General features: G+C 44.0%; 42 protein-coding genes, 3 rRNA genes and 1 other RNA gene (2 of these 46 cut by a window edge). 7 read left to right on the plus strand and 39 right to left on the minus strand.

Annotated elements, in window-relative coordinates; translation table 11 throughout:
• The 15 genes from HXT37_RS06340 to HXT37_RS06410 form a co-directional block, all read right to left on the minus strand.
• A protein-coding gene (locus tag HXT37_RS06340; RefSeq protein ID WP_248893542.1) for a choice-of-anchor M domain-containing protein crosses the window boundary here: on the minus strand, nucleotides 1-15 show its 5' portion. 2304 nt of this gene lie to the left of the window's left edge; the window shows 15 of its 2319 coding nt (coding positions 1-15); it begins with the start codon at nucleotides 13-15; its stop codon lies off the left edge, out of view.
• A gap of 231 nt (nucleotides 16-246) precedes the next feature.
• Entirely contained in the window at nucleotides 247-801 is a 555-nt protein-coding gene (locus HXT37_RS06345) for a cysteine hydrolase family protein (RefSeq protein ID WP_248893544.1), read from the minus strand.
• Nucleotides 802-1395: 594 nt separating this feature from the next.
• A 5S ribosomal RNA gene (rrf, locus tag HXT37_RS06350) occupies nucleotides 1396-1512 on the minus strand.
• Between the two features lie 179 nt (nucleotides 1513-1691).
• Nucleotides 1692-4751: ribosomal RNA gene (locus HXT37_RS06355) — 23S ribosomal RNA — on the minus strand.
• Between the two features lie 378 nt (nucleotides 4752-5129).
• Nucleotides 5130-6656: ribosomal RNA gene (locus HXT37_RS06360) — 16S ribosomal RNA — on the minus strand.
• The 16S, 23S and 5S rRNA genes sit together here, the layout of an rRNA operon.
• 192 nt (nucleotides 6657-6848) lie before the next feature.
• Nucleotides 6849-6995: a hypothetical protein gene (locus HXT37_RS06365; protein WP_162720529.1), complete on the minus strand. Its 147-nt coding sequence runs from the start codon at nucleotides 6993-6995 to the stop codon at nucleotides 6849-6851.
• Nucleotides 6996-7138: 143 nt separating this feature from the next.
• Nucleotides 7139-7954 carry an HD domain-containing protein gene (locus tag HXT37_RS06370; RefSeq protein ID WP_004107986.1) on the minus strand — a complete coding sequence of 272 codons (816 nt, stop codon included), beginning with the start codon at nucleotides 7952-7954 and terminating at the stop codon, nucleotides 7139-7141.
• Between the two features lie 23 nt (nucleotides 7955-7977).
• Nucleotides 7978-10611 carry a KUP/HAK/KT family potassium transporter gene (locus tag HXT37_RS06375; protein ID WP_415685023.1) on the minus strand — a complete coding sequence of 878 codons (2634 nt, stop codon included), beginning with the start codon at nucleotides 10609-10611 and terminating at the stop codon, nucleotides 7978-7980.
• Between the two features lie 164 nt (nucleotides 10612-10775).
• Nucleotides 10776-11756 (minus strand): TatD family hydrolase, encoded by a 981-nt coding sequence (locus HXT37_RS06380; protein WP_421779473.1) that lies wholly within the window; start codon nucleotides 11754-11756, stop codon nucleotides 10776-10778.
• A gap of 54 nt (nucleotides 11757-11810) precedes the next feature.
• A complete protein-coding gene (locus tag HXT37_RS06385; RefSeq protein ID WP_004107992.1) occupies nucleotides 11811-13607 on the minus strand; it encodes an ABC transporter ATP-binding protein in 1797 nt (598 codons plus the stop codon).
• A gap of 2 nt (nucleotides 13608-13609) precedes the next feature.
• Nucleotides 13610-15424, minus strand: coding sequence for an ABC transporter ATP-binding protein (locus tag HXT37_RS06390; protein WP_033888404.1), 1815 nt, complete (start codon nucleotides 15422-15424; stop codon nucleotides 13610-13612).
• A gap of 179 nt (nucleotides 15425-15603) precedes the next feature.
• Nucleotides 15604-17346, minus strand: coding sequence for an ABC transporter family substrate-binding protein (locus HXT37_RS06395; RefSeq protein WP_004107996.1), 1743 nt, complete (start codon nucleotides 17344-17346; stop codon nucleotides 15604-15606).
• A gap of 323 nt (nucleotides 17347-17669) precedes the next feature.
• The gene (locus HXT37_RS06400) at nucleotides 17670-19559 is read right to left on the minus strand and encodes an ABC transporter ATP-binding protein (RefSeq protein WP_004107998.1); all 1890 of its coding nucleotides are present in this window, start codon (nucleotides 19557-19559) and stop codon (nucleotides 17670-17672) included.
• A 21-nt stretch (nucleotides 19560-19580) separates the two neighbouring features.
• Nucleotides 19581-20528, minus strand: coding sequence for an ABC transporter permease (locus HXT37_RS06405; RefSeq protein WP_421779476.1), 948 nt, complete (start codon nucleotides 20526-20528; stop codon nucleotides 19581-19583).
• Nucleotides 20529-20552: 24 nt separating this feature from the next.
• A complete protein-coding gene (locus HXT37_RS06410; RefSeq protein WP_033888405.1) occupies nucleotides 20553-21536 on the minus strand; it encodes an ABC transporter permease in 984 nt (327 codons plus the stop codon).
• Between the two features lie 563 nt (nucleotides 21537-22099).
• Here HXT37_RS06410 and HXT37_RS06415 point away from each other — a divergent pair.
• Nucleotides 22100-23542, plus strand: coding sequence for an aminopeptidase C (locus HXT37_RS06415; protein WP_033888419.1), 1443 nt, complete (start codon nucleotides 22100-22102; stop codon nucleotides 23540-23542).
• A 331-nt stretch (nucleotides 23543-23873) separates the two neighbouring features.
• Here the strand turns inward: HXT37_RS06415 and metG are convergent, their stop codons facing one another.
• Nucleotides 23874-25745 (minus strand): methionine--tRNA ligase, encoded by a 1872-nt coding sequence (gene metG, locus HXT37_RS06420; RefSeq protein ID WP_421779479.1) that lies wholly within the window; start codon nucleotides 25743-25745, stop codon nucleotides 23874-23876.
• Between the two features lie 289 nt (nucleotides 25746-26034).
• On the opposite strand from metG, the gene HXT37_RS06425 reads away from it, so the two are divergent.
• Together HXT37_RS06425 and HXT37_RS06430 are read left to right on the plus strand one after the other, a co-directional pair.
• A complete protein-coding gene (locus HXT37_RS06425; RefSeq protein WP_012914503.1) occupies nucleotides 26035-26661 on the plus strand; it encodes a hypothetical protein in 627 nt (208 codons plus the stop codon).
• Nucleotides 26652-26915: a hypothetical protein gene (locus HXT37_RS06430; RefSeq protein ID WP_004108011.1), complete on the plus strand. Its 264-nt coding sequence runs from the start codon at nucleotides 26652-26654 to the stop codon at nucleotides 26913-26915. Before HXT37_RS06425 ends, HXT37_RS06430 begins: the two co-directional genes overlap by 10 nt.
• A gap of 31 nt (nucleotides 26916-26946) precedes the next feature.
• On the opposite strand, the gene rsmI is transcribed toward HXT37_RS06430, so the two are convergent.
• Nucleotides 26947-27849 (minus strand): 16S rRNA (cytidine(1402)-2'-O)-methyltransferase, encoded by a 903-nt coding sequence (gene rsmI, locus HXT37_RS06435; RefSeq protein ID WP_004108018.1) that lies wholly within the window; start codon nucleotides 27847-27849, stop codon nucleotides 26947-26949.
• Between the two features lie 129 nt (nucleotides 27850-27978).
• On the opposite strand from rsmI, the gene HXT37_RS06440 reads away from it, so the two are divergent.
• Nucleotides 27979-28821, plus strand: coding sequence for an alpha/beta hydrolase (locus HXT37_RS06440; RefSeq protein WP_004108020.1), 843 nt, complete (start codon nucleotides 27979-27981; stop codon nucleotides 28819-28821).
• 174 nt (nucleotides 28822-28995) lie between these two features.
• Here the strand turns inward: HXT37_RS06440 and HXT37_RS06445 are convergent, their stop codons facing one another.
• From HXT37_RS06445 to ptsP, 7 genes are all read right to left on the minus strand, one after another.
• Nucleotides 28996-30513, minus strand: a complete 1518-nt coding sequence (locus HXT37_RS06445; RefSeq protein WP_415693100.1) for a formate--tetrahydrofolate ligase — start codon at nucleotides 30511-30513, stop codon at nucleotides 28996-28998.
• A gap of 272 nt (nucleotides 30514-30785) precedes the next feature.
• On the minus strand, nucleotides 30786-32393 hold the full coding sequence (locus tag HXT37_RS06450; RefSeq protein ID WP_415692837.1) for a C69 family dipeptidase: 1608 nt from the start codon (nucleotides 32391-32393) through the stop codon (nucleotides 30786-30788).
• Between the two features lie 111 nt (nucleotides 32394-32504).
• Complete coding sequence (locus HXT37_RS06455) at nucleotides 32505-33056, minus strand: YbhB/YbcL family Raf kinase inhibitor-like protein (RefSeq protein ID WP_004108030.1); 552 nt, start codon at nucleotides 33054-33056, stop codon at nucleotides 32505-32507.
• Nucleotides 33057-33278: 222 nt separating this feature from the next.
• Nucleotides 33279-34811, minus strand: coding sequence for a PTS ascorbate transporter subunit IIC (locus HXT37_RS06460; RefSeq protein ID WP_012914509.1), 1533 nt, complete (start codon nucleotides 34809-34811; stop codon nucleotides 33279-33281).
• Between the two features lie 116 nt (nucleotides 34812-34927).
• Nucleotides 34928-35197, minus strand: a complete 270-nt coding sequence (locus HXT37_RS06465; protein WP_004104746.1) for a PTS sugar transporter subunit IIB — start codon at nucleotides 35195-35197, stop codon at nucleotides 34928-34930.
• 63 nt (nucleotides 35198-35260) lie between these two features.
• A complete protein-coding gene (locus HXT37_RS06470; protein ID WP_004108034.1) occupies nucleotides 35261-35710 on the minus strand; it encodes a PTS sugar transporter subunit IIA in 450 nt (149 codons plus the stop codon).
• A 104-nt stretch (nucleotides 35711-35814) separates the two neighbouring features.
• On the minus strand, nucleotides 35815-37473 hold the full coding sequence (gene ptsP, locus HXT37_RS06475; protein ID WP_033888406.1) for a phosphoenolpyruvate--protein phosphotransferase: 1659 nt from the start codon (nucleotides 37471-37473) through the stop codon (nucleotides 35815-35817).
• 275 nt (nucleotides 37474-37748) lie between these two features.
• On the opposite strand from ptsP, the gene HXT37_RS06480 reads away from it, so the two are divergent.
• Nucleotides 37749-38015 carry an HPr family phosphocarrier protein gene (locus HXT37_RS06480; protein ID WP_004108039.1) on the plus strand — a complete coding sequence of 89 codons (267 nt, stop codon included), beginning with the start codon at nucleotides 37749-37751 and terminating at the stop codon, nucleotides 38013-38015.
• Nucleotides 38016-38114: 99 nt separating this feature from the next.
• Complete coding sequence (locus HXT37_RS06485) at nucleotides 38115-39194, plus strand: LacI family DNA-binding transcriptional regulator (protein WP_004108041.1); 1080 nt, start codon at nucleotides 38115-38117, stop codon at nucleotides 39192-39194.
• A gap of 12 nt (nucleotides 39195-39206) precedes the next feature.
• On the opposite strand, the gene HXT37_RS06490 is transcribed toward HXT37_RS06485, so the two are convergent.
• From HXT37_RS06490 to HXT37_RS06515, 6 genes are all read right to left on the minus strand, one after another.
• Nucleotides 39207-40385 carry a DNA polymerase III subunit delta' gene (locus HXT37_RS06490; protein ID WP_004108043.1) on the minus strand — a complete coding sequence of 393 codons (1179 nt, stop codon included), beginning with the start codon at nucleotides 40383-40385 and terminating at the stop codon, nucleotides 39207-39209.
• 54 nt (nucleotides 40386-40439) lie between these two features.
• Complete coding sequence (tmk, locus tag HXT37_RS06495) at nucleotides 40440-41144, minus strand: dTMP kinase (protein ID WP_421779483.1); 705 nt, start codon at nucleotides 41142-41144, stop codon at nucleotides 40440-40442.
• Between the two features lie 47 nt (nucleotides 41145-41191).
• Nucleotides 41192-44038, minus strand: a complete 2847-nt coding sequence (gene topA, locus HXT37_RS06500; RefSeq protein ID WP_033888407.1) for a type I DNA topoisomerase — start codon at nucleotides 44036-44038, stop codon at nucleotides 41192-41194.
• A gap of 131 nt (nucleotides 44039-44169) precedes the next feature.
• The gene (locus tag HXT37_RS06505) at nucleotides 44170-45477 is read right to left on the minus strand and encodes a phosphatase PAP2 family protein (protein ID WP_012914515.1); all 1308 of its coding nucleotides are present in this window, start codon (nucleotides 45475-45477) and stop codon (nucleotides 44170-44172) included.
• A gap of 45 nt (nucleotides 45478-45522) precedes the next feature.
• Nucleotides 45523-45619, minus strand: an RNA gene (gene ffs, locus HXT37_RS06510) — signal recognition particle sRNA small type.
• 41 nt (nucleotides 45620-45660) lie between these two features.
• Complete coding sequence (locus HXT37_RS06515) at nucleotides 45661-46803, minus strand: inositol-3-phosphate synthase (protein ID WP_012914516.1); 1143 nt, start codon at nucleotides 46801-46803, stop codon at nucleotides 45661-45663.
• A gap of 172 nt (nucleotides 46804-46975) precedes the next feature.
• Here HXT37_RS06515 and HXT37_RS06520 point away from each other — a divergent pair, with 172 nt between their 5' ends.
• Nucleotides 46976-49300 carry a transglycosylase domain-containing protein gene (locus tag HXT37_RS06520; RefSeq protein WP_421779484.1) on the plus strand — a complete coding sequence of 775 codons (2325 nt, stop codon included), beginning with the start codon at nucleotides 46976-46978 and terminating at the stop codon, nucleotides 49298-49300.
• A gap of 94 nt (nucleotides 49301-49394) precedes the next feature.
• Here the strand turns inward: HXT37_RS06520 and HXT37_RS06525 are convergent, their stop codons facing one another.
• From HXT37_RS06525 to thiO, 9 genes are all read right to left on the minus strand, one after another.
• Entirely contained in the window at nucleotides 49395-50138 is a 744-nt protein-coding gene (locus tag HXT37_RS06525) for an HAD family hydrolase (RefSeq protein WP_076003096.1), read from the minus strand.
• Nucleotides 50139-50277: 139 nt separating this feature from the next.
• On the minus strand, nucleotides 50278-50874 hold the full coding sequence (locus HXT37_RS06530; protein ID WP_076003097.1) for a heat shock protein transcriptional repressor HspR: 597 nt from the start codon (nucleotides 50872-50874) through the stop codon (nucleotides 50278-50280).
• A gap of 87 nt (nucleotides 50875-50961) precedes the next feature.
• Complete coding sequence (locus tag HXT37_RS06535) at nucleotides 50962-52023, minus strand: DnaJ C-terminal domain-containing protein (protein WP_415692841.1); 1062 nt, start codon at nucleotides 52021-52023, stop codon at nucleotides 50962-50964.
• A 124-nt stretch (nucleotides 52024-52147) separates the two neighbouring features.
• Entirely contained in the window at nucleotides 52148-52846 is a 699-nt protein-coding gene (gene grpE / locus HXT37_RS06540) for a nucleotide exchange factor GrpE (RefSeq protein ID WP_012914519.1), read from the minus strand.
• Nucleotides 52846-54729, minus strand: a complete 1884-nt coding sequence (gene dnaK / locus HXT37_RS06545; protein ID WP_012914520.1) for a molecular chaperone DnaK — start codon at nucleotides 54727-54729, stop codon at nucleotides 52846-52848. Before dnaK ends, grpE begins: the two co-directional genes overlap by 1 nt.
• 267 nt (nucleotides 54730-54996) lie before the next feature.
• On the minus strand, nucleotides 54997-55728 hold the full coding sequence (locus tag HXT37_RS06550; protein ID WP_033888410.1) for a HesA/MoeB/ThiF family protein: 732 nt from the start codon (nucleotides 55726-55728) through the stop codon (nucleotides 54997-54999).
• Between the two features lie 35 nt (nucleotides 55729-55763).
• The gene (locus HXT37_RS06555; protein WP_004104776.1) at nucleotides 55764-56576 is read right to left on the minus strand and encodes a thiazole synthase; all 813 of its coding nucleotides are present in this window, start codon (nucleotides 56574-56576) and stop codon (nucleotides 55764-55766) included.
• A 51-nt stretch (nucleotides 56577-56627) separates the two neighbouring features.
• Nucleotides 56628-56834 (minus strand): sulfur carrier protein ThiS, encoded by a 207-nt coding sequence (gene thiS, locus HXT37_RS06560; RefSeq protein ID WP_004108127.1) that lies wholly within the window; start codon nucleotides 56832-56834, stop codon nucleotides 56628-56630.
• A gap of 123 nt (nucleotides 56835-56957) precedes the next feature.
• Nucleotides 56958-57671: the 3' portion of a glycine oxidase ThiO gene (gene thiO / locus HXT37_RS06565; protein WP_004104781.1), read on the minus strand. 357 nt of this gene lie beyond the right edge of the window; 714 of the gene's 1071 nt are visible here — the last part of the coding sequence; its start codon lies beyond the right edge, outside the window — the gene reads right to left on this strand; its stop codon occupies nucleotides 56958-56960.

Below are 57671 nucleotides of genomic sequence, written 5' to 3' on the forward strand. Positions count from 1 at the left end.
AATGACCTGAGTCATATTACTGTTTCGCTCTCTACACTTCATCTTCTCTATTTCGCCTATTCGCGCTCTTCTTTCACGAATGACTATTGAAGATATCTTTACAACGTCTATCAATAATAATAATGATTCTCATTAATAGTCAAGTCGACACTCCGATTAAACAAAAACGCTGGCAGTTTAGAGCAACCAGCGTCGATTATTTAATGATTGATTATTTAATAATTATTTATATTTTTAGCTAAGATCTTAGCCTTCTACAATATCCGCATTAAGGCAAGTCTTAAAGTGGCGCAAAGCCCATTCGTGACCTTGCGGATCAAAGCTTGCGACTGCATCTTTGTGAACTACGATTTTGAAGCCAAGATTATACGCATCAACAGCAGTGTGAAGCACGCAAATATCCGTGCAAACACCCACCAAGTGCAACTCCTCAATATGACGTTCGCGCAGCTTAATCAGCAAATCCGTGCCATTAAACGACGAGTAGCGAGTTTTATGAATGTAATACACATTGCTTTTATCTTTATTTTCCTCGTAAAAATCACCAAGCGCGCCGTACAGCTTCTGACCGTGAGTTCCGGCGATATTGTGAGGTGGGAAAAGTTTAGTTTCAGGATGATACGGATCGTTCAAATGATGCGTATCAATCGCAAAAACCACGAACTCTCCAGCGTCAAGAAATTCCTGCGAAATCTCAGTAATACACTTCTCAAGCTTTTGCGCAGGCTCACCTACAGTCAGAGAGCCATCGCTTGCCACAAAATCATTCGTATAATCAATGTTAATAAGGGCTTTATTCATACCTACTCCTTGTATGAAATTTACAGAATAATCGCAAATAGCATTACTGCTAACAGCATTATTGCAAATAGCTCTACTGCAATAGCATAATCGCTTTAGTTACAATATTCCGCATTCTTAATTGCTTGATTTTATTTCAATTGATAGCCCAATTATCAACTCAATTGCTGGCCCAATTGCAATCGGCGCAATACCTTAATATTCAAAGAATACTCAAAGCTCACTTGCTTCTGCACCGACTATCATCATTTAATCACTACCTTGCGGCAAATGATGCTACAAAACGTTTGCCGGGGATTTTTCGTTACTGGTGCAGTACGGTTTCTGCGCGCATGTCTCTGTTGTCTGTTTTTAACTACATTTGCCGTAAGTTTTCCTCGCGTTTGCGCGGCGACCTGCTTGAGCGCAGCATTGCGCGCGCGAAAGCAATTCGGAGCGTGAGCTTGCTCAGACGGAAAGTCCAGTGGACTTTCCGTGCAAGCTCAGCAGTGAGCGCTTATAGCGTGAGCGTTGTCCAGAGTTTGGAGGATTACAAAAACAGTAGTATACGAAAATAAAAAAAGCGGGGAGTGAAAACTCCCCGCTAGAAAAATAATGCGGCAGCGTGCTAGTCTCCCACACCCTATCGAGTGCAGTACCCTCGCCGTGTCAGGCCTTAGCTTCCGGGTTCGGAATGGGACCGGGCGTCTCACCTGAGCCATGACCACCGCAAAACTAGATTATACACTCACGAGCTGTGAGTGGCAACACGTGGCGGTTTGGGAACCGGACATGAACGCGAATAAAAACTCTCTTACCAACTGATCGTTAAGCAAAACATTCAGTACTCATTAACGCTAGAAGAATAATACTCATAAGGAACTCACCCTCCCCACTAGTAAAAGTGAGGAAGAATGTCACCATCGCCCGTTAGTACTAGTCAGCTCCACCCCTTACAGGGCTTCCACATCTAGCCTATCAACCACGTGTTCTACATGGGGGCTCACACACTAAAGTGCAAGGAATGCTTATCTTGGAGCAGGCTTCCCGCTTAGATGCTTTCAGCGGTTATCCCTTCCGAACGTAGCTAACCGGCAGCGCCACTGGCGTGACGACCGGCATACCAGAGGTTCGTCCACCCAGGTCCTCTCGTACTATGGGCAGGTCTCCTCAACATTCCAACGAGCGCAGAGGATAGAGACCAAACTGTCTCACGACGTTCTGAACCCAGCTCGCGTGCCGCTTTAATCGGCGAACAGCCGAACCCTTGGGACCTGCTCCAGCCCCAGGATGCGACGAGCCGACATCGAGGTGCCAAACCATCCCGTCGATATGGACTCTTGGGAATGATCAGCCTGTTATCCCCGGGGTACCTTTTATCCGTTGAGCGATGCCACGTCCGTACGCCGGCACCGGATCACTATCTCCGACTTTCGTCCCTGCTCGACCCGTCAGTCTCACAGTCAAGCCCGCTTGTGCGATTACACTCAACACCCGATTGCCAACCGGGCTGAGCGGACCATTGAGCGCCTCCGTTACTCTTTAGGAGGCAACCGCCCCAGTTAAACTACCCGCCAGGCACTGTCCCTGACACGGATAACGTGTCGAGGTTAGACGCCAGATATGGAAAGAGCGGTATTTCACCTGTCGACTCCACGCAAGCTAGCGCCCACGCTTCACAGCCTCCCGCCTATGCTACACGATCCACACCTAACGACAATACCAAGGTATAGTAAAGGTCCCGGGGTCTTTTCGTCCTTCTGCGCTTAACGAGCATCTTTACTCGTACTGCAATTTCGCCGGGCTCCTGGCCGAGACAGTGGGGAAGTCGTTACGCCATTCGTGCAGGTCGGAACTTACCCGACAAGGAATTTCGCTACCTTAGGATGGTTATAGTTACCACCGCCGTTTACCGGGGCTTAAATTCACCGCTTCACCGAAGCTAACGGATCCTCTTAACCTTCCGGCACCGGGCAGGCGTCAGAGCGTATACAGCGGCTTACGCCTTCGCACGCTCCTGTGTTTTTGGTAAACAGTCGCTACCCCCTAGCTTGTGCCACCCCCAACAGCTCCGCTTGTAAAAAACATCACCATCAGGGGTCTCCCTTATGCCGAAGGCACGGGAGTAATTTGCCGAGTTCCTTGGCCAGGATTCGCCCGATCGCTTCGGTATACTCTACCAGACCACCAGTGTCGGTTTAGGGTACGAGCGGAATCACACCTCACGTTGAAGCTTTTCTTGGCAAGCAGGATCACCGGAATCAGCCTTACAGCCTACCCATCACGCCTCAGCTTTAACATCCCCCGGATTTACCTAGGAGACAGCCCACACGCTTAGCCACGGAAAACCACCTCCGCAGCCGGCTACCTACCCGCGTCACTCCCACGCTAACCTACTACCGATACAGTCCCAACACAAACCAGCCAACAACCCCGAAAGGCAATCAACCAGCAAATGAAGGTTAGTACTCTCAGATTCAGTTCGAACGGTGTAACACCGGTACGGGAATATCAACCCGTTCATCCATTCGACTACGCCTGTCGGCCTCGCCTTAGGACTCGACTCACCCGGGGACGACGAACGTGGCCCCGGAACCCTTAGTCATTCAGCGGACGGGATTCACACCCGTCTCTCGCTACTCATGTCTGCATTCTCACTCCTGTAAAGTCCACGACAAGTTCACACTGCCGCTTCACCCCATACAGGACGCTCTCCTACCCCGCATGAAACAAATCATGCAGCCGCGTCTTCGGTGGCGTGCTTAAGCCCCGCTACATTGTCGGCGCGGAACCACTAGACCAGTGAGCTGTTACGCACTCTTTCAAGGATGGCTGCTTCTGAGCCAACCTCCTGGCTGTCTATGCGACTCCACATCCTTTCCCACTTAGCACGCGCTTCGGGACCTTAGACGACGATCAGGGCTGTTTCCCTTTTGACGACGGAGCTTATCCCCCGCCGACTCACTGCCGTGATAAACCTAACAGGTATTCGGAGTTTGGCTGCTATTGGTACCCGGTATGGGCCCGCAAGCATCCAGTAGCTCTACCCCCTGTAAGCAATAACACGACGCTGCACCTAAATGCATTTCGGAGAGAACCAGCTATCACGGAATTTGATTGGCCTTTCACCCCTAACCCCAAGTCATCCCCCCAGTTTTCAACCTAGGTGGGTTCGGTCCTCCACACGGTCTTACCCGCGCTTCAACCTGCTCAGGGCTAGATCATCCCGCTTCGGGTCCAGGACATGCGACTCAAACGCCTTTTAAAACTCGCTTTCGCTACGGCTCCCCCACCCGGGTTAGCCTCGCCACATACCACTGACTCGCAGACTCATTTTTCGATAGGCACGCCGTCACCCCACAAAGAAGGCTCCGACGGATTGTAAGCGCACGGTTTCAGGAACTATTTCACTCCCCTCCCGGGGTGCTTTTCACCTTTCCCTCACGGTACTAGTACACTATCGGTCAGACAGGAATACTTAGGCTTACCCAACGGTCTGGGCAGATTCACGCGGGATTCCACGAGTCCCGCGCTACTTGGGAATAAACATAAAGAGACATCGCACGACAAGCTACGGGGCCATCACCCTCTACGGCTGGGAATTCAATCCCATTCACCTAGCACGACATTTTATCACTCTCCTCAACCCCGTCAGAGGCTGAACAGTCCATCCCACGACCCCGAATGCGCAACACCTGACGGCTATCACACGCACCCGGTTTAGCCTGATCCGCTTTCGCTCGCCACTACTCACGGAGTATCCTTTCCTGCAGGTACTGAGATGTTTCACTTCCCTGCGTACCCCCCACAAAAACTGTGGTGACCACTCATAACAGTGGCCGGGTCTCCCCATTCGGAAATCCTCGGATCAAAGCCCACTCGGCAGCTCCCCGAGGCATATCGCAGCCCGTCACGTCCTTCATCGGTCCTGTCTACCAAGGCATCCACCATACGCCCTTACCAGTGACAAACACTAAAGTAAGAACCCATCAGCAAAATTCTCTAGACAAAAAATCATCACACTAAACGATCACAAAACGATCAAGCGACTCCAACAAAAGGAGCCGGTTGAAATTGATAAAAGCAAAAAAATCGAAACAAAAAAGTTTCGTATTTTACTCGCGTCCACTATCCAGTTCTCAAACCACCACAACACCACAAAACCCAAGCCAAACACTCAAAAGCATCAACCTGAAATCCTGTGAGTCAAGGACCGCAACCCCAAACAAAAAAGGGGGGTGGCAATCCGGGAACCCAAAAGCATGCCCAACAAACTCATCAAAAACGTTAACTATTGTTTTCCACACCAGTAACCACACTCAAACCGAGCGTGCACAAAAACTCCGTAGAAAGGAGGTGATCCAGCCGCACCTTCCGGTACGGCTACCTTGTTACGACTTAGTCCCAATCACGAGCCTCACCTTAGACGGCTCCATCCCAAAAGGGTTAGGCCACCGGCTTCGGGTGCTGCCCACTTTCATGACTTGACGGGCGGTGTGTACAAGGCCCGGGAACGCATTCACCGCGACGTTGCTGATTCGCGATTACTAGCGACTCCGCCTTCACGTAGTCGAGTTGCAGACTACGATCCGAACTGAGACCGGTTTTAAGGGATCCGCTCCATGTCACCATGTCGCATCCCGTTGTACCGGCCATTGTAGCATGCGTGAAGCCCTGGACGTAAGGGGCATGATGATCTGACGTCATCCCCACCTTCCTCCGAGTTAACCCCGGCGGTCCCCCGTGAGTTCCCGGCATAACCCGCTGGCAACACAGGGCGAGGGTTGCGCTCGTTGCGGGACTTAACCCAACATCTCACGACACGAGCTGACGACGACCATGCACCACCTGTGAACCTGCCCCGAAGGGAAACCACATCTCTGCAGTCGACAGGCACATGTCAAGCCCAGGTAAGGTTCTTCGCGTTGCATCGAATTAATCCGCATGCTCCGCCGCTTGTGCGGGCCCCCGTCAATTTCTTTGAGTTTTAGCCTTGCGGCCGTACTCCCCAGGCGGGACGCTTAACGCGTTAGCTCCGACACGGAACCCGTGGAATGGGCCCCACATCCAGCGTCCACCGTTTACGGCGTGGACTACCAGGGTATCTAATCCTGTTCGCTCCCCACGCTTTCGCTTCTCAGCGTCAGTAACAGCCCAGAGACCTGCCTTCGCCATTGGTGTTCTTCCCGATATCTACACATTCCACCGTTACACCGGGAATTCCAGTCTCCCCTACTGCACTCTAGCCCGCCCGTACCCGGCGCAGACCCACCGTTAAGCGATGGGCTTTCACACCAGACGCGACGAACCGCCTACAAGCTCTTTACGCCCAATAATTCCGGATAACGCTTGCGCCCTACGTATTACCGCGGCTGCTGGCACGTAGTTAGCCGGCGCTTATTCGAAAGGTACACTCACCCGAAAGCTTGCTCCCAATCAAAAGCGGTTTACAACCCGAAGGCCTTCATCCCGCACGCGGCGTCGCTGCGTCAGGGTTTCCCCCATTGCGCAATATTCCCCACTGCTGCCTCCCGTAGGAGTCTGGGCCGTATCTCAGTCCCAATGTGGCCGTCCGCCCTCTCAGGCCGGCTACCCGTCGAAGCCTAGGTGGGCCATTACCCCGCCTACAAGCTGATAGGACGCGACCCCATCCCATGCCACTAAACACTTTCCCAACAAGACATGCGTCAAGTTGGAGCATCCAGCATTACCACCCGTTTCCAAGAGCTATTCTGGAGCATGGGGCAGGTTGGTCACGCATTACTCACCCGTTCGCCACTCTCACCAACCAGCAAGCTGGTCAGATCCCGTTCGACTTGCATGTGTTAAGCACGCCGCCAGCGTTCATCCTGAGCCAGAATCGAACCCTCCACGAAAAACTTCAATGAAGAGCCAACAAAAGGCTCCAATATTAAAAAGAAAAAGACGAGACATTCTTTAAGGAAAGAACATCCCAACAAAAAACCTCACCACCATTTAACCATCTCTCAGGCACCCTGCAATCTGCAAGGCAGGCAATGAACTGGCAATAATTAACTAATAAGTAGTACAGACACGCTCTTGAGTTCTCAAACCACCACCACACCAGCCGGCCCATCAACCTCAACCGAGGAGAACCAGCCGCGCTGAGCAGCAAGAGATAAACTTACACCAACCCACGCTAAAACGCAAACCCACCAAAAACAAACACCCCAAAACCATTGAAAACAAGCCAAAACACCGGCGTGTCGAAAACCACGAAAAAACACCAAAAAAGCATGCTATCTGATATTGAATCTATAAAAACTTTTTAAAAAATAATAGATTTCTTAAAAAATACACAAAAATAGGATAAAAATACGCAAAAAATCAATAACGCTCACGCATCAACACGCATATTAAAGATTTCTGCCAGACCTGCAATATCTGGCTCACCATATTTCGCAACCAATTGCATCCAACGATTAGCATTGTCTTCACCAAATCGCGCAGCCTTGCGACGATAAGAATCGACTGTCAAAAAACGAGGAGGTATCGATTTGCTGTTATATTTATCCGCAACCATAACAATTTCTTGCTCAACTGTTTGCGGAATATAGTCTTCAGCAGGAAGAGACAAATTTTGCGCAATAACTTGCTCTCGAGTTAAGCCAACTCCAGTATGATTGCGCGCAAATTGCGCAGCATCCTCACTAAAACCATTATCAATTAAATATTTATATCCACGCAAACCATGCAAAATATAATTCGGTCCATCAAAGCGTAATATGCCACCAGCGTTGCTACTGCCATCACTTTCAAGCACAAAATACGTGCCAATATCGTGCAACAATCCACCTATTAAAGCTGCGTATTCATCAATATACTGTTTTGGAGCTAAGCCACCACTAAGCGCAGGTAATATTGCATAACTATCTCCGACAAGCTCCTGAAGGCAATTTTTTGCTATTTCAGCACGCTTACGCAAAGTTTCACTCATTTGAGCAGCACGATTTTCAGCGGACAAAAGCATATTGCAATGATGAGCAATTTGCCAAGCAATTGTTGAGATTACAACACAATGACCGTGAATAAGCTCATAAGCAGCAGAAGATGGTGCAGTTGCACTATGCAATTTCTCTACTTCACCAAAATCAGGTAAATCAGCGAGTTTTATCGAGTTGCAATTAAGTATACTTTCTGCACCATTTTCCATTTTAAGGCTCTTCCTTAAGATTCTTACTTAAGATTATTTTTTGCACTCTTTTCAGTTGCTGCACTCTTTTCAGATTTCACACTATTCGCATCATTGGCACGAGCAGCATCCTCCACAGCCTGCACAACAGCATGCGTTACATTCGCTGCATCGATATTTGCCCCATCTTTATTAAGCTTCTCCACGCTAACTTTTTTTGTCTCTTTAATTGGAACTGGGCTAATTTTCCCAGTATTGGCAAGTTTTTCGTTAGCAAACATCACATTAGCAGCAGCAATATCTCGTGCGTTCATAACAGCAGTCTGCTCAGCATCAGTAGGTCTGATATCTTTCACAACGTGAATATTAGTTTCAAGCGCTGAGGCACCTTGCAAAGATTGAACTGCTCGCTGAGAACAGTCTTCACGCTTCAAACGCGGAGGTCTGCGAGTAGAAATAAACAACGGCTGCACTTCAACAACCGGATTGTAAGGAGCCAAACCAAACCATTTAACAGGCGTACCAGCAACATGTCTAATTGCATATTTCATCTTTAAAGATAACGCTCCACGCACAGAAATATTAGATTCCGGCATCAACGCTTTGTGCAACAGAACATATCGAATTGGTCCAATATCTGGATCTGCATCAACCTTCGGATACACGGATTTTTGCTGAGGAAGTTCGCCCGTGTGCGACAAGTCATGCATAATTTGGTGAAGATACGCTGGTATAGAAGGCGACACTTTAAATCCGAGTTTAATTTTTACGCGGAATAAGTAGTCCGTACCGAAATTCTCTACACAATACTCACGAGTAAACGGAGCGTCATCTGTTTCTACAGAAACAGCCCACCAAGCTCTAGCACGCTTTGGATGGTCGGCAAAAATAGAGAAGAAGATTCCAGTATCGAGACGCTTCATTTCACAATCGGAAGTCAAATACACAATATTGTCAGCGAAATACGGAATACGGAAATCTCCGTGCAACTTATCTAGCACAGGTAGGAAATCTTTCGGTTTCATGTGCAAACGTTGCGAACGCTCAATTTTAGTTCCATCTTTCCAAGTGACCATAATGATCAAAATTGAAACACCGAGCAGCATAGTAAACCAGCCACCGTGCATGAATTTCGCCATGGAAGCCACAAAGAACATCATCTCAATCATGAGGAATACGATTGCAAATATGAAGGCACCAAATCGCTTCTTCTGATACCACATGTGCACTGTAAGCAAAATAGTCGTAGCAAGCATAGTTAGAGTTAAAGCTAAACCGTATGCGCCAGAGATATGTTCAGAATCGCGGAATACTGCAAGAACCGTAATAGTGGCAACACACAGCACAACATTCACAACTGGAATATACAGCTGTCCACGAGTTCTAGCAGGATATCGCACTTGCAAATGTGGCATCCAATTTAGGCTTGTTGCCTCAGAAACCATTGTGTATGCGCCTGTAATCAGCGCTTGAGAAGCAATAATGCCAGCAGTAACCGAAAGAATAACGGCAACATATCGCACATTCGGTTCAAGCATTTGGAAGAACGGGTTCAAACCTTCTATTGACCATAATGCTTTATCGTTTTGATTTTTCAACATCCAAGCGCCTTGCCCAAAGTAATTCAGCAGCAAAGCAATTTTAATAAACGGCCAGGTTGCGTACACATTGCCTCTACCAACATGACCCATATCAGAATATAACGCTTCAGCACCGGTAGTAGAAAGGAAGATCACACCCATAACCGCTAATCCCTGCACATTATGCGTGCTAAACAGGAATTTTATGCCATAAATCGGGTTAAGTGCTTCAAAAATAGTCCAATCTTGGCCAATGTTCATGACACCAACCAGCGCAAGGAAAGCAAACCAAAGCATCACAACAATGCCAAATACTTTGCCAATTCGCTCGGTTCCGCGTTGCTGTACAGAGAAAAGTATGACGATTATAATAACCGTAATCATCATCGACAAATTCTCATTTTCTAAGAATATTGGCTTAAACACTGCAATAGTGCGCAAACCTTCAACTGCTGAAGAGATGGAAACTGCAGGAGTCAGCACAGAATCTGCCAAAAACGCGGCTCCACCAATCATTGCCGGTATTGCAAGCCACGCGCCTTTTTTACGTAGAAGCGAATATAAAGCAAAAATGCCGCCTTCGCCTTTGTTGTCTGTTCTCATTGCAACAAATACGTATTTTACGGTTGTAATTAATGTGATTGACCAGAACAGTAGCGAAAGCATTCCGTAGATAGTCGCGCGATTTATGTTTTGTAAGCCGCCTTGACCTGCTAAAAATGTTTGCGCAGTATAAAGCGGAGAAGTACCAATATCGCCATAGACAACGCCAAGAGCAACAATTGCCATTCCCAATGTAAAACGATCGGAACTGGTTTGCAATTTTGCCCACCATCTACCTAACGGACCTCGTACTGCACTAGCAACAAGCTTTTCTGCTTCTTTTACCTCTTGCGCTTGCTGCTGAGCTATTACTTTGCGCTCTTCGCGTGTTGTCGTTTTTTTTGACACCTGAGGAGCCTTAGTAAACGAGGCAGCTCGCAATATAGCATCCTTAGTACCTTTTAAGGATTTAGTGCTTTTCTCGGAATCTTTCGCGCCGTTGCGAGGATCCTTTGTACTATCGTTTGATGGTACAGTAGTGCGTGACTTAGTCATGCTTAATTGTTCCTCCATATATGAGGTTTCTTCTTGATGCCAACAAGAAGTCGCATAAACCTCACACCTCACAGTTTTATTTCCGTACTTGGATATTGTATACAACAATAGTGCATCGCGCAAAAAATATTAAAAAATCCTTGAAAATTAAGGATTTTATATTCCTAAAATTCGTAAATTTTTCGCGTATTTTCGCGTGTAACTTTCGCTGCTTGCAATAACGATATATTTAGAACTTCAGAAAGTGTTTCTAGCGTATAAGGAACCATATAAGGCGCGTTTGGCCGTCCACGATACGGCATTGGCGTTAAATAAGGCGCATCCGTTTCAACAGTTATATGGTCTTCGCCAATAATTCGCGCAGATTCGCGTAATTCATCATTGCCTTTGTAACTTATAGTTCCAGAAAAACTTGCGTACCAACCGTGCTCTTTCAATATTTCGGCTAAATCCACACCACCAGCATAACTGTGAAATACTGTTCGCTCAGGAGCGCCATCTTTTAGTAAGACTTTTACTACGTCTTCATGCGCATCACGATCGTGAATTTGTAAAGGTAAATTCAGCTCTTTTGCGAGCGCAATATGGTCGCGAAAAGCCTCTATTTGTGCTTCTCGCGCAGGCTCTCCCGTACGAAAGTAGTCTAAGCCAGTTTCGCCTATTGCCACTACTTCTTTTGGATGAGCAATTACTAGCGAGCGCAAATGTTGCATAGCTTCGTCAAATGGAATATCGTGATACGGCTTGTAAACTATCGGCAGTCCGTCAGGGCCTTTAGCTCCTTTGTGACCGTGTAATACTGCTTCGTTTGGGTGTATTGCTATTGCTGCGCGAACTGAATTTTCATGCGTTTGAGCAAACTTAATCGTCGGCTCCCAATCTGGATATTCACATCCGACTTCTAGCATGTGCGAAACGCCTGATGATTTTGCTTGAACAACTAAATCGTCTGCAGTAGGTTCCGCTATTAAATCGCGACCTTTTTCTGCTAATTCTTGATTCAAATTATGTGCAAAATCCACAACGCTAATCATGTGCGTGTGATCGTCTGCAATTGTTATTCCTTCTTGTAGCAGATTTTCCCATACTGCAGATTGCGTTGCTAAAGCCGGCGCCCAATTATGTTCGCGATGATGTTTACTCATATTTTTAAGTCTACTCGCAAACTCAACTGTCAATTTTTATTGAATGATAAGTATTTATAAAACTGCTTTGCGAATTGCATCATATTGCGATTTTACAAGACGATAATACGCTCCTCTTGCCTCCATAAGCTCGTTATGAGTGCCTTTTTCAACAATTTCTCCATGATCGATTACACAAATCAAATCCGCATTCTCAATCGTCGAAAGCCTATGCGCTATTACAAAAGATGTGCGATTTTTAAGTAATTGAGCTAATCCTGCTTGTAATGCTTCTTCTGTACGAGTATCAATATTACTTGTTGCCTCATCTAGAATAAGAATTCGCGGATTCGCAAGCAATACTCGCGCAAACGATATAAGCTGACGCTGACCTGCAGAAAGAGTGGCTCCGCGCTCTTCAATTTCAGTATCGTATCCGTTCGGTAATCCTTCAATAAATTCGTGAGCATGAACTGCACGCGCTGCAATCTCAATTTCTTCATCAGTGGCATCGAGCTTTCCATAACGGATGTTCTCGCGTACGGTTCCACTGAAAATAAAACTATCTTGCAACATTACGCCCATTTGTTTTCTAAGAGATGCGAGCGTTACTGAACGTACATCGTACCCGTCTATAGTAATCGAGCCTTCTGAAACGTCGTAGAATCTAGAAAGAAGACTTACGAGAGTTGTTTTTCCTGCACCAGTAGGTCCCACAAGAGCTACAGTAGTGCCAGGATTAACATGCAAATCAACCAAGTTTAATATTGGCCTTCCATCTTCTTCGTAACGGAAAACAACGTCGTTTACGTCTACTTTTCCTTCGATTTGAGGCAATTGAATAGCATCTGGCTTATCTACGATATTTGGCTTAATTCGTAGAGTTTCAAAAATTCGTTCCAAATAAACTGAGCACGTTACAAGTTGCGTATAGAAGTTTCCAATATTTACTACTGGATCCCAGAAAGTAGTCGAATACCAAACAAATGCTATAAGTGTTCCCGTGCTCACGTTCATTGCACCTAAGTTTGCTATGCCAGAGTAATACAAAAGCGCTATTGCTGCAGTCTCAATAATTGAAGCACCAGGCCAAAGTAACATTTGCACTCTAACGTTTCGCATCCAAGCACTTCTTACTTCTGCTTGTTGCTCTTGGAAAGTAGCGTATGCTGTAGCTTCTCGCGCAAAAGTTTGCGTTGTTTTTACTCCTGCGATTGATTCGTGCAAATACGCATTTAAATTACTTTGTTTATTTGATAATTTTTTAGACGCTTTTCTTTGCAAAATTTGTAAAGTTCGCGTCCAAATTATAAATATTGGGAATAGCGCTAAGCTCCACAAAGCCATTCGCCAATCTATAACAAACATTGTTATTAATGTAATAATAAGCACAAAAACGTCGGAAAATACGTTAATTAAACCAGACGAAAGCGTGTCAGAAAGCGTATTGATGTAGTTTACGATGCGAATCAGAATTTTCCCATGCGGACGCGAATCAAAATAATCAAAAGATAATGATTGAACATGCGTAAAAATATCGCGTCGCATGTCTTTGATTATCATCTGGCCGATGCGCGTAATTGCTAAAGTTCTGTACGCTAAACCAAGCTCATACAATATAATGAGCAGTGCGAATACGGCAATAATTGTATATAAATAATTGACGTTTTTCTGAGACAATACAACGTCGATTAGCGTTTTCGTAATCATTGGCATCGCTGTCATAATGATGCTGCCGCTAATAACTACCATAATTACGAATAGAAGTTTAGTAGCATACGGCTTCATATATTTTCTAACGCGCATAAGTTCGTGCACGTTTATGTGTTCTTCTTGACCTTCGTCTTCACGATAAGTATTACGTTGTGCCATTTCTACTCCCCCTTCGTTTCGAATCCTGCAGACCTGCCAGTTTTAAAGCCAAGTTGCTTTCTATAGATCTCCCAATACCTCCCGTGCGCTGCAACAAGCTGAGCATGCGTGCCGCGTTCAATAATTTTCCCGTGATCTAGCACAACAATCATGTCTGCATCTTTAACGGATGAGATTCTGTGCGCAATAGTGATTATTGTGCGCGTGCCATCAAGCTTTTTCAGCTCCTGCTGAATATGCTCTTCCGTTTCCATATCTACAGCAGAAGTTGTATCGTCCATAATCAAGATTGCAGGATTATTTGCCAACGCTCTAGCTAAGCTCAAACGCTGCTTTTGCCCACCAGAAAGACCTACCCCACGCTCGCCTACTACTGTTTCATAGCCTTCTGGCATATCCATAATAAAATCGTCTGCTGCAGCAATTGTTGCCATCGTGCGAATGGTATTATCTAATTCCTTACAATTTTCTTTAGTTTGAGGTAATCCAAAACTAATATTTCCTGCAATAGTGTCCGAAAATAGGAATGTTTCCTGCGCAACTATGCTAACTTGGTTACGAACAGTTTCTAACGGCCATTCGCGCACGTCTTTTCCGTCAATTAAAACACGACCACGCGTAGGATCATAGAATCTTGCTATAAGACTTACGAGAGTTGATTTGCCGGAACCAGTTTCACCAAGAATACCCAGTTTGCTTCCAGCAGGAACGTCTAAATCAATATCTTTTAAGATTGGAGAGTCTTGATCGTCTGGGAATGAAAAATCAACATGCTCAAAAGTAATTTTACCTCTAATTTTAACGGTTTCGTCCGCTTCTTTTGGATGTCTAATATGCGATTCTTGCGTAAGAAGTTTGCGAATATTCACGCATCCTGCGTTAAAACGCTGCCAATCATTAATAAGCCAGCCCACCATTCGTACAGGCATGTGTAGCATCCAAAGGAAGCTATTAAAAGTGACGAATGCACCTAAAGTCATGTTGCCATTCAAAACAAGCCATCCGCCGAAACCAACTGTTATAAGCTCAAGCACAAAACCCATGCCATCGAGCCAAGGCATGTATTTTTGAGTATTTTTTGCAAGCGTAATATTGCAATTAAAGTAGTCTTCGTTGCACTTATCGAATTTCTTAGTTTCGTAATCCTCACGCACGAAAGCTTTTACTACGCGATTCCCCTCGATATTTTCTTCCACCATTGAATTCATGCGCGCAAAGGATTCACGAATTGCAAGGAATTTCGGTCTAGCTTTTTTGCCCATAATTTTTGCGAGCAGAAACAAAAATGGCGTAATTGACATAAGTGCTAAAGCGAGCTTCCACTGAATTGAAAACATTATAACCAGCGCTAGCACGAACATTACTACACAATCTAACGCCATATACGAAACCCAACTTAAAATATGACGAATCGCGTCAGTATCCGATGTCATACGACTCATAATGTCGCCTGTGCGCGTGTGATTAAAGTACGTAAAATCGAGAGAATGAAGCTTTTCGTACTCGTCGCTCACCAGGCGATACACGGCATTTTGACCAAACTTTTCCATTAAAAGCTGGTAAATATACCTTGAGCCAACGCGAACAATCATCATTGCTACCATCAAAACGCATACGCTTATAAGCAAATTATGCTGTTTGCCAATAATGATTTTGTCTACAATAAAGCCCGAAAGCAACGGCATTGTCATTGCCATCGTGTCATTGATAATAAATAGAAAAATAGCAAGCCAAACTTTCCACATGTCCGGCTTACAGTATTGCAATACCCAGCGCACGTTACTCGCATCTTTGCGTTTATTCGGATTGACGTACATGCGCCAGCTTCTCCTTTGTTTCCGATTTTGCTTTTTGAGACTTAATTTTAAATTTATACTATTTTCTCACATTAGCATACACAAAAAGATGTGGCGTGTAGCCAAAAGACTACACGCCACATGCTATAAGTTAAGCAATCAGCTTAGTAAACTTGCGCGAATTATCGCTACAAATTTACTTACTTCTGCCAGCCCATATCCTCTGGGTAGGTGCTTGCGTAACCAGCAGGGCCGTTGTTAGCAAAGCCCTTCTTGAACACCTGGTAAATAGGAGGAGCAGAAACTGGAAGAGTTCCGTAGAGTGCGAGAGCTGCAGACTCTGCCTTGTTTGCATAATCAGTCTGTTCCTTGTAATCGTAGGTCTTGCCAATCTTGTTGAGCATAGCATCAATCTTCTTATTGCCAACGAGACCGAGGTTGGAATCGCTATCAGACTTGTAAACCTGGCTTGCTGCAGACAAGAAGCTCAATGGAGATGTGGACTGCCATGCCAATGGAAGCACCTGGTACTCGTGCGAAGCAACAACCTCGGAGAACTTAGCAACAGCATGGTTCACAGTCTTGCACTTAATTCCAGCCTTCTTCATCATGGCCTGGAATGCGTTAGCAAGAGCTGCCTGAGTAGAATCATCGCCGAAGAAGGTGAAGGAAATCTCAAGAGTCTTGCCATTCTTGGCGTAGTAGCCATCCTTGCCCATCTTGTAACCAGCAGCTTCAAGGGTCTTCTTAGCGTTTTCGGTGTTGTACTTGCCGTCAGCAGGAAGATTGTTCTTGTAGCCAGCCTGGAACATGGAGAGAAGCTCAGAACCTGGCTGCTCGCTCTTCCAGTTCATGCCCTGGAACTGAATCTTGTTGTAGGTAGCAACGTCGAATGCCTGAACAACAGCCTTACGAACTGCAAGCTCGTTAAGTGGCTTGGACTTAGCGTTGAAGTTAAGCACGCGAACCTTGGTGCTGTAGCCGTAACGCAGCTGAGCACCCTTAACGCTACGAGCAGACTTGATTGCGTCCTTAGAAGAAATGGTATCGGTTACAGCATCGATTTCACCGTTCTGGAAAGCGTTCAAAGCTGCAGTATCTTCCATACGCTTTACAACGACCTTATCGAGCTTTGCCTTCTTACCCCACCACTTTGGATTGCGGGTGAAAACAACCTGATTTTCGGTTGCGGATTCAATCTGGAATGGACCTGCACCCCACTCGTTGTGAGGATTGTTTACCCAACCCTGGTTGAAGGTCTTAACGTCACCGGCCTTTGGATGAACCAGTGGAGCGAAAAGCATTTCCCATGTTGCGCATGGCTTCTCATAAGTCACTATAACCTGCTTTGGAGTGGAACCTTGTTCAACACTCTTGATGCAGTCATAGCCTTCAGTACTTGGGACGGAGTAATCCTTGTTCTTTCCGTTCAAAGCCTGCCAAGTAGCCTTAAATGCGGTGTAATCAATATCAGTGCCGTCATTCCACTTGGCCTTTGGGTTCAAGTTGTACTGAACAACGAGTGGCTTATCGCTAACCTTCTTGACGGAAGTGATGTAGTCAGGGTTGTACTTAAGCTTTTCACCCTTAACGGTGTCATAAGCCATAAGATTTGGCTGGTAGAAGCCCCACAAAGTATTCATGTAACCAGAGTTACCGTCGTTAGAAGCGTAATTCCAGTTTGGGCCGAGAACAGGAAGAGCAACGGTGTAAGTGCCGCCGTCCTTAACGTTGTCACGTGACTGTGGATTATCGTAACGCTTGTTGACATCTGGCATTGGAAGTTCGCCAGTGTAAGAAGTGTCAACACCAGCAGCTGGCTCTTCAGTCATACCTGCTTTACCAGCATTGTTAGTAGCACCGCCGCAAGCGCCGAGCAGCATTGCAACAGAAAGTGCAGCTGCGGCAAATACAGTCAGTTTACCTGCATTTGTATTTTTCATGATTCCTCTCATTCCCCGGATGATGTCCGTCTTCCGGTATGTTGTATGAGTATATACAACTCTATGACATTCGACAAATCGTTTTCACAAAATATTGATTTTTTTCTTTTCAACTTTATGAAAATTAGGCAAAAAAGAATAATTTATTATCTACAATGAGCAGAACAGAAAATTTTTTAGTTTATTTTGGCTAAAAAACAAAATATATTACGTTTTTTAAATTTATGTTACACAATAAAAAATCGCGCATGTTGTAATAAACATGCGCGACTAAGTAATTTATTCAGATTGATGAAGATTAACTAAAATCAACAAGTCATGAATTACCTAACATCGTCAAAATTATCTTCTTCAGAAAGAATAATACGCTTACGGTTCTTCTCAATTGTAGGATCCGGAATTGGCACAGCGCTAATCAAAGCCTGAGTGTAAGGGTGCTTTGGATTATCAAACACCTCATCCGTTTCACCAGATTCAACAATTCGACCGTGATACATAACAGCAATACGGCTAGAAATATGTCGAACAACAGCCATGTTATGCGCCACGAACAAGTAAGCAACACCCAACTTGTCTTGCAAATCTTCAAGCAAGTTAATAATTCCAGCCTGAATAGAAACATCCAAAGCCGAAACTGGCTCATCAAGAAGCAAAAGCTTAGGATTCACAGCCAAAGCGCGAGCAATAGCGATACGCTGACGCTGGCCGCCGGAGAACTGCGTTGGGAAGCGATCAACTTGATCAGGATTCAACTCAACCAATTGCATAAGCTCAGCAATACGCTGGCGAATTTCTTCCTTCGACTTCTTTTGCACGAGCAAAGGCTCGGCCAAAATATCGTAAACAAGCATACGAGGATCAAGCGAGCTCATTGGGTCCTGGAACACGTACTGAATCTTAGAACGAAGTTCGCGACGCTGCTCACGAGTCAACTTATCGTTCAACTCAGTACCAAAAACTGTAATAGAACCAGACTCAGGCTTCTTCAAGCCCATAATCTCCATCAAAGTCGTGGACTTACCAGAACCAGACTCACCAACCAAAGCAACTGTTTCGCCTTCACGAACCTCAATACTCACACCATCAACCGCGCGAACTTCGCCAACCTTACGTCGCAAGAAGCCGCCGCTAGTAATTGGGAATGTTTTAACCAAGTTCTTAACATCCAAAACAACTTTTCGTTGTTCACGAGGAATGCCTTCAAACATTGGCTTAATTGGCTTTTCGGTTTCCGCATGAAGCAACGAGCGAACAGTTTCGCTTTCCGCTTCAAGACCCATCATTGTGCTGTCGTCGCCGCTTTCTTCTTCAGCCATAAGCATATCCATAGTCGGCTTAGAAATTGGAGTCAAACGACGAGTGCGCTTTTGATCAACGCGAGGAACAGCGCCCAACAAGCCAATAGTGTACGGCTGAGTTGGATGAGCAAAAATCTCTTCAACGCTATTATGCTCAACCAAATGACCCGCATACATAACAATAACTTCGTCTGCAACGCCAGCAATTACGCCCAAATCGTGAGTAATAAAAATCATTGCAGCGCCGGTTTCGCGCTGAGCTTTCTTCAAAACTTCCAAAACCTGAGCCTGAATAGTCACATCCAAAGCGGTAGTAGGCTCGTCGGCAATAATAATGTCAGGATTATTGGCAATAGCCATAGCGATCATCACGCGCTGGCGCATACCACCAGAAAACTCGTGAGGGAAAGCCTTCAAACGCTCAGCCGGCTTAGTAATACCAACCAAATCAAGCAATTCAATAGAACGCTCGCGAATCTGCTCTTCAGTCATGTCAGGATTATGAATAACCAAAGCTTCCTTAAGCTGATCGCCAATAGAGAAAACTGGAGTTAAAGCAGAAAGAGGATCCTGGAAAACCATGGCAATATTCTTGCCACGAATCTTACTCATTTCTGCATCAGACTTAGTTAAAAGCTCCTCGCCCTTATACTTTACAGAGCCTTTAACGCTAGCGTTTTTATCCAGCAAGCCCATCACAGCCAAAGAAGTAACCGACTTACCGGAACCGGACTCGCCAACGATACCAATAGTCTTTCCGCGGTACAAATCAAAATTCATTCCGCGCACAGCATGCACAGTACCAGCTTCAGAAGCGAAGCTAACTTGCAAGTCGCGTACTGAAAGCAACGGTTCGTTGTTTTGATCTTCCATCGTGGTTTCTTCCTTAATAGCGTTATTTGCAATATCAGTCATGTTTATCACTCCAAACGCTCGTTAGTCGGCCTTACCAACAGACCTAGAATATGGATCAATGGCATCACGCAAACCGTCACCAATAAGCTGCACGGAGAAGGTTAGCAAAACAAGCACTGCAGACGGCACCAAAATCACCCACGGAGAAGTCTGCACAACGCTTTGGCCAGCATTAAGCAAAGTACCAAGAGAAGTATCCGGAGCCTTAATACCAAGGCCCAAGAAGCTCAAAGCAGTTTCGCCGTTAATCGCACCAATAACACCAAGAACCGTGTTAATAATCAATACAGAACCCAAGTTTGGAACCAAGTGGCGCACAATAATGCGGAACGAAGAAACACCCTCGAACTTAGCTGCACGAACATACTCACGTTCGCGCAAGCTCAAAGTCAACGTACGAAGAGTACGAGCGTAACCAATCCAACCAAAAGCTGTTAAGCCAAATGCCAACCACAGCCAATCGCTACCACCACTAGAAGCACTAATGATTAAAGCAATCAGCAGGAAGGAAGGAACAATCAGCAGCATGTCCAAAAGCCACATACCAACCTGCTCAAACCATCCTTCGAAGTAAGAAATAGCAGTACCAACCAAAGCAGCAATAACTGTAATGGTAATAGAGCTAACAATACCAATGGAAAGTGAACGGCCAAGTCCGCGCACAACCATTGCGTACATGTCTGAACCGCCTGGCGTAGTTCCCAGCCAATGCTCTGCAGAAGGAGGAGTTGCTAAAGAAGAAAAGTCTGGTTCGTCGTAGCTCCACTTTGAAATCTTTGAGCCAAACAAAGCAAAAAGAATCAAAATTATGAGCATAACCAAGCCCACAACTGCAGACGGGCGACGGAAGAATCGACGCGTATAAAGCGTCATCTTACCAGTGCGCTTAAAGTTGCCCCAGGCACCAGCAGTAGCTTTTCTATCTGCAGCAGACTCTTGAGGTTTTGAAGATACATCTTTTTTATTCATATCAAATTCACCTACACTGTTCTGCTAGTTCAAACGAATACGTGGGTCGAGCCAAGCAGAGAAGATATCTGCAAGCAGAGCACCAACTAAGGTACATACAGCACCAAACGCTGCAATAGCAACAGAACCGTTAATATCGTTCTGCATAATGGTCTGAACGAAGTAGCTACCAAGACCGTTAATAGCAAACACGGTTTCAGTAATCACAGCACCCGTAAACACGCCTGCAATAGAGAAGGCGACGTCAACAGCTGTTGGAATCAAAGAAGTACGCAAAGCGTGGCGGCGAATAGCCAAATTCAAAGGTAAGCCCTTAGCGCGAGCCGTACGAACGTAATCAGCATTCATAGTATCGAGAAGATACGTGCGCTGCGTTAAATGATACCCAACCATGCCAGGAATTGTCATAACAATCGTCGGCAAAATCAAATGCTGAAGGAAGTCAAGAAGGAACATGAACGGGTCAGAACCCTGGTAAGAGTGCAAACCAGTAACGTAGAAAAGTCGCACGCCTGTTGCGTGGTTAATGCTAATAGCAGCAAGCACAACCATCAAACCCAAAACTGCTGCAGGAACAACCAACAGGAAGGTTGCGGTGGAATTAAGAACTCTATCTTGCCACTTGTACTGACGGATAGCAGTGTAAACACCAACGCTAACACCGAGAACAATGCCAAGAATTGTAGCGCCAGTAACCAGCTGAACAGATGCGCCAATACGAGACATAATTGCCGGGCCAACTGGAGCCTGATCTGGGCTCAATCCCCAATCCCACTTAGTAAAAATGTTGTAAATCCAACGGCAATAACGAGTAAACACTGGAGTCTGGTCGTTAATATTTGCCAAATCCAAAGAACGGTTGATTGATGCAATAGGTGGATGCGGATGCCTAGACATGTAGTTCGAACGCGGTCTCATAAAAGCACTTGTCAAGAAATACGTCATGGATACGGCAACAAACAACATCACCACATAATTCAGGCATCGTTTAACGATGTATCGTATCATTGTGACTCTTTTCTACGACTAGCCATTTTTTACCTCCATTCGGCATCCATAAATCTTGTGATTTACAGTATTGCCGATCTAACACTCGACCTTGAAAAGGGCGTGTTTGAATCAACCCTTGTCAATCCGGGACACATAATTAGTATATTTTTAGCCAAGCTATGTACAAAGAGACAAACAGAAAATATTTTTGCACAACACTTTTCTCAATACCCAAGGGAAAAATTTCGTATATATAAGTTACATTATACATATCTAAACATGCAAAAAAACGCAAAATATCAGTGATTTCTAGCTATATTTTTACACAAAGACATGTATTTTAAAATCAAAAAAGTATTTTTATACATACAAAATACGTTTTATAAGCAAATATAATAAATTCAAAATTTAATTACAAAAACTGAATATTTACCGAAAAAATTGTAGTTTTACTAAAATAATTAATAGTATTCAAGCAAATGCCGAAAATAGGCATAGACAAGAAACACACGCGAGACATTGAGCAGTATACAATATTTTTTATTCGTACTTTCAACTCTAAAAGGAGAATGAATAAGCTCATGGCTGAAAACGTCAAAGCCGTAACTCTGGAACATGTAAAAAATTATTCCAAACATTTTAACGAACAGCGCGCAAATCTTCTCGCCGCGAATGCAGCAGTAACAAATGGTGTGCTTAAAGCCGCAACAAGCTACCAAGGCAAGCGTGCTCTTCCTCGCGAATTCTCAATAGAATTAAAACAAGGCAGCATTACCAATCAGAAACGCTCCGGACGCTGCTGGATGTTCGCCTCACTTAATACTTTGCGATACGAAGTAATGCATAAGTGGAATTTAGACGACTTTGAGTTTTCAGAAAGCTACCTATTCTTCTGGGACAAGATTGAAAAAGCAAACGCTTATTTGGAAAATGTGCTTTCAACACTTGATGAAGATGTTAATAGCCGACTTTTTGAGAGCATTAACTATGGTCCAATCGATGACGGCGGCTGGTGGCAAATGTTCGTCAACTTGGTAAACAAGTACGGACTTGTGCCAAAGAGTGCATATCCAGATTCACAGAACTCAGTCGACTCTGATGCATTCGTACAATACATCAATACCAAGTTGCGCGAGTTTGCATACGAATTGCGTGAAGCTCATAAGAACGGAACTTCTTTGGAAGAATTGCGCGAAATGAAAGTTCGCGATTTGGAAACCGTTTATCGTATGACAACTATTGCCCTGGGTGAACCACCTGCACAGTTTGACTTCTTCGCACGAACTAAAGATGACGATGACGATAAGAAGGACGGCGAAAAAGACGAAACCAAGAAAGATGGCGAGAAAACCGGCAAAGCTGACAAGCCAAAAACCGGCAAAGATGAGCGTCCAATGATTTGTGAATACGGAATTACTCCACTTGAGTTCGCAAAGAAGTACGTTCCAGTTGACGTAAACGACTTCGTAACAATATGCAACGCACCTATGGAACGCACACCATTCAACAAGCTCTACCAATTTAAGTACAGCACCAACGTAGCTGAAACAAAGGAAATGGAATTTGTTAATGTGCCTCTCGATGTATTCAAAAAAGCAGCTGTAGACCAATTAAAAGATGGTCATCCAATCTGGTTTGCATGCGATTGCACGCAGTTCTCCTTGCGTGACAGTGGATTCTTCGATCCTGCAGTTGTGCGCGTAGATGAATTGTTTGACGTGAAGTTTACATTCGATAAAGCTCACGGCTTGGAATATATGGATTGCCCAGGAAATCACGCAATGACATTCACTGGCGTGAATCTTAACAAAGATGGCGAGCCAGATCGCTGGAAGATCGAGAACAGCTGGGGCAAGGATGCTGGCGAAGATGGCTATTATGTTGGCTCAGCAGAGTGGTTCGATCGTTATGTGAACGAAATAATCATCAACAAAAAGTACCTTGACAAAGAAACTTTAGCTGTATTGGATCAAGAACCAGTAATGCTTGAACCGTGGGCGCCACTTTCGAAGCGTTGCCGTTAAATCGTTACCATTAAAATTAAGTTTGGTAACTATGTGAGCGCAGATTGTTTTTGCAGTCTGCGCTTTTATTGTTGTTTTACTTTTTTCACAAATTAAAAAGAAGCCCGGCGGAAGAGAAACCCGCCGGGGCAGAGAGAAAGAGAGAAGAAGGTTTCAATTATGGGGTTCGAAAACGAACCTCGCTAATGGCGAACCATTAACATATGTTAGTATAGCTAAACATTCGTCCAAAGAAAAGAGTTTTTCCTTAAAATTTCCTTAAAATATTTTCTTTTAGAGAACCATTTGCTATGTTCTTTAATTTTACAATTTATTTATTGAGAATTTCAACCTATTTCTCACTATTTTCCAAAGATTTTTTTGCTGCAGCAAGTCTTTCCGCCTCGACACGCTGACGCTCGGACAAAGCAGATGCAAAACGCTCAAGCTCCTCCTCAACTGCTTCTTTTGGAATCTTGGCAAAAATAGGACTTGGCTTAGGCACAGGCGTACCTGCTACCAACTCCTCACTCTCCCAAGGATGAATAGTTTCCCCCAAGCGATAATCGCCCGTAATAATCGGATACTTGAAGTCTGGATTATCCAAATCTTCAACTTCTTCAATATGAGGCAAAGGCGAGAATACGCCAGTGCCACCAAGTGCTTCCCAAACTTTTTGAGCTGCATGAGGCAAGAATGGCGCAAGCAGATGATTAGCATCCGAAACAGCCTGAGCTGCAACATGCAACACAGTACCAAGGCGAGCCTCATCATCTTTAATTTTCCAAGGCTCAGTTGCAGAAATATATTTATTAATATCCGCAACTACTCGCATTGCTTCAGTAAGAGCATTCTTCTGACGATGACGCTCAATCAAACTACCAACCAAAGCAAAAGCATCAGAAGTTTGATCGAGAAGAGCGCGATCCATTGCAGTCATAGAATCTTCATCAAGAGAAGGAATTACACCAAAGTTCTTATTAATAAGATTTGCCACACGATTGACAAGATTGCCCCAGCTTGCAGCAAGTTCTTCGTTATTGTGACGAGCAAACTCAGCCCAAGTGAAATCAGCATCAGAATTTTCTGGACCCGCAATAGAAATGTAGTAACGCACAGCATCTACAGGGTAACGTGCCAAAATATCCTTCACATAAATCACGATTCCGCGCGAAGAGCTGAACTTCTTGCCTTCCATAGTCATGAACTCAGAAGCAACAACCTGTTCAGGCATGTTCAATGGGCCATAAATGCCAGCCTCACCACCTTTAGAACCAGCACCGTTGTAGGCAAGCATTTCCGAAGGCCAAATCTGAGAATGGAAAGTAATGTTATCTTTGCCCATGAAGTAGTATCCAGGAGACTTAGGATCACACCACCAATCACGCCAAGCGTCTGGCTTGCCTTGTCGACGAGCCCATTCAATAGATGCAGACAAGTAGCCAATAACAGCATCAAACCAAACATATAAACGCTTATTTGGATTATCAATCCATCCTTCAACAGGAACAGGAATGCCCCAATCAATATCGCGCGTAATAGCTCGCGGCTTTACTTCATTAAATAATCCAAGCGAGAAATTAATAACATTCGTGCGCCAACCTTCGCGAGAATGAAGCCAGTTAACATTCGCTTCAGCCAAAGCAGGCAAATCTAGGAAATAATGTTCAGTTTCTTCAAAGCGCGGAGTTTCACCATTAATTTTAGAAACTGGATTAATAAGCTCATCCGGATCAAGCTCGTTTCCACAAGCATCACATTGATCGCCACGAGCACCATCTGCGCCACACAATGGGCATGTGCCTTCAATATAACGATCTGGCAAAGTACGACCAGTGGAAGGAGAAATAGCAACCTTCTGAGTGCCCTTGTAAATATAGCCGTTCTTTAAGCACTGACGGAACATTTCTTGCACAACATGCTCGTGATTTGCAGTGGTAGTACGCGTGAACAAATCGTAGCTCAAACCTAAATCGCACAAATCCTTAGTAATCACACGATTATAACGATTAGCAAGCTCTTGTGCAGAAACGCCTTCCTTATCTGCTTCAACCAAAATAGGTGTACCGTGCTCATCCGTGCCAGACACCATTAATACGTCATTACCTTTCATGCGCTCGTAACGCGCATATACGTCTGATGGGACCCCGAAGCCTGCGACGTGACCAATATGACGAGGGCCGTTAGCATACGGCCAAGCAACATTCACCAAAATATGACTCATAGACAATTATTATCTTGTTCAACGCGGACAGTACATAAGAACATTGCAAAAAGAATCCCAAATATACGAGAAAAACACGCTGGATAACAAGCCTCACACGAGTTCATCCACATATCCACAAGTTATAAAACCAGCCTGGAATTGAAGCAAATATAAACATAATCTCAACTTATGCACTACGAAACTAATGCACTAGAAAACATGCACTAAAAAACAACAATATGCACAATACGAATCGTAAATAATCGCGCTGAAAAATAAATATGCAAAAAGAAAGGATTAAAGAAAATTGAAAAACCAACAAAATATGCGCAATTTATTGGATATTTGCGAAGAAACACAAACGCAATTCCCAGAATTACTTGACGACAACCATTTACCAGGTCCAATGTGCATGAAAAAACTTTCTCAAATTGGTGTATTCAATAGGCTTGATTTAAATGCAGGATATTCAAATAAGGCAGCTATTTCCACTCAAGGAAGAAGCAATATTGTGAGCAATCTTATGCCTACAGAAAGCATAGCCTGTTTATTTACTGCAGCATGGGTTTGGATAGGGGGTCATTTTCCTGAAAATATAGATGTTATTGATTATGGGCACAGAAGAAAAAAGCCGCACGGTCATGCGATTCGCGCATTTCGAAGACACTTAAACAATGAAGAATACGTAATACTTGGAAAAATTAGAATAACAACGCCAGAACGAACAATTTGCGATTTAGCGTACACTCCAAGCGAAAACGAAGAGCACGAACCTTATAGAAAAGATATTGCTCACCTATTGATATCTAAATACAGCATTGACTTGCGAAAATGCAAACGTACTATTGACGGAAACCCATATTTCCCAGGCTCAATACATGCAAGAAATTGGATACGAAACATTGCGAAAGAAGCAAACAAACCATGGAAATGAAGAACTCTTATGCAACTAAAACAAACAGCCCTCCAAAACCACCTATAATACTCACGCCATCTGTTGCTATCGACCCTGCAACAAAAATGGAAGTGCTATGGTACATCGCGCAAAAAATACCGGAACTTCGAAAATGGATTATTGCAAACCCTTCAGCAGACGCGCAAATTTTAGAATATATTTCTCAACAAGGTGGACCTGACGTTCGTTACAGTTTTGAAGTGCTATTTTCTGCGTATGACAGCAATGAATAGAAAGCAAAAAATAGTAGCAAAAGCAGAAATCTTATTTTTGATCAGGTTTATGCTCAAGACAAGACGCATAAACTTGCTTACGATTAGCAAAAGATCCGTCAGCAAACGGATGCTCTTTTACTACTTTTGTAATTGCTTCTTTTATGCGCAAACCTTCGGATTCTGCACATTCAAGCGAAAGCTTTGCAAGAGCATCAATGCTTAAATCTGTGCTTTCAGACTGCACTTCTTCATCACTTGCACCACCGATAACTAAAACTATTTCACCTCGAGGAGGATCCGCTAAAACACCATCGTGAATACTTTGCACAGTTCCACGACGAATTTCCTCAAAATCTTTTGTAAGTTCACGGCATAACGCCATTGGACGATTAGAACCAAGTACTGCCAATATGTCTTCCATTGCTTCTGCAATACGATGTGGAGCCTCATAAAATACTATTGTTCGTCGCTCGGCTTTAAGTGAGCGCAAATGCTGTTGACGCTCACCAGATTTACGAGGCAAAAAGCCTTCATAACAGAAGCGATCGGTTGGCAATCCAGAAAGAGCAAGCGCATCTAAAACTGCACTAGGACCAGGCGCGCAAGTAACAGGCAAATCTCGCTCTATTGCACGTCGAACAACAGCAAGACCCGGGTCGTTAATGGTAGGCATACCTGCGTCTGAAACAACAAGAACAGTGCTACCCTGCTCAACTTTGTCTAGCAAGCCATCTGCCTTATTTCGCTCATTATGATCGTGGTATGCGATTACGCTACCAGAAACATGTACACCAAGGCGATTCGCTAAATCATAAAGCCTACGCGTGTCTTCAGCAGCAACAATATCAGCAGTTTCAAGAAGATTAATTAATCGTGCAGAAGCGTCTGCCATGTTCCCGATAGGCGTAGCAGCTAAAACAACTTTACCTAAACTATCTTCTTCGTTACACATCTTGAATCTCCTTATAAAACTTCTTAAAACTCTACACGAATTTATAAAAGAACGCACTTACAAAGCGAGGTATTTGATTAGAATTATGCTTAGTGTAATTGCAATATAAGCGAAACGAAAAGAGACACTATGAAGATTATAAATCAGAAAATAAAAAGTATAGATGGAAGCGATGCGCAGCTTATTGGGTATATTTTAGACGATAATTTAGATAGCAAAGGCTTGCAAAACCGTCCTGCAATTCTAATTTTGCCAGGCGGTGGCTTCTTGCGCGTATCGAATCGTGAGGCAGAGCCTGTTGCCATGAAGTTTGCTGCAGAAGGATTCCACACTTTTGTGTTGCGATACTCGCTTACTCCAAGCACATACCCAACTCAGCTTTTAGAAGCAGCAGAAGCGATGAGCTTAATTCGCAAAAACGCAAAAGAATGGCACGTAGATGCGCAAAAAGTTGCAATTATTGGATTCTCCGCTGGAGGGCATGTGGCTGCAAACCTTGCAACTAGCGTTAGCGACGAAGTTGAGGAAGCAAACGGGTATGCTGCTGATGACGTGCGACCAAATGCTCTTATGCTCGCATATCCTGTTATTTCTGCTGGGAAATATGCGCATAAGCCAACGTTCGATCGTCTATTTGGAGAAGTTAGCAACGAAGAGCGAACTGAACTTGTCAATAAACTTTCGCTGGAAAATCACGTGGATCGTAAAACTCCACCTGTATTTGTATGGCAAACCATTACTGATCAAACAGTTCCAGTAGAAAATTCAATAATGTTTGTGAACGCTTGCGTTGAAGCTGGAGTAAGTGTTGAAGCGCACCTGTTCCCTAAAGGACCTCACGGCTTAGCTTTGGCAGTTAAAGAAACAGCAAAACGCGACGAAAACGGAAATGTGCTTACTGAATTTGTTCAGCCAGAAGTTCAGCAGTGGGTTAAGCTTGCTTGCGATTGGTTGCATCGCACTTTTGCGTAATTTAACTTCAACTCTCCCGCGTTTGTTCCCTTTTTAACCCATTTGGTAAACAAAGCAAAAACAAAACGTCGCCCACACACCATGATTGATATGTCGACGACGTTTTGTTACTTGCTATTAATAAGTAATTTTAATTAATCTCAATATTTAAGAGAAAATCACACTATTAATATTTCACACTATTTTTGGCATTGGAGTAGTTAGTGAAGATGTGAGATTTACTTGCACAACTCCAGCTCCAGCGCGAACTTCCACTTTCTTCAATGTCACAGTGCGAGAATCTTCAGGTGCATGATCATCGTCAGTCATAGTTGCTGGCGACTTTACAGCAACAAGCGCGAGGTCATCGAAAACAACTCCAGAATTTGCACACAAATTCTGCGCTTCTTTCAATGAATCAGCAAAACCTGCTTTATCGATCACACGCTCAGTAGGAACACCGTAAGCTTCTGCGCACAGCAAGTTAATTCGCTCCCTAAGCGTCTTTCCACGCCTACTTTCTGGAACTTTCGTTTCAACATCATCAGTTATTGCAGACACAAAATCGTCCAGCTGATTTGCCAAACCATCGCCACCATCGCGGAATAAATTGCCAACAATCGGCTTTCTGAATCCTAAAGACTTAGCTTGTTCCAACAATTCAGGAACTTGATTATCTTCACCTTCCCACAAATTAATCAACGGGAACGTAGGGATATTAAGAGATTCCAAACGAGAAACATGGAATGGGTAACGCCAAGCCAAAGTTTCGTCATCTCGCCAAGTAGTTGCGCGAGTAACTACAACTGCAGCAGCAGGCCACTTTGCACCAAACTCGCGAGCAGCAATATCTAACCACTTTTGAGCACCAGCATCCGTACCATAACCTGCTTCTACAACCACAACATCATGCTCAGCGCAAGCCATTTCAACACTTACAAGGCTTGGAATACCAAGCGAAACGTTCGCAAACGGGCCACAATGAACGTAAATTGGAGAACCATTAATCGTCTCAGTTTTAGCAGGCTTTACAGCGTCGGCAAGAATATTGGTGATTCGCCACAAATCCACAAACTCGCCAAACTGAACAGGCTTACCGTCTTTTGTGCCAGCAATCATTGAAGAAACACGATGAGAAATCTCGTCCATACTGCGCGACAACACTACGATTTGCATGAGCTCGCAAGTTGGCGTCAAAACGACGCGCTCAGGAACAGTCCCCTTGCCAAAATCAACAGCAATGCTTCGCAAAGATCGCGAAGGAACTTCGCTAACTCGAGGAACTAAAATAGTATCAAGGGCACCCTCGTCGACTGCTTTTTCCGCAAACGACACAAGCAAATTCTGCGCGCAAGCAATAGCAGCCATTTCACCACACAAACCCCAGTCAATCAACTCAGGGTGAGAAAGCGAAGACTTACCGCCACCACTTGCACCACCTTTAGAACCAGCAGCTGTAATGCCCATGCTTGGCTGACGAAGAACTGCAGCTGCGTCCACACCTCGCTCACGCAAAGCATCAACCAACGCAATAGTTGTAGTCGTTTTACCTTCTCCGCGAGAAGCTTTCAAAGGAGTATCAGCAGTAACAAGCAGAACTTTACCGCGCTTCCTAGGCTCCTCTGGATGTTGCTTTAAATAATCCAAGTACCCAAAGGCATCAATTTTTTTAACCAAACCGAATGTTGTAGTGTATGAATCAAGAATGCTCATGTACCCCTCTTTCATAGGCATATTGGCACAACTATGCATGCGGATAATGTTAATTACATGATTCATACTATACGATTGTTTGTTCGCAGCATAGGCACCACACGCAATATCTATACGCGCTATTAGCAACGTCTATAGCAAAATAACAAAAGATAACAAAAATGCCTTCCACATGAAATAAAAAGTTCATTTCTTAGGAAGGCATCTGAGTTATTAAATTATTTTCGTAAGTTTTTCCATATCAATTACGAGAAAACTTATTTAATTGCATTTCAGTGATCGGAACGATTAAAACCATTCTTCATACGCATGCTAGTGATGTACAGAACTGTGTCAAGCAAAGAATCGGTTTCTTTCTTCAACTTTGCTGCCATGTCGTCATTTGCTTCAGCCAAAGCCTCACGCACTTTGTCGTTACGGAGCTCTGCAATAATAGCTTCAGGATCGCGAACTAAATCATCGTAATCTTCACCTTCATCACCTTCACGCTCTGGCTCGTAATCAGCCAAATCAACGCCAAGAAGATCTGCCACGGCAGCATCCGTAGACTTGACCATTGCGTGACCAAGGGAACCGACAACTTCCTGGTAGCGCTCAATCGAATTTGCAGTATCGTTAAATGCGGCATCCGCAAGAGCAGCAATAATGCGATTCTCCCAATAGAAGTTTTCGCTTGTTACGCGAGTAGTCGTATCTTCCAAATACTTTGGAGTGCGATTTACGTTTGGATAGAACGGAATCAAAGAATTGAAAGGATTAGAACCGTAAGTAATCCACTGAATTGCACGCATTGCTTCCGGCATGTAAGGGCGGATTTGCATTACAGCAAGCTCGCTTTGACGGTTAATGCCGATTGGACGCAACATGTGACGAGTATGCTCATCTCCAAGCTTGCCGTAAGGATCATACTCAGTGCCCTGATAGTGAGAGCTCAAAACGTACTTAACGTCTTCAATTGTTACCTTGCGCTCAGGCTGGCGAGCCCAAGGAATATCGTTGCTGTCCGGACGATGATCAGCGTCTTTACCATCCCACACTTCGTCATACGGATTCAAGAAGCGCTCCATGAACCATGCACGAGGAGTGTTGTAAACGTGGTCGGCATCCGAATGAGAGCCGAAAGCGTCGCGAGGATTGAAAGGAGAAGCGTTTTCAACCGACAAATCCAAGTGATTTTCTTCAATAAACTCAAGCAAATCAGCCGAGCACATATGCTCCTCTTGAGTGTCAAAAGCATCATCTAAATCGAACTCGTCAATTCCAAGCTGGTTTGGCATAACAACATAAGCTTCATCCGGCACACGCTTAGCAATCCAATGATGACCACCGACAGTTTCAAACCACCAAATCTCGTTCACATCCGAAAATGCAACGCCATTCATCTCATAAGTGCCGTACTTTTCAAGCAATGCGCCCAAACGCTCAACACCTTCGCGAGCGCTACGAATATAAGGCAAAACAAGCGTTAAGAAGTCTTCTTCACCAATTCCACCCGGCACTTCCGGCTTATAGTCAGCATCCCCAACTTTGCCTTGCGCTTTTTGAAGCTCAACCATTGGATCTGCGCCTAACACACGCTCGTTGGATGTAAGCGTTTCAGTTGCGCTCATTGCAACGTTTGCTTCGTTAACGCCAGCTTCTCCCCAAATTCCTTCGCGCAAGTCTGCGTTTGGCACGCTTGTGTATTGCATTGGATTATCCGGCAACTCAACTGTTACGTGGCTAAGAACAGACTTATAAACGCGAGGTTGATCTTCCGGCTTTACTACCACTAAGCGCTTTGGATTAAATTCGCCATTTGCGGAGTCTTCGTTACGCGCAATAAGCGTAGATCCGTCGTAGCTTGCTTTTCGACCAACAAGAATTGTTGTGCATGCCATATTTGCATCCTCTGTTTTTAGATTTTATATTTTATTTTTAGATTTATTACTGTTTGATTCTAACGCTTAGGCGTTAACTGCTGACCTAATTGGTTGCCCTCGTGCTTGCGTTTAGGCTTTACCAGTAAGGAACATGCCATCAGCATCTACACCTGAAGTTACGTTTCTTACTTCACGCAACAATTCATTCATATAGAATCCCGGTTTAAGGTTTGGCAAAGGCTTTTCTGTACCAAAAACTTCAAACATGTATTCGTGATCTTTATCAGGAGGCTGCGGGCCGTTGTAACGCATAGTAATTGCTGGATCAGTGCAACCAATAAATCTGCTAGCTTGCGAGTTACGTCCTTGAAGCGCTTCTGGAATCATAGAAGTCATCGTGCGAGAAAAATCTTCCGGTATTTGCAAAGCGTGAGAATCGTTAAAATCAAACATTAACGCTTCAACAGGCACGTTTGCAGCAGTCCAGTGAATCCACTCAAAACCGCATACCGGTATTGCGTCGTCGTCAACAAAACGCCAATGCAAATAATGCACGAAAGATGGCAATTTATCTATATAAAATGGAAACGAAACTACTGGAATTCCATTGATTTTATTCTGCTCCGGCGCAGCTTTAGAATAATCGTCTGGAACAGTAGTGAAATCTGTAGAAATATTCATAATTTAAGTATCTACCATTACACAACACTAATCAACTGCGCGAGTAACAAATAAACGCAAACGTTCACGTAATTTAATTGTTCAAGCAGATTGTGACGCTCAAGCAAAAAACACTACAGAAACAACGCTAACTGCATAATTTGACGGTCAATATAAAACGTGCGCCCAGAAAAATCTAAACTGGGCGCATTAACTAAAATGTAATTTTTTACCGTACTCTATTTATTTTGTAACAGCCTCCTCATGAGTTTCAGCAGCCTTAGCTGCCATAGCTGCTTTCTTAGCAGCACGCTCTTGCTTCTTAATTTCTTCAATGAACTCAGCATGCTTTACTGCAGGAAGCCAGCCAGTGTTAACAACCTTAACCTGCCATACCCAAGCCAAGGCAAACAGAATAACAGCAACAATAATCAAGCTTATAGCACCAACGCCAGCACCGAGGTGAGCGAAGTTACCCACAACAGTACCAATCCAACCAAAGTCAGCATCGCCGAAGGTGGAGTTTGCCAAGCCGAAGGAACCCATAACAGTAAGCAATACTGCTGGAAGGAATGTAATAATTAAACCGTTAATAAAACCACCGAGAATAGCACCACGACGACCACCGGTTGCATTACCAAACACGCCTGCACCACCACCATCGAAGAAGTGAGGCACCATTCCTGGGAGAATCAATGCCAATCCCCAAGCTGGACCCATCCAAATTGCAATAAGTCCGAGAGCTACAAGACCTCCAACGAAGGAAGACAAGAAGCCAATAAGAGAAGCATTAGCACCGTATGGGAATACGATTGGAATATCCAATGCTGGACGAGCGCCTGGAACGACCTTGTTAGCAATACCCTGGAATGCAGGAACCAATTCACCTAAAATAATACGAACGCCGTAGAGGATGACACTAACACCAATTCCAAATTGCAAAGCCTGAGCAAAAGCCGCCATGTAGAAGGCACTATAGTCCGTAGGATGAGACGCGAAAATCTTGAAGAGTTCCTTTACTGGCAACACAACCGAAGCCCACACTGCGAATACCAAATACAGCACAACCATCAACAAAGTCGTGGAGACCATTGAATCACGCAAGAAGCTCAATCCCTTAGGGAAGTTGATATCTTCAGTAGACTTAGACTTCTTACCAACAGCAGCACCAACAGCACCAGAAACAATGTAACTTAAGGAGTTAAAGTGACCAATCGAGAGCTTATCGCTACCAGTAATACGGTTCATAAAAGGCTGCGCAAAAGCTGGCAGAACAACCATAACCGTTGCCATAATGACAGAGCCGACAATAACAATAAGCAACTGGTTGCTTGCGCCAAAACCAACGGAAAGAACTAGAGCCAAAAGCATAGACATGAACACCATGTGGTGACCAGTCAAGAATATGTACTTCAGAGGAGTAAAGCGTGCAGCAAGAAGCATAAGAACGAAGCTGAGCACAATAATGTACGCAGAAGTAGCACCGTACTGACCTGCAGCCTGAGCAGTAATAACCTCATTTGTAGGTACAACACCATGAGCACCAGTAGACTTCAAAACCAAGTCACCAAATGGAGCAAGAGCGCCAACAACAACGCCAGCACCTGCACCCAAAATGAGGTAACCCATAGCAGCCTTTAAGCCGCCTGCAATCACCTGTCCTGCACTACGCTTGAGTGCGATAAGACCGATTGCTGCAATAATACCAATCAAATAAGCCGGCACATTCAAAATCTGCTGACTTATGAAATTTAAAACCTGAACTACAATGTTCATCTTATTTCCTTCTTTTTATTTAGAAAAAGCGAATAGCGCATGAAATAACAGTATGACTATGCCAAAGCAGTAAGCACGTAATCAGCATAATCAAACGTTTATTTGTTACACATAATTTATGCGTAACGCTCAAGCACACCCTTCACCTCTTCAACATCCATGAAATTTTCAATTGTTTCTACAGGAGTGGTAGTGCCCTCAAGCTCTGGAGCAAGCTGAGGAGAAGTGAGCACAAGATCATTCATATTGGCAGTACCTTTTGCACTTCCAGCATCGGAAGTAGTAACTGTAACATCAAGACCTAAGTCTGCTGCCGCAGCCTCAACATTGATTTTTAAAAGTACAGACGTGCCAATGCCGTTTCCGCATACACATAGAATATTCATAGATAACCTCTTTCGTTGAGTTGTATTTTTTTAATTTTGCAAAATTAGCTAATTCTTTAGTATTTAACTTTTAAGAATTGCGCGAATTTCTTTAGCGTTTTTTGCTTGCGCAAGTTCTCTAGTCTTCACAGGATTAGACAAAGCTGCAGCAACCGCGGACATAACGCCAATATGCTCATTTTCATCGTGACCTGCAAGACCAATTACTAAAGAGACCGGATCGTTGGCAGTGTTACCAAATTTAACGGGCGTACTTAAACGAATCCAGCTCAAACCACTTTTTAACACTGCTTCCGACGGGCGCGAATGCGCCAAAGCCAAGCCTGGGGCAATAACAATATACGGACCCATTTTTTCAACTGTTTCAATCATCTGATCCGTATATTCATCAGTAGTAAAGCCAGACTCCTTCAAAGCATTGCCCGCAAGACAAATAGCATCACGCCAATCTTTCGCTGCAATATCAAGGTTTACTGCAGAATCCGGGAGAAGCTCATCAATATCAGCACTCATATTTTCTCTTTTCTAAGCATGTTAATTATTCTTGATTATTTCTGATTGGTAATCGAATTTTTAATGTTCTTCGTAACGATCATATTTTGAATTACTCCCTTGGCTTATTCTTGCATGATTGAGTGGTAGAACTTTCCAGCTAAAGCCTCATGAGCTTTAGCTTTAGCTTCATCAAATGTAGTTTGAGCAAGTTCTGCTCGAACATCGTCCAAAGCAACTGGCGTCATAGAAAGCGAGTTAATACCGAGACCTGTAAGAACAATCGCTAAGTCTGGATCTGCTGCAGCTTCTCCACACACTCCGACTGGCATACCATGTGCGTTACCAGCGTCTGCAATCATTTTGATCGCGCGCAACACTGCAGGGTGCCAAGCAGTTTGATAATTAGAAACAGACCCAAGGGTTCTATCTGCTGCAAGAGTGTATTGCGTCAAATCATTCGTTCCGATAGATACAAAATCAGCAACTTGAGCAACCTCCTCGGCAACAAGAGCGATAGAAGGCACCTCTGCCATAATGCCAACCTTTTTAAGACCTTTAGATTTACCAAGTTTTACAAAATATGCTGCTTCATGTTCGTCTGAAACCATTGGAGCCATCACCCATAAGTCAGCATTCGTCACAGCATCAGCACGAGATAATGCCTCCAGCTGACCATCTAGAACATCCATATGCTGTCTTAGAGTACGCAAACCTCGAAGTCCGAGGGCAGGATTTGGTTCATCTTCAGGAGTCAAGAATGGTAACGGTTTATCTGCTCCAGCATCAAGCAATCGAATAACAACTTTCTTGCCTTCAAACTGAGATAGTAACTCTGTATAAGATTCTGTTTGTTCTTCTATACTAGGCGGTTGCTCGTTACCAATAAACAGAAATTCCGTTCGGAATAGACCTACTCCTTCTGCTCCATACTCATGAGCAGTTACGGCATCTGAGGGCTTTCCTACATTTGCCAAAAGAGGAATCAAATGACCATCTTTTGTACTTCCAGGCAATCCACGCAATTCACGAGCGCGGCTTAAACGCTCACGAGACTCTTTAACATGCGCGATCTCTTCTTCACTAGGACTGCTTATAACATGACCATTAACGGCATCTACTACAACAATTTGATGATTCTTCAGCTGAGAGGCATCGTGTGCTCCAACAACAGCAACAATTCCACGAGCACGAGCAAGAATAGCAGTGTGACTTGTAGGACCACCATCAAGAGTGACAATTGCCTGAACCTTGCTTAAATCAAGTGAAGCTGTATCAGCAGGTGAAAGATCCCTAGCAACCAGCACAAAAGGCGAATCACTTTCCGGCACCCCAGGAGCTTCAACACCAATCAAAGATGCAATAACACGCTGGCCAACATCATGCAAATCTCCTGCACGCTCAGCCATGTAACCACCAAGATTACGCAACATGTCTTCAAATTGTGCGAACCCTTCCCAAGTGGCACGTTCCGCTGTTTTCCCCTTATCAATACCAGATTCAATTGCACTTATTAACGCTGGATCCGATGCCATCTGTGCAAGAGCTTGCATAATTGGTGCTGCTTTTCGAGTCCCCTCATCCTTTGCTTCAAGAGCCTCACTTGCACGATGGTTTAGGTCTTTATTTACTTCATTTAAAGCATTTTTAACAGCCTTTTTTGCATCCTCAGCCAACACACTAACAGCACGAGGAGAATCCTCTGGCTCATGCAAAGCAGGTGCCATACACAATACTTCACCATATGCCATCGAGCGCCCAATGCCAACACCAGTGATTACCATACTTAAAACCCTCCTTTAGGTTTAGAAACTTTATTACGGCCGCAACGCCGCATAAGCATTTCTTGTAGGTAAACGTTTCTTACTAATGAAACTATACACCATTAAAAACGTTGTTACAACAAGTGAAAACGTTTTCTGTATTTTTCAATTAATTATGCTACACTTAATGTTGAAAATAGCAAACAAAAAAACCTTAAGAAAAAAATATGGTTTGCTTTTATATGAAAAATAAAAATAAAAGCAGAATTTGTTAATTATCATTCAAAGGAGAAAAAATGGCAATTGCAACTCGTACTGTTACTATTGAAGACCCAGTTGGAATACATGCTCGCCCAGCGTCAGAATTTTCTCAAGCCGCGATGTCCTCAAATTGCATTGTAACGATTGCGAAAGGCGAAGGTACCCCTGTAAGTGCGAATAGCATTCTTTCAATTATGGGATTGGGTATTACTAAAGGAGATTCAATCACAATTACCGTTGATGGTGAAGACGCTGAAAATGTAGCTAACAATCTTGTCGATGTAGTCACGAAAGGCGAATAATATAAATAAATAAGTGTACATAAACTGACAAATAAATAATATTCAATTTGCGGTGCTGTTTACCAATAATTACAGCACCGCACTTATTCGGGGGCAAATATGACAAATCAAACTAATCAAAACGCCTCCATAACTCATGTAGCAGCTCTTGCAAAAGTTTCAATTGCAACAGTATCTCGCGTACTTTCTGGTAGACGAGCCAAAGATGACGATATTGCAAAACGCGTAAGAAAAGCTGCAGAGCAGCTTAATTATTCAGTAAATTATGCAGCAAGCGCATTAAGAAGTGACACAACTAATACAATCGGCGTAGTAATAGGCACAAGCAACGTAGATGATTCATTCAGTGTAAATATGCTTTCTGCATTGGATGAAGCAGCTCATGAAATAGATAAAATACTTCTTGTTGGAACTGGAAAAGACGCAGAAGCTCAAGAAGAACGCATAGAAGAGCTTATCGGTCATAATGTTGACAGTCTTATTGTCATGCCATCTAACAATAGTGATTTAACAAAAACACTTGAAAACTACGTTGACAATCTTCCCATTGTGCAAATTGGTGGCACTGCTACTTCATTCCACGTCAATTGGGTTGGCATGGATCAAGAATCAATGATGGAAGCTGCTTTAATACATCTTTCGCATCACGATGCCCATAATATTGCTTATTTAAGTGGAAATGTTGACTCCACACAAAGCGCAAACCTATTTGCCAATTTTCAGACTGCTGCAAGCCGATTAAGTTTACTTTCTGAGCCAGATTGGACAACTTTTGGAGAACTTACTTATCAACGTGGATTCAAGGATACAATGCGGCTTTTTTCTGATTCTACTGCTAAGCAATCTCGCAAACCAGACGCTGTTATTTGCGCAAATGACGCTGTCGCACTTGGAGCACTTCTAGCTTTAGATGAGCTTTCTTTGCAAGTTCCGCAGGATGTTCTCGTAATAGGTTACGGAGATAGCAGACAGGCAGAAATATCTGAACCAAAGCTTTCTTCAATCCGTCCTCCGTACCAGCAAATTGCACGCGAAGCAATCCGCCTAACCGCTGTCAACAAATCAGAGCAACATTGGTTACCTGCACATATGGAGTTTAGACCAGAAATCATGCGACGCGAATCAACAAATTCACCAAGAATAGGCACAAGCGATATGTCACTTCCGTGGAGGATATAATACTTTTGTATTTTATTGACTTTGCAAAAGTGAGCAAAATAGCGCTTCAAAAACAAGAGTTGCGTTACCATTTCTCGAAAGCCGACGACGAGCAGTAGCAATACTGTCAACGCAATCCAAGGCACTACTTGCTGTCATGCTTTGTGCCAACTGGACAATTCTAGACTTGTATTCCTGATTTATAATTGGCGAAGACTTTTGCGCGTCGTTAATAACAACTAAAACGTCTCTATACACGCTATCGATTGCGTCAAGAGAACGGCATAACACGTCACGGCTTACACGAGTTACTTTACGTTTTACATCATCCTTTTTTCCAATTGCATTGTAGTTTGCGCGCAATTTGGGCGGAATGCGATCCTCATCGCCTAATCCGTTAATTCTGCGAAATTCTTTTTGTTGATCCTCAACATTTCGCTGAACCTCATCTTCTGCTTGTGCTTTTGCATCGTCAATAAGCATTGCAGCAAGCATAATTGCGTCGGCAGCATCATGCATACGAAGCAATCCTGCAACAAGCTCATCTCGCCTACTTAAAGCACGCTCATCGCTTGCGTAAATAAAAGCAGTTGCTATATTTCCTTGAGAAAGCCTGGCTGCACGACTCGCTAGCTTATTATCCGCATCCGTTTTTTTAGTAAGATATTCTGCTATAGACTGCTCGTTTGGAGTAGCTAATTGCACAAGTTGTGTACGCGAACGAATTGTTGGAAGCACATCCATAACACTTGAAGCGCATAAAAGCCAAATCGTATGCTCACTTGGCTCTTCAATCTCTTTAAGAAGAACGTTCGTGCTACGTTCCAACATTCGGTCAACATCTTCAATAATTATGATTCGCCAAGGAGCAGTGCTAGGCATCTGCTCAGAAATCCCAATTGCCTCACGCACATCGTCAATGCTAAGAGTTACGCCTTTTGTTGCAAGCGTATGCACATCAGGATGCGATCCTGCTAAAACTTCTTTGGTAGTTTTACTAAGCTCACCTTCGCCACTAATTCCATCACTGCCTTCTCCATGATCCGGACTTTCGAGAGCTGCAGCGAAAGCGCGCGCAACTTGCGCACTACCGAAGCCAGCAGATCCGCAAATCAGCCAAGATTGCGCTATTTTGCTAGCGTCCGCACAAGCAATGTTTCGCAATCGCGAAACTACCTGTTCTTGCCCAATAACGCTATCCCACACACTCATCGCTTCACCCCCTGCATAGCTTCTCTACTTCTTCACTTTATAAAGTTCGCCACTTTATTTAGTTTCAATTTCTTTAATTAAGTTATGTACGTCTTGCACAATAAGTTCAAATAATGATTTCGCCGAGAACGTTGCGTCTAATACGCGATAACGATCTGCAGACTCCTGCGCTAAATCTAAAAATGCTTCTCTAGTGCGACGAGCGAAATCTATTCCAGCTGATTCCATGCGATCTTGCTCGCGATGCAAACGCTTAAAAGCATCTTCCGGTTGCATATCTAGCAAATAAGTGCGATTAGGCCATAGCGAATCCGTTGCCCACTCACTTAAAGTTCGCACATCATCCTTAGTCAATTCGCGACCGCCTGCTTGGTAAGCAAGCGAAGAATCAATATAACGATCCGTTATTACTACTGCACCACGGCTAAGTGCCGGGCGAATCACTTGCGCAACATGCTGTGCACGATCCGCAGCAAAAAGCAAAGCTTCTGTTCTGGCAGATACACTCGTGCCATGCAACAGTATTTCGCGCAAAGTTTTACCCAACTGCGTACCGCCAGGCTCACGCGTCACTACAACTTCTCGCCCCAAAGATTGCAAATGATCTTTAAGAGCCTCAACTTGCGTAGTTTTGCCAACGCCATCAATGCCCTCGAAAGAAATAAATAAACCTTTCTTTGCATAAGATTGCTCACTTCTGCAGCCGCAGTTTCCTCCGCAAGCGCAGCCACCAGAAAAATCGTCATTCTTAGATGCCATATTTTTTGACTCCATATGCAAGGTCTATTTAATCTTTAGATTTTATTCTATGCTTTTTTAGCGGTAGATTTCTTTGAAGTAGTCTTCTTTGTAGAAGTTTTCTTTGCGATAGATTTTTTCGCAGTAGACTTCTTTTCAGAAGATTTTGCAGTGCTCTTAGTCGCGCGCTTTTTGCGTTTTACGGGACCTGCGGCACGCTTTTGCGCCAAAAGTGCAAACGCATCCTGCGGATCAATCGATTCAGGCGTATACTGCTTTGGCAAAGTGCGATTCGTTTCACCATCAGTAATATAAGCTCCGTAGAAACCATCCTTAATCACTACTGGCTTTCCAGTTTCAGGATCTGCGCCAAGCTCACGAAGAGGCGGCTTGGCGGCACCACGAGTACGCTTAACGTACTTTGGTTGCGCAAATAAATCTTTCGCTTCTTGCAAAGTAACAGTAAAAATAGCATCTTCACTAGAAAGGGATCGCGTATCCGGCTTAGATTCCACAGTTTCTCCAGCAGAAGTATCTACAGCAGAATATGTTTTAGTTAAATATGGACCGTAACGACCATTATTTGCTTCGATACGAGCTAGTTTTACAACGCCTTCGGCATCAACTTCTTCATACTCACCAACCAAACGTGGCAAATTCAAGAGTTGCAACGCTTCTTGCAAAGTCAAAGTCGCTGGATCCATGGTTTTAAACAAAGAAGCCATTTTTGGACGAGCTTTAGAAGCCTTAGAAGACTTAGAATCTTCCGCGTTATCCTGCTCTTCTACCAGTGCCACGTACGGACCAAAACGACCATTGCGCACTTCTACGTTCCCACCCGTTTCTGGATCTACTCCAAGCACACGTGGACCTTCAGCATTATTCTCAAGCAATTCTCGAGCAGCATCAACAGTTAACTCATCTGGAGCTAAAGTTTCTGGCAAAGAAGCATGACGAGGGTTGCCTTCAGCATCAAGATTCTTAATGTCTTCCAAGTACGGACCATAGCGTCCAATACGCACATGCAAACCATCGCCAATGTCTATGGTATTTATTTCACGCGCATCAATTTCACCAAGCTCTGCAACCTGCTGTTGCAAACCAATATGAGCTTCATCAGCAGAATTAGCAGCACCCTCACCGGAACCGAAATAGAATCTAGTTAGCCAATCGCGACCGGTTTCTTCACCGTGCGCAATTCTGTCCAAACCATTTTCCATATCAGCAGTAAACGCGTAATCAACATACTTTGGGAAATTCGCTTCCAAAAGTTTAATTACAGCAAAAGCAAGCCAAGAAGGAATTAACGCACGTCCACGCTCATACACGTATCCGCGATCAATAATTGTAGAAATAATCGTTGCGTAAGTAGAAGGGCGTCCTATTTCCTTAGCTTCCAAAGTTTTAACTAAAGAAGCTTCAGTATATCTTGCAGGAGACTGAGTTTCGTGAGAATCCGCACTAACACTTTTAGCTTCAAGAACATCCCCAGCTTGCATTTGAGGAAGTGCCTTATCGCTTTCACCTTCAGTTGCATGAGCATTGCCAAAAACCTTCATAAAACCAGCAAAAGTAATTACTGTTCCAGAAGCTTGGAACAAAGCTTCTCCATATTCTCCAGCAGAAGCATTTAACTTAACAGTTGCTGTAAAACCTGTAGCATCAGCCATTTGTGACGCAAGGGTTCGTTGCCAAATAAGCGTATACAATTTTAGCTGATCCGCAGGTAATTTATCTGCAAGCTCGTCCGGGCTTAAGAAACGCGCTCCAGCAGGGCGAATACATTCATGAGCTTCCTGCGCTCCTGCAGACGTAGTTGCGTACTGCTTAGGAGATTGCGAAACATATTCGTCGCCAAATGCTGCACGAGCAGCACTACGCGCAGCTTCGATAGCTTCTTTGGAAAGCGTTACGGAATCCGTACGCATGTAAGTGATATAGCCGTTTTCGTATAGAGATTGTGCAGCTCGCATAGTTTGGCGAGAGCTCATTGAAAGTCGGTTTCCAGCAGTTTGCTGCAAAGTTGATGTAGTAAAAGGTGGCAAAGGACGACGACGATACGGCTTCGTTTCCATAGAGTCAACTACAAAATCTGAATTCTCAAGAGCTTTAGAAAGCTTAGATGCAAAATCAGCATCAACATGCAAAGCTTTTTGTGATTCATCTTTTGTAGAGACCAACTCACCTTTTGAATTGAAATCTTTAGAACCAGCCAAACGACGACCAGAAAGCTCGCTCATGCGCGCTTCAAAATCAACATTTTCGCCATCTGAGCCTTTAGAACTTAAAACCGCGCTAATATCCCAGTAAGACGCCTTAGTAAACGCCATACGCTCGCGTTCGCGCTCAACAATCAACCTAGTAGCAACAGACTGCACGCGTCCAGCAGAAAGACCAGGACCAACTTTCCTCCACAAAACAGGAGAAAGCTCATATCCATACAAACGGTCTAACACACGACGAGTTTCTTGCGCATCAACCATATTGTCGTCAACATTTCGAGTATTACTAAGCGAGGCTTGAATTGCATCCTTAGTAATCTCATGAAACACCATACGCTTTACTGGCACAGTTGGCTTCAACGCTTCTACCAAGTGCCACGCAATAGCTTCACCTTCGCGATCCTCATCAGTTGCCAGATATAATTCGTCAGCTTTTGCGAGCGCAGACTTTAAATCGGAAACAGTTTTCTTTTTATCTGAGCCAACTACGTAATATGGCGCAAAACCATGATCGACATCTACACCAAACTTGCCAAACGCTGCTTTGCGTGAGGCTGGAACTTGGCTTGGCTGAGCGAGATCGCGAATATGCCCAACTGAAGCCATGACGGTGTAGCCATTTCCTAAATACCCGCCAATTTTTCGCGCTTTCGTGGGAGACTCCACAATGACTAGCTTATTCTGTGCTGCCATATTCGCTCCTTTCCTAACACAATCGAACATATAATTCCGAACTATATGTTTCACGCTAACTGTATCGCAACTTAAGTTATACGTCTATTACATTCCACCTCGGTGGATAAAAGCAGATAGAGTAGACAATATTACTTAGAAGCAGATGGAGGCGTCGGCGGAGCGCCTACTAATCCAAGCCTACTCAACGGCGAAGCTGTAGAGTGACGCATTACCATAATTACGCCAAAAACAAGCAAAGACACACCTATAATCAGCCAATAAGTTGCTACATAAGATACGCTTGCAGCCCATTGAGCAAAAATATCAACACCAGGAAGAATTTGCCATATTAAATAAAGTGCATACAAACACGCCAACACACCAATCGTAATCATAGAGCTTCCTACAATTTGAACGCTAATTGAGGAACGTCGATAAGCTGGCATATCCATTCCACTACTGCGAGTGCATGCGAGTATAATAAGCGTTACAGCACCAACGATAAGTAATGACATAAGAACGTCAGAAACTCTATGCCAATGCGCTGCAACCAACGAAAGTTCCACAAGAACGCTTATAAAAGCTGCAGCTACCGCTGCCCATGCGCGCCAAACACGCGAAACTGCGCAAATAAGCAACGCACATGATGCAGTAATAAGTAAGGTATGACCTGAAGGTGCTGAATTTGCAGACAAATATTCAATACTTATAAGCATTGGGCGCGGAAGAATTTTTTTCAATGGTTCAGCAGCAGCCGAAAGAATAATAATTCCAGCACATTGACCAAGAAGCCACCAACGTTTACGAATACAAACTACTATGAGTGAAACAAGAGCAATTATTATGCTAGTAACTATAACAACCATAGAAACGCTTATAGGTCGCAAACAAAATGCAAGCCAAGATGGCGTACCATGAGAACCAAATCCATCAATTACCATTTCTTCATAGCTTTGACCAAGTACTGTTTGCACACTAATAAACCATATGAACGCAGCAGAAGCCAAGAAAACAATTGCAATAGCAACACACCACAATATGGTAGATATTCTAGGACGCTTTACAAGCTGACCAAGCTGATCAATATCATCTGCATCTGATAGAGAATCTTTAGAAGATAACTGATTAGTCGAATACGACAAATCGGACGAGCCAGACAAATCAGATTGACGCTTAGTTTGTTTCACAAACTGTTTTACAGACTGTTTAGAAGATTTTTCTTCATTATTTTCTGGAAATAAAGGCGATATTTTTTCGTCATTATCTTCAGATGAGATTGGAGAAAATGGCGTAATAGTATTAATCGAATCCAAAGGATGCGAATAGTCACCACCTTCACTGTTGCGATTAACATCTTGCGAAGTTCCACCTACCGGCAGCGCATCATTTTTCTCAGCAGAATCATCATGCTGATTGTCAATGCTATTGGATTGAATTCCTGCAAATTCTTCACTCATACTTTAGACTTTACGACAGTATTTACGACCGCGCTAGTTTTACGCATAATAAAACCTCCGCGCACCCACCAGAGGCCACTTACCCTTGCTGCATTTCTGCCCTGGGGGGATTGGGTGACTTAGTGCCACACGGAGGCTCTATCTATATTACACGATTTTCGCTACATGTCGAGTAGTAATAAATTATGCGCGCCACACGCTCTTGCCATGCTCTTTTGCAAATTCAGTATCTTCATCAAGCTGAGACTCGTTAGCTTCAACATCACCGGCAATATAGCGTTCAACTAATTGGCGAGCTTCACTATCTTCATGCTGAACTGCAGGAGACTTCATAAAATATGAACTTGGAGCCAAAACCGGACCAGAAAGCTTGCGATCCAAAGCAATTTTTGCGGCTCGAACAGCATCGATAACAATTCCGGCAGAATTTGGAGAATCCCAAACCTCAAGCTTGTACTCCAAATTCAAAGGAACATCACCAAAAGTAGTACCTTCCAAACGCACGAAAGCAAACTTGCGATCATCCAACCAAGCTACGTAGTCAGAAGGCCCAATATGAACATTATGCTCATCCATTTCATGAGGCACGATTGAAGTTACTGCACGAGTCTTAGAAATCTTTTTAGACTCAAGTCTTGAACGCTGAAGCATGTTCATAAAGTCCATGTTTCCACCAACATTCAGCTGATACGTGCGATCCAAACGCACACCGCGATCCTCAAAAAGTCGAGCCATAACGCGGTGAGTAATAGTTGCACCTACCTGACTTTTAATGTCATCGCCAATAATAGGAACTCCAGCATCACGGAATTTTTGCGCCCACTCAGGATCAGAAGCAATGAAGACTGGCAGACAGTTTACAAATGCGCATCCAGCTTCCATTGCAAATGTTGCGTAGGCTTTATCTGCCTCTTCGGAGCCGACTGGCAAATAAGAAACAAGCACATCAACATGCTTATCTCGCAAAACTTGAGCTACGTCAACAGGCTCAGCCTCGGACTCGTCAATCATCTCGCGATAATAATCACCTAAGCCGTCATAAGTTGGACCACGCAATACTTCTACACCCAAATTTGGTACATCAGCAAAACGAATTGTGTTATTTTGTGAAGCGCCAATTGCTTCACTTAAATCATGCCCAACCTTTAGAGAATCAACATCAAACGCCGTAACAAACTCAATATCGCGCACACGATACTGGCCAAATACAGCGTGCATCAACCCTGGAATTTTCTCACCGTCATCAGCGTTTTTGTAATATTCAACGCCCTGAACCAGCGACGAAGCACAATTGCCGACACCGGCAATGGCAACGCGGATGCTCATATAGACTCCTTGCCCTGCAAAATAAGCGACATTACATTATGCCGCACCATACACATTTCATAATACTATTGCTTTAACAAATATGTACTAATATTCAATATTTTTAATCTTTTCTAAACAAAAACATGCTGTTTTGTAGAAAAATTCAACACCGGACGCTACGGTGGAATGTATGGTTGCACGTAAAGATGGAAGACGAGCGTCTACTTCGCATGAGAAAGCTACTCGAAGCATATCGTCACAATCACAAAAAAATACGAATATGCCTTCATCTGTCCCACCACGCGGACAAGAATCATATCGTCCAAATTCGTATTCTTTTGAATCAAACAAAAGCAGCCGTAATTCAAGATTCGAACGTTCTCGCGCAGCAACACGCAGAAGGCGTCGTAGAACTTGGCGAGGCAGACATCCTATTATTTTTTGGGCGCTTATCGTTATTTTTGTGCCAATTTTGCTAGGCACAATTGTTTTTGCTTATCTGTATGCAACTACAGACATACCGGCACCAGACAAAGTTGCTATGGCAGATAAGACGAAAGTGTATTATTCAGATGGCAAAACTGAATTAGGTTCGTTCGCTGAGCAAAATCGCGAAATTATCAATTGTTCAGTACTACCTAAATATGTTGGTAAAGCAATAGTTGCTTCAGAAAATCGTTCCTTCTACCACGATGGCGGAATAGATTTTAAAGGAATTGGACGCGCACTACTTCATAACATCACAAAGCACGGGCGTTGGGGCGGCTCAACTATTACGCAACAATATGCGGAAAGATATTATCTCGGTGAAACAAAAACTTATTTTGGAAAACTAAAAGAAGCTATTTTAGCTTTGAAAATTGCGCAAACTCAAGATAAAAATACAGTACTTTGCAATTATATGAATACTATTTACTTGGGTAGAGGAGCATACGGAATTCAAGCTGCAGCCAAAGCATATTTCGGCATAGAAGCAAAAGATTTGTCACTTTCGCAAGCTGCACTTTTAGCAGGTATTATTCCAGCACCAAGTAGCTGGGATCCTGCAATTGGTCCAAAAGAAGCAGGCATTCGTTTTAGGCGCGTGTTACGCATTATGAAAGAAGATGGCTACATTACAGCCTCTCAGGCAGCGCAAGCAAAAATGCCTAAAACTATTACTCAGACGACTCAAAACATTTACGCAGGTCAACAAGGTTACTTATTGCATATGGTTCGCGATGAGTTAACTAGGAATGGCGCTTTTACACAGGAAGATCTCGACAGTGGTGGATATCGCATTATTACTACTATCGATAAAGCTAAGCAAGATTTAATGTTCAAAGTTGCAAGTCCTTCTCAAGATGGACGAGGAATTGTGCCAGAAGGACTGCAAGTTGGCGGAATTTCAATAAATGCAAAAGATGGTTCAATCATTTCCGTTTACGCAGGAGACGATTATCTAAAGAAACAGCTTAATAACGCCACACAAGCGCTTTATGAGCCAGGCTCTACTATGAAGCCTTTTGCGCTTATGGGAGCAATTCAGGCTGGCACTAGCTTGGATACGATGTTCAATGGCAATTCTCCACGCAAGTTTGATGGGATCGATAAACCTGTTGGAAACTTTGCAAACATGAGCTATGGCACCATTAACTTATACAATGCAACTGCAAATTCTGTGAACACAGTGTATATGGATTTGCAAAGTAAACTTGGCGCTAAAAAAGTTGCTCATACCGCAGTTATGGCAGGCTTAAATCCTGAACGAGTCAATGGTAAGAATCCGTTTACTGTGCTCGGAAACGATTCTGTACATGTAAGCGAAATTGCGCGCGCATATGCAACATTTGCAAACCAAGGAAGACGCCCAGATTTGCATATTGTTGCCAGCGTAAAAAATCCTGACGGTAAAGAGTTCTACCGTGCACCAACAGCTGGAAAGCAAGTATTCTCACCAGCCGATGCCGCTTTAGCTACAAAAGCAATGATTGGCGTAGTGCAACATGGTACAGCAACTGAAGCTCGCGCTGTAGGTAGAGAAATTGCAGGAAAGTCTGGAACAGCAAACGATGAAACTGCTGGTAGCTTTGTAGGATTTACGCCAAATATTGTTACCGCATTTGCTATATGGAATCCAGACGCAAAAGGTAGCCCACAAGTAATTAAACCGTTCCACGGATATCTTGGCGGAAGCGACTACCCTGTGCACTTGTTTACAAGATACATGCGTCAAGCGGTAATAGGAACCCCGAATACTAAATTCCCTGAAGCAAAAGACACAGGCAAAATTGGCGGACCTGATGGAAAATGGGGATTAGGCGAACAACACACATTCACGCACGCAAAAACTGAGAATGAAGATAAGGATAAAAACAAGGACAAAGATAAAGACAAGGACAACGACAACGATTTAGACCTTGATAGCCAGCTGTATGGTCGTGACGATTCATCATCGGGCGGCGTTGGCAGCTACGATAATAATTCTGGCGGTCATGGTTATGACAATAACTATGACACAACTGGAGGAAACTAGTAAATCAACTGTAGCTAATTTACAAACAGATATGCGAATAGCTATCTAAATAAATAGCTAAATAGTTTATTAATTAGTTTTGCTAGTTTGTTAATTAGTTTCGACTCAAAACAATGTTCTCAAGCATTTTAGCAGTCACATTTTCATAACCGTTAAGTTCTGCGTGATGCTTGCTTTCAGATATGTTTGCGCGCGAAAAACCTGTTTGTGCAATTACAGTTGCTCCGGAATTAATTGCGGCAGTAAGACCAGATAGAGAATCTTCTATGGCAATGCAATTAGCCATCTGCTTCGCAACTTCCTCGTCCGTACCCTCAATGCCAACCATTTTTCCTGCAGCAAGATATGGCTCAGCACTAGGCTTTGGTTTAAATCCATCATCTCCACACACATACCCAGCGAAAGTGCCTTCTGGAGCGTGATTCACAATATTTTCAACCAAACAACGCGGCGAATTACTCACCAAAATTGAAGGAATGCCAGCATCCGTAAGGCTTTTAAGTACGTCTAAAACTCCTGGAACCCATGGCACGGATTCAGCTTCACGAGCAGCAACGTAATCAACCATACCTTTGCCGATTTCTTCTACAGTAAGTTTTGTACCGCTTGGAATCATTTTATTGGCAACAGTTTCAAGGGATCCGCCGGAACATTCCCAAGCTAAATCTTCATCCCAGTAACCACCGTATTTTTTTACTAAATAAAATTCCGACTCATGCCAATACGGCTCGGAATCTATAAGAGTGCCATCCATGTCCCAAAAAACTGCACGCAACACATGTTTTTCTTCACTAGAGTTAAGAGTACTTACACACACATTCGTCGTCTGTTCAGCCATTCACAATCCTTTATATTGCATATATTTGCTTTAGCTTTTGTAGCGCATTATTTCGCACTAATTTTGTATTACTTTTCGCACTATTAATTCTTCTCGCTAATTTCTCACTTAAGCACAATAAGTAGCCATGCCTACGTTACTATATGCTCCACGCTCTCCACAACACCACAGATTTTTCATCCAAAGACTTTCGATTTTTATAATTACTGTTATAGCTTTCCGAAGAATACGACGAAGGTAACGCTCGTCTCTCTGTAAGAATATCCCGCCTCCAGCGACGCGCATTGCGAGAACGCTGCATTTCCACAATGTCACCATCTGCATTTGCAGCAAAAATGTTGCGCTCTGAAGACTCTGCAGAATCTAACAAATGCCTTACTTGTCTTTTCAGCTGTCGATTTTCTTCTTGCAAATCAAGTATTTGCATGATGCCAGCAAGATTAATGCCTTCATTTTGGCTTAAATGCTGAGTTTGCACAATCCTGTCTATATCTCGCAAAGAATAACGGCGAGCGCCGCCTTCAGTCCTATTCGGCATTATTAAATGAAGCCGATCATACTGTCGTAAAGTTTGCGGGTGCGTATTAGTTAGGCGTGCCACATGGCTTACGGTAAATATTGGCAAATCAAGAACAAATCCTACTTCATCTGCCCCGTCAAGCGTTGCAGTACCACGCACTAAAGCAACTGCACACATTTCATACAGTGCTTTAGTTTCACGCGTTATTGGTGTCATAGCACGCCTTCCTTTGCCCTTTTTAGTATGTTTAAAGCACTGTTACAAGCAATTCAACAGTGTTTAACCTACTAAATTATTGTTAACTTAGTTTTGTCTTAATTTTTTAATTTCTTCAGCATAAGTTTCGCCAGCAGTTTTATCAAATTCTTTTGCAACGCGTCTAAGAGACATGCTCGAACGCTTTGGCAAACGAATCTGCACAACACCAACAAAATCGCCATTCTTTCCAGGCACTCCAGCACCTTCTATACGAACTTCATCGCCGCTTGAAACACAAGCTGGAACTTTGAAAGTAACAGGATTGCCGTCTATGTCGTTTACACTAACCTTTGCACCATGCACTGCTTCACTTAACGTTAGCGGCAATGTAGAAATCAAATCGTCGCCTCGCAAAGTAAATTTATCTGATGCTTCTACTTGAACATGCAAGTACAAGTCACCTGCAGCACCACCGAACTTGCCTGGCTTGCCTTTTCCTTTCAAACGAATTTTCTGTCCGGTTTTTACACCAGCTGGAATATGCGTTTTAAAAGTTTCACCAGCCGCACGCAACGATACTGTAGCGCCTTTAAAAGCTTGCTTAAATGTGAGCTTTATATCGGTTGTTATATCTTCGCCAACTTCAGGCACATTAGCTTCCTGCGGTTGAGAATACCTCTCACCACCAAAGCCACTCGTACCCTGGAATCCTGCTGAATCTTGAGAGCGCTGACCTCCACCAAACATAGAGAAAATGTCGCTCATATTTGGTCCAGCACCGTTGGATGTAAAGCGAATGCGCGAACCGTTTCCGCCCATGCCACCCATGCTGCCCATGCCAGAGCCGCCGTTGAACATAGAGAAAATGTCCGAGAAGCTCGACGCATCGAAACCGCCAGCACCACCTGCTCCTCCAGCGAAACGAGCACCACCAGCACCAAATTGGCGGATAGCATCGTAACGTTGGCGAGTTTGACTATCTTTTAGTACGTCGTAAGCTTCAGAAACATCCTTAAATTTTTCTTCAGCTTCTTTTGTTTTGTTTAAATCAGGGTGATATTTACGAGCAAGTTTGCGATACGCTTTGGTAATCGTTGCCTCATCTGCGTCTTTGGAGACACCGAGAACCTTATAAAAATCCTTAGCTAACCATTCATTTTCAGCCATTTGTGCCTCCTTTCTTCACAAGCACATTGGCTATTTCGCTTTTGACCAAATATAGTCTGCTCGTGCTAACTCTTATGAGTCAGCACGAGCAAGTTATGCAATAAAGTCACGACTAAGAGTTTCGTTAGTCATTACTTGGCGAAGAAACGACCACACGAGCGGCGCGAATAACGCGATCTCCTATTCGATATCCTGCTTCAACTACAGCATCAACAGTTTCTTTTGTAGCGTCTGGATCTGGCCTGTGCAAAATTGCATCATGCTTGGTCGGGTCAAAATCTTCGCCCTTCTCACCAAACTTTTCCACACCAAACTTTTCAAAAGCTTTATCTATCTTAGTTGCAACAGCCTTGAATGAATCATCCATTTCGCTATGCTCGCGAATGCGGTCAATGTCATCCAATGCCGGAAGCAATGCTGTCAGCACGTCAATAATTCCATGCTGTCTGAAACGATCCTGCTCTTTGGCAGAACGATTTCTGAAGTTTATAAACTCAGCACGCTCTCGCTGTAACGCTTCCAAGTACTCTGCAGCTTCTTTCTTAGCTTTACCTAAGGGAGTTAAACTGCCGCTATCCGCGTCTTGGCTGTCTTTCGATTCTGAGGATTCAGTGGAATTCGCTGTATCCTCAGAATTTGCGGAATCCGCAGAAACGTTAGCATCAGCTTGTGCATCAGCTTTCGTTTCTGCAGGATTTGCATCTTCAGCAGCTTTCGATGAAGATTGCGCAGACGATTTCGCAGAATCACCTGTAGCTTTTACACCCAGCGAGTCAGCATCTTCCATATCTTGCAAATATTCGTTGGCGTTAAAGTCGGACATTACTTATTGTCCTTATCGTCCTTGTCGTCGTCCACCACTTCGGCGTCAACTACATCATCATCCTTAGCTGCAGAGCCAGCCTGAGCGCCAGCAGCAGACTGAGCGCCAGCTTCGGCACCAGCAGCACCCTGCTGAGCGTAAAGCTGCTGACCGATCTTCTGAGCAGAAGTCATCAACTCGCTTTGAGCAGACTTAATCTTCTCAACGTCGTCACCCTTCAAAGCTTCCTTCAAAGCATTAACCTTGTCGGTAACTTCCTTAGAGATTTCATCGGAAAGCTTGTCTTTATTGTCGTTCACAAGCTTTTCAGTCTGGTAAGCAAAGGCTTCTGCTTGGTTGCGAACTTCAGCTTCTTCCTTACGCTTCTTATCTTCAGCTTCGTGAGCTTCAGCTTCCTTCACCATGCGGTCAATTTCGTCCTTTGGCAAACCAGAACCACCGGTAATAGTCATGGACTGTTCCTTACCAGTGCCCTTATCCTTAGCGGAAACGTGCACAATGCCGTTAGCATCAATATCGAAAGTGACTTCAATCTGCGGAACGCCACGAGGAGCTGGAGCAATTCCAGTCAACTCAAAAGTGCCAAGAGGCTTGTTATCGCGAGCAAACTCACGTTCGCCCTGGTAAACCTGAATCAAGACGGATGGCTGATTGTCTTCAGCAGTAGAGAATACTTCCGAGCGCTTAGTTGGAATTGCGGTATTACGCTCAATAAGCTTTGTCATAATTCCACCCTTGGTTTCAATACCCAAGGAAAGTGGAGTTACATCAATAAGCAGAACGTCTTTGCGATCTCCCTTAATAACGCCCGACTGCACGGCTGCACCAACGGCCACGACTTCATCTGGGTTCACGGACTGGTTAGCTTCCTTACCGCCAGTAAGTTCCTTCACCAAATCCTTCACAGCTGGCATACGAGTAGAGCCACCAACAAGAACCACGTGATCAATCTGGCTTACTGAAATTCCAGCGTCAGAAAGAACGTTGTTAAATGGCGTACGGCAGCGGCCGAGCAAGTCGGAAGTCATTTCCTCAAAGTGAGCACGAGTCAAAGTCTCATCCAAATGCACTGGAGTGCCGTCAGGAGTCATTGCCAAGTACTGCATAGAAATTGAGGTGGAAGTAGAAGAGCTAAGCTCCTTCTTTGCCTGCTCAGCAGCTTCCTTCAAGCGCTGCAAAGCAATCTTATCCTTGCTCAAATCAACGCCATACTTGTTCTTAACCTCGCCAACAAGCCAGTCGATAATCTTCTGATCCCAGTCGTCGCCACCCAAGTGGTTATCGCCATTAGTTGCTTGCACCTGAATTGTGGAGAATCCGTCATCATCCTTACCAATTTCAAGCAAGGACACATCGAAAGTACCGCCACCCAAGTCGAATACCAAAATGCGCTCGTCTTCCTTGCCCTTTTCGAGGCCGTAAGCCAAAGCTGCAGCAGTTGGTTCGTTAATAATACGAAGCACGTTCAAGCCTGCAATCTTACCTGCATCCTTAGTTGCCTGACGCTGAGCATCGTTGAAGTAAGCTGGGCATGTAATAACGGCATCGGTTACCGGCTCGCCCAAGTAAGCTTCAGCATCGCGCTTCAACTTCATTAAAACCTGTGCAGAAATCTCTTGTGGAGTCCACTTCTTGCCGTCGATATCAACAGTCCAATCAGTGCCCATATGACGCTTTACTGAGCTAATCGTGCGATCAACGTTTGTTACAGCCTGACGCTTAGCAACTTCACCAACCAAGATTTCGCCGGATTTGCTGAATGCCACAACAGATGGCGTGGTACGTGCGCCTTCAGCGTTCACAATAACGGTTGGGCTGCCACCTTCAAGAGTAGCAATGCAAGAGTTGGTTGTTCCCAAATCAATACCTACTGCGCGTCCCATAATTTCTCCTTAACTAGGTATTGCACCTTTTGTGCAATTACGCTTTCCTTCAAGTTTTGCAGTTACGTGAGCTGAGCTTTATTTAGATTCCTTATTGGAAACTAGGTAAATCACCAGCTTTTTTACTTTCCAAAACTTGAGCCTACTACACTCAACTTGTAAAAGTCAACTTTTATTCCCAAAAATTACAAAAAACTTTATACAACTAGACTCAAGTTTTGCAATTTAAGCAAAATTAAGGGGAAATTCTGCAAAATTCAGTAGCATTCACGCGCTGAACTTAAAACGACGCAAAGAATTATCCAGAGCATTGTAGCGCGCCAAAACACCAATAAGCGGCGTGCCAATACCGGTTATGAGTTTGATTGCTTCAGTTGCCATCATTGCGCCAACAATAGCTGCAGTCGCGCCCAATACTGCCGATTTTGGCACTTTTTCTTTAGGCGGAGGACAAGGGTACAAGTCGCGCAATCCTGGTCCCTCCCCAGGCATAAAAACGCTTACTTGACCTTCATAATAAAGCACCGATCCGTAAACTTCTGGCGTACCAGCACTCCAAGCAGCATCCGCAATCAAAAAGCGAGTAGCAAAATTATCGCAACCATCAATTATTAAGTCGTGACTTTCTACAAGTTGCTTTGCGTTGTCTTCATTAAATCTATCTACAAGGTTGATTTTTAAACCCGGAGATAACGCTTGCAGACGCTTAGCCGCAAGTTGCGCTTTAGATTTGCCACACTGATCGACAGTATATAAAGTCTGCCTTTGCAAATTAGAAAGCTCAACAACATCGTCATCACAAATCGTAATTTCGCCAACTCCTGCTGCAGCAAGCGAAAGCAAGCATGGCGAACCAAGTCCACCTGCTCCGACCATGCAGATTTTCGCATCGCGAAGTAACTGCTGATGTTCATGCGTAAAGCCCGGCAGGAGCAAGTGGCGGCTAGTGCGTTCCACCTCAAGCTCCTGCAGGTTGTCGTAAATTTTATTAATCGTCATGTTGAATAATATGCCGAAAAATTACAGTACAAAATTTACAGTACAGAATCAGCCCAAGCGCGACCTTCAACAGGCGAAGAAGCGAGCGCATGTTCACGCTTAGGAATACGGCCAGCATCGTGAGCAAGCTTTCCAGCAGTTACAGCAGCAGCCATTGCACGACCCATCTTCACTGGGTCTGGACAGCGAGTTACAGCGCTTGCAAGAAGCACACCAGAGCAGCCAATTTCGAAAGCTTTAACAACATCGGAAGCAGTGCCAACGCCGGCATCCAAAATCACAGGAACGCCAGCTTCCTTGCATTCTTGGACAATCAGCTCAATATTTCGAGGATTCAAAATACCAAGACCAGTTCCAATTGGAGCACCACCAGGCATAACAGCCTTCACACCAAGCGAAACCAAGCGACGAGCCACAATCGGGTCGTCATTCGTGTAGCAAAGAACGCTAAAGCCTTCTTCAATAAGCTTTTCTGCAGCAAGTAATACTTCACGAGTATCTGGAAGTAAAGTATCGTCGTCTGCAATCACTTCGAGCTTAATCCAATCAGTTCCAAGCGATTCACGAGCCATTTTTGCTGTAAGCACAGCGTCATGCGCAGTTTTGCAACCAGCAGTATTTGGCAAAACGTTAATATTGTGACGCTGCAACATGCCGTAAATATCCACGCCTGTTTTTGCGTGACGGCGCATTGCAACCGTAGCCACTTCCGCACCTGAAGCTACAAGTGACTTTTCCATAATGTCAATGCTCGTCATGCCGCCAGTGCCAAGCAAAAGCCTTGAATGTAAAGTCTTACCGCAAAGCTGCCAAGTATCGGCACTTTCTTCTGTATTATTTTCTGTCATTTTAAGCCTTTTATTTAAATTTTTTTGAAACTATACTCAAATTATTTGAAATCAGCCGCCTTGAACTGCGCTAAGAATCTCGATTTGATTACCATCACATATGACGGCTGATTCCCATTGTGCGCGAGAAAGCACATCGTCGCCAATTGCGACCGCTATACCAAGTCCTGCATCCGAACCATAACGTTGCGCAATAAGCTGAGCAACAGTTAATCCGTCTTGCGCTTCAACAATTTCACCATTGACTACGATTTGCATAATCTAACCTTTACTAACTAAAAGCTGAATTACTAAAAGTACTTTCTGCATCACACTTACGTCTATATTTGAACGCTTCACACAATTCGCAGCGGAATATAACGAATTCACTGGAATTAGCGATTAAAAGCGAGCAGGATTGCAGCTTTCCAAGAAGCCCTTTTCCTTCTCGGTCAATTCTTGCTCAAGCACAAGCTTTGTAGTCAAAGAAGAACCCAAAGCGGTGAGCAAAATGCCGTGACGGAAGTAACCAGTGGAAATCGTGGTATGCGTCTTAGGATCAATACCAATGAATGGCAAATCGTCCGGAGTTCCAGGGCGGCCGCCAGCGGTAACCTCAGTAATCGAGCATTCCTGAATGCCAGGAAGCACGCTTGCAGCATCGCGAAGTAAGTCGAGTACGCCACCAACCTTTGGAATATCGCGGTCATCTTCGCGAGAAGTAGCGCCAAGCACAAGCTCGCCTGTTTCCTTAGCGCGAGGAACCAAATAAACTGGACGATCATGCACAAATCCACGAACCACAGAGCTCAAAATTGGGCGCAAAGGCTCTGGAATAGTCATACGAATCATATCGCCCCACACAGCGCGAAGCTTAAGCTGAGGAAGCATATCCTTAGCACCCAAGCCGGATGCCAAAACTGTGTCTGGACCCAAATCGTCTGGAGTGCTTGCGCGACGCTCAATAACAACACCGCGCTTTTCGAGTGCATCAATCATTGCTGCAGTGAAAAGACGAGGGTTGATTTGATGGTCGTCCGGCACGCTTACAGCGCCAGCAATAGTTGGCGAAAGAGCAGGCTCAATCTCACGAAGCTTACTCACAGAAATATGCTC

Source organism: Gardnerella sp. DNF01151, assembly GCF_049244235.1.
Classification (GTDB): domain Bacteria; phylum Actinomycetota; class Actinomycetes; order Actinomycetales; family Bifidobacteriaceae; genus Bifidobacterium; species Bifidobacterium swidsinskii.

Excerpts from the sequence above, each read along its gene's own strand:
- HXT37_RS06345 (WP_248893544.1), bottom strand. The coding sequence starts at position 801 with ATGAATAAAGCCCTTATTAACATTGATTATACGAATGATTTTGTGGCA.
- HXT37_RS06370 (WP_004107986.1), bottom strand. The coding sequence starts at position 7,954 with ATGGAAAATGGTGCAGAAAGTATACTTAATTGCAACTCGATAAAACTC.
- HXT37_RS06375 (WP_415685023.1), bottom strand. The coding sequence starts at position 10,611 with ATGACTAAGTCACGCACTACTGTACCATCAAACGATAGTACAAAGGAT.
- HXT37_RS06380 (WP_421779473.1), bottom strand. The coding sequence starts at position 11,756 with ATGAGTAAACATCATCGCGAACATAATTGGGCGCCGGCTTTAGCAACG.
- HXT37_RS06385 (WP_004107992.1), bottom strand. The coding sequence starts at position 13,607 with ATGGCACAACGTAATACTTATCGTGAAGACGAAGGTCAAGAAGAACAC.
- HXT37_RS06390 (WP_033888404.1), bottom strand. The coding sequence starts at position 15,424 with ATGTACGTCAATCCGAATAAACGCAAAGATGCGAGTAACGTGCGCTGG.
- HXT37_RS06395 (WP_004107996.1), bottom strand. The coding sequence starts at position 17,346 with ATGAAAAATACAAATGCAGGTAAACTGACTGTATTTGCCGCAGCTGCA.
- HXT37_RS06400 (WP_004107998.1), bottom strand. The coding sequence starts at position 19,559 with ATGACTGATATTGCAAATAACGCTATTAAGGAAGAAACCACGATGGAA.
- HXT37_RS06405 (WP_421779476.1), bottom strand. The coding sequence starts at position 20,528 with ATGAATAAAAAAGATGTATCTTCAAAACCTCAAGAGTCTGCTGCAGAT.
- HXT37_RS06410 (WP_033888405.1), bottom strand. The coding sequence starts at position 21,536 with ATGATACGATACATCGTTAAACGATGCCTGAATTATGTGGTGATGTTG.
- HXT37_RS06415 (WP_033888419.1), top strand. The coding sequence starts at position 22,100 with ATGGCTGAAAACGTCAAAGCCGTAACTCTGGAACATGTAAAAAATTAT.
- metG (WP_421779479.1), bottom strand. The coding sequence starts at position 25,745 with ATGAGTCATATTTTGGTGAATGTTGCTTGGCCGTATGCTAACGGCCCT.
- HXT37_RS06430 (WP_004108011.1), top strand. The coding sequence starts at position 26,652 with ATGGAAATGAAGAACTCTTATGCAACTAAAACAAACAGCCCTCCAAAA.
- rsmI (WP_004108018.1), bottom strand. The coding sequence starts at position 27,849 with ATGTGTAACGAAGAAGATAGTTTAGGTAAAGTTGTTTTAGCTGCTACG.
- HXT37_RS06440 (WP_004108020.1), top strand. The coding sequence starts at position 27,979 with ATGAAGATTATAAATCAGAAAATAAAAAGTATAGATGGAAGCGATGCG.
- HXT37_RS06445 (WP_415693100.1), bottom strand. The coding sequence starts at position 30,513 with ATGAGCATTCTTGATTCATACACTACAACATTCGGTTTGGTTAAAAAA.
- HXT37_RS06450 (WP_415692837.1), bottom strand. The coding sequence starts at position 32,393 with ATGGCATGCACAACAATTCTTGTTGGTCGAAAAGCAAGCTACGACGGA.
- HXT37_RS06455 (WP_004108030.1), bottom strand. The coding sequence starts at position 33,056 with ATGAATATTTCTACAGATTTCACTACTGTTCCAGACGATTATTCTAAA.
- HXT37_RS06460 (WP_012914509.1), bottom strand. The coding sequence starts at position 34,811 with ATGAACATTGTAGTTCAGGTTTTAAATTTCATAAGTCAGCAGATTTTG.
- HXT37_RS06465 (WP_004104746.1), bottom strand. The coding sequence starts at position 35,197 with ATGAATATTCTATGTGTATGCGGAAACGGCATTGGCACGTCTGTACTT.
- HXT37_RS06470 (WP_004108034.1), bottom strand. The coding sequence starts at position 35,710 with ATGAGTGCTGATATTGATGAGCTTCTCCCGGATTCTGCAGTAAACCTT.
- ptsP (WP_033888406.1), bottom strand. The coding sequence starts at position 37,473 with ATGGTAATCACTGGTGTTGGCATTGGGCGCTCGATGGCATATGGTGAA.
- HXT37_RS06480 (WP_004108039.1), top strand. The coding sequence starts at position 37,749 with ATGGCAATTGCAACTCGTACTGTTACTATTGAAGACCCAGTTGGAATA.
- HXT37_RS06485 (WP_004108041.1), top strand. The coding sequence starts at position 38,115 with ATGACAAATCAAACTAATCAAAACGCCTCCATAACTCATGTAGCAGCT.
- HXT37_RS06490 (WP_004108043.1), bottom strand. The coding sequence starts at position 40,385 with ATGAGTGTGTGGGATAGCGTTATTGGGCAAGAACAGGTAGTTTCGCGA.
- tmk (WP_421779483.1), bottom strand. The coding sequence starts at position 41,144 with ATGGCATCTAAGAATGACGATTTTTCTGGTGGCTGCGCTTGCGGAGGA.
- topA (WP_033888407.1), bottom strand. The coding sequence starts at position 44,038 with ATGGCAGCACAGAATAAGCTAGTCATTGTGGAGTCTCCCACGAAAGCG.
- HXT37_RS06505 (WP_012914515.1), bottom strand. The coding sequence starts at position 45,477 with ATGAGTGAAGAATTTGCAGGAATTCAATCCAATAGCATTGACAATCAG.
- HXT37_RS06515 (WP_012914516.1), bottom strand. The coding sequence starts at position 46,803 with ATGAGCATCCGCGTTGCCATTGCCGGTGTCGGCAATTGTGCTTCGTCG.
- HXT37_RS06520 (WP_421779484.1), top strand. The coding sequence starts at position 46,976 with ATGGTTGCACGTAAAGATGGAAGACGAGCGTCTACTTCGCATGAGAAA.
- HXT37_RS06525 (WP_076003096.1), bottom strand. The coding sequence starts at position 50,138 with ATGGCTGAACAGACGACGAATGTGTGTGTAAGTACTCTTAACTCTAGT.
- HXT37_RS06530 (WP_076003097.1), bottom strand. The coding sequence starts at position 50,874 with ATGACACCAATAACGCGTGAAACTAAAGCACTGTATGAAATGTGTGCA.
- HXT37_RS06535 (WP_415692841.1), bottom strand. The coding sequence starts at position 52,023 with ATGGCTGAAAATGAATGGTTAGCTAAGGATTTTTATAAGGTTCTCGGT.
- grpE (WP_012914519.1), bottom strand. The coding sequence starts at position 52,846 with ATGTCCGACTTTAACGCCAACGAATATTTGCAAGATATGGAAGATGCT.
- dnaK (WP_012914520.1), bottom strand. The coding sequence starts at position 54,729 with ATGGGACGCGCAGTAGGTATTGATTTGGGAACAACCAACTCTTGCATT.
- HXT37_RS06550 (WP_033888410.1), bottom strand. The coding sequence starts at position 55,728 with ATGACGATTAATAAAATTTACGACAACCTGCAGGAGCTTGAGGTGGAA.
- HXT37_RS06555 (WP_004104776.1), bottom strand. The coding sequence starts at position 56,576 with ATGACAGAAAATAATACAGAAGAAAGTGCCGATACTTGGCAGCTTTGC.
- thiS (WP_004108127.1), bottom strand. The coding sequence starts at position 56,834 with ATGCAAATCGTAGTCAATGGTGAAATTGTTGAAGCGCAAGACGGATTA.